This is a genomic window from Pantoea sp. USMM079 (genome assembly GCF_037153115.1).
GTDB classification, from domain to species: Bacteria; Pseudomonadota; Gammaproteobacteria; order Enterobacterales; family Enterobacteriaceae; genus Pantoea; species Pantoea communis.
In genome coordinates, this window is the sequence record NZ_JBBCKX010000034.1 from 1 (window position 1) to 47722 (window position 47722).

Annotated in this window: 48 protein-coding genes; 36 read left to right on the plus strand and 12 right to left on the minus strand. The window is 54.1% G+C overall.

The features are described from left to right. Positions 1–1670: 1670 nt before the first annotated feature. On the minus strand, positions 1671–2600 hold the full coding sequence (locus WFP70_RS25140) for a RepB family plasmid replication initiator protein (protein ID WP_034822338.1): 930 nt from the start codon (positions 2598–2600) through the stop codon (positions 1671–1673). Positions 2601–3079: 479 nt separating this feature from the next. Here WFP70_RS25140 and WFP70_RS25145 point away from each other — a divergent pair, with 479 nt between their 5' ends. From WFP70_RS25145 to WFP70_RS25160, 4 genes are all read left to right on the plus strand, one after another. Next, on the plus strand, positions 3080–4456 hold the full coding sequence (locus tag WFP70_RS25145; protein WP_337024762.1) for an aldehyde dehydrogenase family protein: 1377 nt from the start codon (positions 3080–3082) through the stop codon (positions 4454–4456). 171 nt (positions 4457–4627) lie between these two features. Then, positions 4628–5902, plus strand: a complete 1275-nt coding sequence (locus WFP70_RS25150; protein ID WP_097117635.1) for a nucleoside permease — start codon at positions 4628–4630, stop codon at positions 5900–5902. An 11-nt stretch (positions 5903–5913) separates the two neighbouring features. After that, positions 5914–6942 (plus strand): ADP-ribosylglycohydrolase family protein, encoded by a 1029-nt coding sequence (locus WFP70_RS25155; RefSeq protein WP_337024790.1) that lies wholly within the window; start codon positions 5914–5916, stop codon positions 6940–6942. Then, positions 6929–7909 (plus strand): PfkB family carbohydrate kinase, encoded by a 981-nt coding sequence (locus WFP70_RS25160; protein WP_337024763.1) that lies wholly within the window; start codon positions 6929–6931, stop codon positions 7907–7909. The genes WFP70_RS25155 and WFP70_RS25160 overlap by 14 nt, the downstream gene beginning before the upstream one ends. On the opposite strand, the gene WFP70_RS25165 is transcribed toward WFP70_RS25160, so the two are convergent. Next, complete coding sequence (locus WFP70_RS25165; RefSeq protein ID WP_337024764.1) at positions 7896–8636, minus strand: GntR family transcriptional regulator; 741 nt, start codon at positions 8634–8636, stop codon at positions 7896–7898. The genes WFP70_RS25160 and WFP70_RS25165 overlap by 14 nt on opposite strands. 198 nt (positions 8637–8834) lie before the next feature. Between WFP70_RS25165 and WFP70_RS25170 the strand changes: the two genes are divergently transcribed. Further along, entirely contained in the window at positions 8835–9224 is a 390-nt protein-coding gene (locus WFP70_RS25170; RefSeq protein ID WP_058960458.1) for a type II toxin-antitoxin system RelE/ParE family toxin, read from the plus strand. Next, positions 9217–9534, plus strand: a complete 318-nt coding sequence (locus WFP70_RS25175) for a helix-turn-helix domain-containing protein (protein WP_097117631.1) — start codon at positions 9217–9219, stop codon at positions 9532–9534. Before WFP70_RS25170 ends, WFP70_RS25175 begins: the two co-directional genes overlap by 8 nt. A 42-nt stretch (positions 9535–9576) precedes the next feature. Here the strand turns inward: WFP70_RS25175 and WFP70_RS25180 are convergent, their stop codons facing one another. Beyond that, positions 9577–9762: a tautomerase family protein gene (locus tag WFP70_RS25180; RefSeq protein ID WP_034822328.1), complete on the minus strand. Its 186-nt coding sequence runs from the start codon at positions 9760–9762 to the stop codon at positions 9577–9579. 191 nt (positions 9763–9953) lie between these two features. On the opposite strand from WFP70_RS25180, the gene WFP70_RS25185 reads away from it, so the two are divergent. Genes WFP70_RS25185 through WFP70_RS25200 form a run of 4 tightly spaced genes read left to right on the plus strand, consistent with a single transcriptional unit; the run spans position 9954 to position 14591 of the window. Next, a complete protein-coding gene (locus tag WFP70_RS25185; RefSeq protein ID WP_337024765.1) occupies positions 9954–11480 on the plus strand; it encodes an ABC transporter substrate-binding protein in 1527 nt (508 codons plus the stop codon). Further along, positions 11480–12415, plus strand: a complete 936-nt coding sequence (locus WFP70_RS25190; RefSeq protein ID WP_337024766.1) for an ABC transporter permease — start codon at positions 11480–11482, stop codon at positions 12413–12415. Before WFP70_RS25185 ends, WFP70_RS25190 begins: the two co-directional genes overlap by 1 nt. Then, the gene (locus tag WFP70_RS25195) at positions 12412–13194 is read left to right on the plus strand and encodes an ABC transporter permease (RefSeq protein ID WP_337024767.1); all 783 of its coding nucleotides are present in this window, start codon (positions 12412–12414) and stop codon (positions 13192–13194) included. The genes WFP70_RS25190 and WFP70_RS25195 overlap by 4 nt, the downstream gene beginning before the upstream one ends. After that, positions 13191–14591, plus strand: a complete 1401-nt coding sequence (locus WFP70_RS25200; RefSeq protein WP_337024768.1) for an ABC transporter ATP-binding protein — start codon at positions 13191–13193, stop codon at positions 14589–14591. The genes WFP70_RS25195 and WFP70_RS25200 overlap by 4 nt, the downstream gene beginning before the upstream one ends. On the opposite strand, the gene WFP70_RS25205 is transcribed toward WFP70_RS25200, so the two are convergent. Both WFP70_RS25205 and WFP70_RS25210 read right to left on the minus strand, forming a co-directional pair. Then, positions 14588–15109, minus strand: coding sequence for a GNAT family N-acetyltransferase (locus WFP70_RS25205; RefSeq protein ID WP_160834529.1), 522 nt, complete (start codon positions 15107–15109; stop codon positions 14588–14590). The two genes, WFP70_RS25200 and WFP70_RS25205, sit on opposite strands and share 4 nt — an antisense overlap. An 88-nt stretch (positions 15110–15197) precedes the next feature. Next, the gene (locus tag WFP70_RS25210; RefSeq protein ID WP_045831923.1) at positions 15198–15746 is read right to left on the minus strand and encodes a helix-turn-helix domain-containing protein; all 549 of its coding nucleotides are present in this window, start codon (positions 15744–15746) and stop codon (positions 15198–15200) included. Positions 15747–15848: 102 nt separating this feature from the next. Here WFP70_RS25210 and WFP70_RS25215 point away from each other — a divergent pair, with 102 nt between their 5' ends. From WFP70_RS25215 to WFP70_RS25235, 5 genes are all read left to right on the plus strand, one after another. Then, positions 15849–16523 (plus strand): AzlC family ABC transporter permease, encoded by a 675-nt coding sequence (locus WFP70_RS25215; RefSeq protein ID WP_097117625.1) that lies wholly within the window; start codon positions 15849–15851, stop codon positions 16521–16523. Further along, positions 16513–16833 carry an AzlD domain-containing protein gene (locus WFP70_RS25220; RefSeq protein WP_337024769.1) on the plus strand — a complete coding sequence of 107 codons (321 nt, stop codon included), beginning with the start codon at positions 16513–16515 and terminating at the stop codon, positions 16831–16833. The genes WFP70_RS25215 and WFP70_RS25220 overlap by 11 nt, the downstream gene beginning before the upstream one ends. A 74-nt stretch (positions 16834–16907) precedes the next feature. Then, on the plus strand, positions 16908–17378 hold the full coding sequence (locus WFP70_RS25225) for a GNAT family N-acetyltransferase (protein ID WP_160866964.1): 471 nt from the start codon (positions 16908–16910) through the stop codon (positions 17376–17378). Positions 17379–17412: 34 nt separating this feature from the next. Further along, positions 17413–18381 (plus strand): magnesium/cobalt transporter CorA, encoded by a 969-nt coding sequence (gene corA / locus WFP70_RS25230; RefSeq protein ID WP_045816797.1) that lies wholly within the window; start codon positions 17413–17415, stop codon positions 18379–18381. A 66-nt stretch (positions 18382–18447) separates the two neighbouring features. After that, entirely contained in the window at positions 18448–19143 is a 696-nt protein-coding gene (locus tag WFP70_RS25235; RefSeq protein WP_337024770.1) for a DJ-1/PfpI family protein, read from the plus strand. On the opposite strand, the gene WFP70_RS25240 is transcribed toward WFP70_RS25235, so the two are convergent. From WFP70_RS25240 to WFP70_RS25255, 4 genes are read right to left on the minus strand one after another with little or no spacing between them, the layout of a single operon-like run. Then, positions 19133–20716 carry a cyclic peptide export ABC transporter gene (locus WFP70_RS25240; protein ID WP_337024771.1) on the minus strand — a complete coding sequence of 528 codons (1584 nt, stop codon included), beginning with the start codon at positions 20714–20716 and terminating at the stop codon, positions 19133–19135. The genes WFP70_RS25235 and WFP70_RS25240 overlap by 11 nt on opposite strands. Positions 20717–20724: 8 nt before the next feature. Continuing rightward, positions 20725–22704 carry a Fe(3+)-hydroxamate ABC transporter permease FhuB gene (fhuB, locus tag WFP70_RS25245; RefSeq protein ID WP_337024772.1) on the minus strand — a complete coding sequence of 660 codons (1980 nt, stop codon included), beginning with the start codon at positions 22702–22704 and terminating at the stop codon, positions 20725–20727. Beyond that, positions 22701–23621, minus strand: coding sequence for an ABC transporter substrate-binding protein (locus tag WFP70_RS25250; RefSeq protein WP_337024773.1), 921 nt, complete (start codon positions 23619–23621; stop codon positions 22701–22703). Before WFP70_RS25250 ends, fhuB begins: the two co-directional genes overlap by 4 nt. Then, a complete protein-coding gene (locus WFP70_RS25255; protein WP_337024774.1) occupies positions 23567–25696 on the minus strand; it encodes a TonB-dependent siderophore receptor in 2130 nt (709 codons plus the stop codon). The genes WFP70_RS25250 and WFP70_RS25255 overlap by 55 nt, the downstream gene beginning before the upstream one ends. A 159-nt stretch (positions 25697–25855) precedes the next feature. On the opposite strand from WFP70_RS25255, the gene WFP70_RS25260 reads away from it, so the two are divergent. Further along, entirely contained in the window at positions 25856–26638 is a 783-nt protein-coding gene (locus tag WFP70_RS25260; RefSeq protein WP_230599014.1) for an AraC family transcriptional regulator, read from the plus strand. A gap of 21 nt (positions 26639–26659) precedes the next feature. Here WFP70_RS25260 and WFP70_RS25265 read toward each other — a convergent pair whose 3' ends face one another. Then, a complete protein-coding gene (locus WFP70_RS25265; protein ID WP_337024775.1) occupies positions 26660–27391 on the minus strand; it encodes an SDR family oxidoreductase in 732 nt (243 codons plus the stop codon). Positions 27392–27551: 160 nt separating this feature from the next. Between WFP70_RS25265 and WFP70_RS25270 the strand changes: the two genes are divergently transcribed. Continuing rightward, entirely contained in the window at positions 27552–28484 is a 933-nt protein-coding gene (locus WFP70_RS25270) for an AraC family transcriptional regulator (RefSeq protein ID WP_034822295.1), read from the plus strand. Between the two features lies 1 nt (position 28485). On the opposite strand, the gene WFP70_RS25275 is transcribed toward WFP70_RS25270, so the two are convergent. Beyond that, positions 28486–28617 carry a hypothetical protein gene (locus WFP70_RS25275; RefSeq protein ID WP_255464748.1) on the minus strand — a complete coding sequence of 44 codons (132 nt, stop codon included), beginning with the start codon at positions 28615–28617 and terminating at the stop codon, positions 28486–28488. A gap of 194 nt (positions 28618–28811) precedes the next feature. Further along, entirely contained in the window at positions 28812–29516 is a 705-nt protein-coding gene (locus WFP70_RS25280; protein WP_337024776.1) for an SDR family oxidoreductase, read from the minus strand. Positions 29517–29623: 107 nt separating this feature from the next. Here WFP70_RS25280 and WFP70_RS25285 point away from each other — a divergent pair, with 107 nt between their 5' ends. The 19 genes from WFP70_RS25285 to WFP70_RS25370 form a co-directional block, all read left to right on the plus strand. Further along, positions 29624–30511, plus strand: a complete 888-nt coding sequence (locus WFP70_RS25285) for a LysR substrate-binding domain-containing protein (protein ID WP_337024777.1) — start codon at positions 29624–29626, stop codon at positions 30509–30511. A 276-nt stretch (positions 30512–30787) separates the two neighbouring features. Further along, positions 30788–31975: a M20 metallopeptidase family protein gene (locus WFP70_RS25290; RefSeq protein ID WP_337024778.1), complete on the plus strand. Its 1188-nt coding sequence runs from the start codon at positions 30788–30790 to the stop codon at positions 31973–31975. 21 nt (positions 31976–31996) lie between these two features. Beyond that, positions 31997–32845: a transporter substrate-binding domain-containing protein gene (locus WFP70_RS25295; protein WP_230599012.1), complete on the plus strand. Its 849-nt coding sequence runs from the start codon at positions 31997–31999 to the stop codon at positions 32843–32845. 12 nt (positions 32846–32857) lie between these two features. Next, the gene (locus WFP70_RS25300; protein WP_045816766.1) at positions 32858–33577 is read left to right on the plus strand and encodes an ABC transporter permease; all 720 of its coding nucleotides are present in this window, start codon (positions 32858–32860) and stop codon (positions 33575–33577) included. 9 nt (positions 33578–33586) lie between these two features. Continuing rightward, complete coding sequence (locus tag WFP70_RS25305; RefSeq protein WP_045816765.1) at positions 33587–34273, plus strand: ABC transporter permease; 687 nt, start codon at positions 33587–33589, stop codon at positions 34271–34273. Then, positions 34270–35046 (plus strand): ABC transporter ATP-binding protein, encoded by a 777-nt coding sequence (locus WFP70_RS25310; protein WP_160834542.1) that lies wholly within the window; start codon positions 34270–34272, stop codon positions 35044–35046. Before WFP70_RS25305 ends, WFP70_RS25310 begins: the two co-directional genes overlap by 4 nt. Before the next feature lie 363 nt (positions 35047–35409). Continuing rightward, a complete protein-coding gene (gene tssB, locus WFP70_RS25315) occupies positions 35410–35907 on the plus strand; it encodes a type VI secretion system contractile sheath small subunit (RefSeq protein WP_337024779.1) in 498 nt (165 codons plus the stop codon). A gap of 28 nt (positions 35908–35935) precedes the next feature. Continuing rightward, positions 35936–37483 carry a type VI secretion system contractile sheath large subunit gene (tssC, locus tag WFP70_RS25320; RefSeq protein WP_337024780.1) on the plus strand — a complete coding sequence of 516 codons (1548 nt, stop codon included), beginning with the start codon at positions 35936–35938 and terminating at the stop codon, positions 37481–37483. Between the two features lie 14 nt (positions 37484–37497). Continuing rightward, positions 37498–38835: a type VI secretion system baseplate subunit TssK gene (gene tssK / locus WFP70_RS25325; RefSeq protein WP_337024781.1), complete on the plus strand. Its 1338-nt coding sequence runs from the start codon at positions 37498–37500 to the stop codon at positions 38833–38835. Continuing rightward, on the plus strand, positions 38832–39482 hold the full coding sequence (gene tssL / locus WFP70_RS25330) for a type VI secretion system protein TssL, short form (protein WP_337024782.1): 651 nt from the start codon (positions 38832–38834) through the stop codon (positions 39480–39482). The genes tssK and tssL overlap by 4 nt, the downstream gene beginning before the upstream one ends. After that, positions 39482–41143 carry an OmpA family protein gene (locus WFP70_RS25335; RefSeq protein WP_337024783.1) on the plus strand — a complete coding sequence of 554 codons (1662 nt, stop codon included), beginning with the start codon at positions 39482–39484 and terminating at the stop codon, positions 41141–41143. The genes tssL and WFP70_RS25335 overlap by 1 nt, the downstream gene beginning before the upstream one ends. Positions 41144–41147: 4 nt before the next feature. Further along, positions 41148–41639, plus strand: coding sequence for a type VI secretion system effector Hcp (gene hcp, locus WFP70_RS25340; RefSeq protein WP_058960474.1), 492 nt, complete (start codon positions 41148–41150; stop codon positions 41637–41639). 153 nt (positions 41640–41792) lie between these two features. Beyond that, a complete protein-coding gene (gene tssH / locus WFP70_RS25345) occupies positions 41793–44432 on the plus strand; it encodes a type VI secretion system ATPase TssH (protein ID WP_337024784.1) in 2640 nt (879 codons plus the stop codon). Then, the gene (locus WFP70_RS25350; RefSeq protein WP_337024785.1) at positions 44419–44976 is read left to right on the plus strand and encodes an ImmA/IrrE family metallo-endopeptidase; all 558 of its coding nucleotides are present in this window, start codon (positions 44419–44421) and stop codon (positions 44974–44976) included. Before tssH ends, WFP70_RS25350 begins: the two co-directional genes overlap by 14 nt. A 35-nt stretch (positions 44977–45011) precedes the next feature. Continuing rightward, positions 45012–45416, plus strand: a complete 405-nt coding sequence (locus WFP70_RS25355) for a putative T6SS immunity periplasmic lipoprotein (protein ID WP_337024786.1) — start codon at positions 45012–45014, stop codon at positions 45414–45416. Between the two features lie 334 nt (positions 45417–45750). Then, on the plus strand, positions 45751–46176 hold the full coding sequence (locus tag WFP70_RS25360; protein ID WP_337024787.1) for a putative T6SS immunity periplasmic lipoprotein: 426 nt from the start codon (positions 45751–45753) through the stop codon (positions 46174–46176). A 101-nt stretch (positions 46177–46277) separates the two neighbouring features. Then, positions 46278–46724 carry a putative T6SS immunity periplasmic lipoprotein gene (locus WFP70_RS25365; protein WP_337024788.1) on the plus strand — a complete coding sequence of 149 codons (447 nt, stop codon included), beginning with the start codon at positions 46278–46280 and terminating at the stop codon, positions 46722–46724. A 100-nt stretch (positions 46725–46824) separates the two neighbouring features. Next, positions 46825–47220, plus strand: a complete 396-nt coding sequence (locus WFP70_RS26855; RefSeq protein WP_097117600.1) for a putative T6SS immunity periplasmic lipoprotein — start codon at positions 46825–46827, stop codon at positions 47218–47220. Positions 47221–47329: 109 nt separating this feature from the next. After that, positions 47330–47722: phage late control D family protein (locus WFP70_RS25370; RefSeq protein WP_337024789.1), on the plus strand; the 393-nt coding region annotated here is incomplete at its 3' end.

A 47722-nucleotide genomic window follows, 5' to 3' on the forward strand; every position in this document is an offset into this window, starting at 1 on the left:
TACAATAACTGGCATCCCCATAAAGGGCTGAAAATGCAGTCACCAAGGGAATACAGAAGTTCGCTGCTGGCTATAAATTAACCGTGTCCGTTTTAGCGGGGGCAACTCCAAATCGTTCTCTCAGCTTAGCGTTCACTATAATCAGCAGTTTTGTCTTAAATGGATTCGCCATAATCGGCGGAAAGGGTAGGGCGTAAGTGAGAACGTTCACTGTAATCAGTAAAGGAGTCAGGAGTCAGGAGTCAGGAGTCAGGAGTCAGGAGTCAGGAGTCAGGAGTCAGGAGTCAGGGATGTAAATACGGGCTAAAATGGCTGTCAACATTCACTGTAATCAGTAACCCAATTTGCGTTTTCAGTTGTGATTCGTGGTTCGCGAATGCGGGTTTGTTATGAGTGAGTGAGTGAGTGAGTGAGTGAGTGAGTGAGTGAGTGAGTGAGTGAGTGAGTGAGTGAGTGAGTGAGTGAGTGAGTGAGTGAGTGAGTGAGTGAGTGAGTGAGTGAAGCTAAATCATCGGTGGCTAATGACTGCCTGTACGTGAGTGAAAACGGGTAGATGCTCAGCGTTGAGCATTGCAAGTACGCGATAGCGGGTAAGCTATAACTGGCGGGTCCTGACCGGTACACCATGCTCTACTGGCGATATTGAAGATAAGCAATGGCCAGAGAATGAACGACTGAAGAGGCATGCCTGGTGGGGTATGACCGATGGCAAATGACCTATTAAAGAGAAGAGAGAAGAGAGAAGAGAGAAGAGAGAAGAGAGAAGAGCATTTTAGCTGCTCTTACTGGTGAAGTGTCCGTTTTAACCGGTGGCTATTACATGCACCCATTGCCGGATCAACCAGAAACGGAATGTTTGTCTTTGAACTCCAACGTTCACTGTAATCAGCAAAACAGGTGAAGACCGTTTTTTCCTACCTCCCAAATCCCTGGTTGTAACATTCACTGTAATCAGTAATTGCTCCTCGCTGGCAAAGTTATTTACGTTCACTGTAATCAGTAAAGCGATCTTCTGTGGCCACAACGGTCAGGTATAAAAATGTTTCGGAAGAGGGAAGGGCTGCAGAGCATTCACTGTAATCAGTGACAGCGTGACGCGCACGATTGAGGCCTTAAATCCATTCCCGACCGCACTGGCATAACGTTCACTGCAATCTGCAATAAAGGGAAAAATTCACTGTAATCAGTGAAGGTGACCAACCCTGTCACTTTTACTGTTTATTTGTACAGACAATAAGCTGATTACAGTGAATGAATGCCAACAATTAAATATTACCTAGAATATTCAAACAGTTAAATTTAATCATTCACTATAATCTGTTTTCACTACATCACCACCATTCACTGTAATCAGCAACCAAATACGCTATGGCTGATGTTCACTGTAATCAGCAAACCCGCTGCAAAAGAGGGCGATCGAGTGTTGAAAACCCACCTAGTAAGTACTCACTATCACAATTAAACCCAATGATTCGTCGAATCTGATAACTCTGCAGGAGGATGTAAGACTAACGTGTCGCTCAATACTGTTTACAGTGAACGTTACTGATTACAGTGAATGAATGAAGGGATGCTGATTACAGTGAACAGTGCGGAGAAGAAGTGTGTCACTTTTGGCGATTAAGTGACACACTCAAGGGAAGGGTGCTGATTACAGTGAACGTGAAAAATCAGTCTTCAAACTCAATATCATCAAGGGAATCAATGCTCTCCAGATTGCTGATACCGTCCAGCTTCGGCGTTCTGCTATGGATAATGAAGAACACAGAACGTCCACGCTTCACCTCTGAATAGTCGAGGTAACCAATCTCCTTAAGCTGCTCCATCGCGCGTCGAACCACGTGGTTTTGCGTGGTCGTCTTAGAGCCTAAGTTTAAACGCATGCGCAGACGCGCCAGCGATATCGGTGCAGGATTGGTTGGCAAGCTTTCCAGGTAGGTATATAACGCCTGAGCCGATTCCTTACGTTTGAGCCGTGAAATAGCACGCAGCTGCAGCAAGACTTTATGGTCAAAGTTATACAGCTCAAACAGTTTGGGATCGGCCTGAATGCGCACCAGATCCTTTTCACGATCGTAATACGCCGACTGCACAAGGTGGGTATGATACGCTTTGCCATTACCTTCAAAGGACAACGTATTGGTTGCGATGCGTCGTAAAGAGGCATCTAAACGCTTACGTAAGGCCGCTGATGAGTTTGCCGAAGGGATCCCGCACATTTTCACGAAATCAATAAACGGCAGCGTCACGGTGTCGCCCTTTGAGGGATAACGCGAAAAAGACTGAATGATGCCAGCCCAGGTTTTGAAATCATTATCCATGTCCAGCCTTGCGCCAGTAATGGTAATCTTTTCATAGCCTTCCGCTTTAACTAACGAAAGGTTCTTGAGCTCTTTGGTGGCGTCCGTTGAAGCCATCGCGCCCGATTTCCCACGCGCAGTAGACTTTAGTGTCGGAACGAACAGACCCAGGCGCATCAACGCGACCGGTTGTACGGTGTTATTTTTATTAGGATGAAGCTGGATAACCTCACCGCTGTTTTTTGTCACCGACAGAAAAGGTTCTAGTAACGCTTTGTTTTCACTCTCTTTATCTGCCATAGCCTGAGATCTTCATTCTGTGGATGAAAAGGATCGATTTCTGATTACAGTGAACATTAACACTGTTTATAGTGAACATTCTACAGTCTATAGTGAATATTATGCTGATTGTAGTGAACGTTTTTCTGATTATAGTGAACGCGATCACCTTCTCAGGCCTTGTGGGGTGCGGCTTGCAGCGATCGGGGATCTCTTAGGATCTCTTTAAGATCTCTCTATGATCTTTCTTTAAGATCTATTCACTGTATAACTGCATAACCCTATGAAGAATCAGCTTCTAACATCAAAAACTGTCAGAAAATGCAGGTCAGTAAGATTGCTCCCACCAATGGCGAAAAACATTAATTCTCTGTGAAGAAGATCCGCTTCTTTCATCAGAAGAGAACAACTTCCTCATTATTATTCATTTTTCATCAATCTTCACCGAGCGTAAGGTGAAACTCATATTCATCCCCTACAACTCATGACGAAGGCATCTTATGACTGACAACGTTATTTCACGTAACCCTACCACTGGCGAAATCATCGCATCCTATCCATTGCAGAATGCCGCTGAACTCGAAGCTGCGTTGCAGACCAGCGCGGATGCTTTTGCACAATGGCGAGCCACCAGCATGGCTCAGCGCGTCATCGTGTTACGCCAGTTAGCAGAACAGATCCGCCAGCGTCAGGATCAACTCGCTACCATGGCAACCCTTGAGATGGGTAAACCCATTGCACAGGCTCGTGCTGAAGTCCTTAAATGTGCAAATCTCTGTGACTGGTATGCAGAACAGGGCCCAGCGATGCTGGCTGATAAGCCTACGCTGGTAGAAAATCAGCAAGCCTGGCAATCGTTTCGTCCATTAGGCGTGATTCTTGCGGTAATGCCGTGGAACTTTCCTTACTGGCAGGTGCTGCGCGGTGCAGTCAGCATGTTGCTGGCAGGCAACACGTATGTGCTCAAACACGCGCCAAGCGTAATGGGTGCAGCCAATCTGATGACAGAACTGTTTGATGCGACCGATCTGCCAAAAGGTGGCTTCACCGTGATTAACGTGGATAACGATGGCGTTTCGGCCGCAATCAAGGATCCGCGTATCGCTGCTGTTGCGGTGACAGGAAGTGTGCGAGCGGGCGGTGCTATTGCGGCACAAGCCGGTGCCGTATTGAAAAAAACCGTGCTGGAACTCGGCGGCGCAGATCCTTTTATTGTTCTGGCAGATGCCGATCTGGATGCCGCAGTAGCTTCAGCGGTCACTGGACGTTACCAGAACACCGGACAGGTCTGTATGGCAGCCAAACGGTTCATCATTGAAGAAAGTGTCGCAGAAGCGTTTGAGGCGCGTTTTAGCGCTGCTGTGCAAGCATTAAAGATCGGTGATCCTCTGAGCGAAGAAACTTATATCGGTCCAATGGCGCGTTATGACCTGCTTGATGAATTGGATCAGCAAGTACAGCAGACCCTGAAACAGGGGGCGCGCCTGGTTATTGGTGGTCATAAGATCGATGGCGTTGGCAACTACTATGCCCCAACGATCCTGGCTGACGTGACACCCGACATGATCGCCTTCCAGCAGGAGATCTTTGGCCCCGTGGCAGCGATTACCGTGGCACGCAATGCACAGCATGCTTTAGAGCTGGCGAATAACAGCGAATTTGGTTTGAGCGCTACCGTGTGGAGCGGTAATGAAGCGATAGCCAATGAGCTGGCAGAGAAACTGGAAACCGGCGCCGTGTTCATCAATGGCAACGGTGCTTCCGATCCCCGCGTGGCGATTGGTGGCGTGAAGAAGAGCGGCTATGGTCGTGAACTTTCCAGTTTTGGCGTTCACGAATTCTGTAATATCCAGACCGTCTGGAAAAACCGTCGTTAAGACTTTTAGGGCGTGCACTGCACGCCCTTATTCCTCGCTCTATCTCCTGCCTTACTGTTAATCCTCGGTTAAAATTGTTGTGGAGTAGCTCAAAGAATCCGCTAATGGTATTACAAAGGTATTGTTAGTGGTGTTAGATTGGCCTCACCTACACCGGGGAGTCCTATTTTAATGAAAACAACAATCCCAAAATTATCCTTCATGATGTTTCTCGAGTGGTTTATCTGGGGGGCATGGTTTGTGCCGCTCTGGGCTTTCCTCAGCAAAAACGGCTTTTCGCCGGTTGAGATTGCCTGGTGCTATGCCTGCACTTCGATTGCCGCCATCCTGTCGCCGATCCTCGTTGGATCGTTGGCAGACCGCTTCTTCCAGGCGCAGAAAGTGTTATCGCTGCTGATGATCGTCGGTTCCATTCTGATGTATTTCGCGGCACAGCAGACGCACTTTAGTGGTTTCTTCCCACTGCTGCTGTTGTATGCGCTCACTTACATGCCGACCATTGCGCTGACTAACAGTATTGCTTTCTCGCATGTCAAAGATGTCGAACGCGATTATCCACGCGTGCGGGTCATGGGCACTTTAGGGTGGATTGCGTCAGGCATTGCCTGTGGTTTCCTCCCGCCGCTGATGGGCTATGGCGACATTTCAGCCAGCAATGTGCCGCTGCTGATCACAGCTGCCAGTTCACTGGTATTGGGGATCTTTTCGCTAATGCTGCCGGCAACTGAGCCGAAAAGCACCGGCAAATTCAGCCTGCGTGTGGCATTGGGGCTGGATGCGCTGCATCTCCTGAAAGATCGCAGTTTCCTGGTGTTCTTCGTCTGCTCATTCCTGTTCAGCATGCCGCTGGCGTTTTACTACATCTTTGCCGAAGGCTACCTGACGGAGGTGGGCCTGCCACACGCCACCGGTTGGATGACGCTGGGTCAGGTATCGGAGATCTTCTTCCTGCTGGCACTGCCATTCTTTATCAAGCGCTTTGGCATCGGCAAAGTGTTGCTGCTTGGCTTAACCACCGCAGCGCTACGCTACATATTCTTTGTGTTCGGCGGCGATCAAAATGCCCTGACGATTGGCCTGTTGTTTATGGGCATTCTGCTGCACGGCGTCAGCTATGACTTCTACTTCATCACGGCTTACATCTACGTTGATAAAAAAGCACCGGTCGCGATGCGCAACGCAGCACAGGGCCTGATCACGCTCGCATGCCAGGGGATTGGCAGCTTGCTGGGTTATCGTCTCGGCGGATATTTGATGCAGGAGATGTTCGCTTACGACCAGCCACGCAATGGCCAAACATTCAACTGGGCGGGCATGTGGATGTTTGGCAGCGTAATGATCATCATTATCACCATTGCCTTCATTGTGCTGTTCCGCGATGGCAAAAAACGCAGTGAAGAATTAACTGCTTTCGAGCAATCAGCCACCGCTGATAGCCATAAATAAGAGATGTAATGATGACAATGACACTCCAGGAAAAACGGATTTTAGGCGCTTTCTATGGTCAGGCACTGGGCGATGCGATGGGCATGCCATCGGAATTGTGGCCGCGCAGTCGCGTTAAGCAGCATTTTGGCTGGATTGATGGTTTTCTGCCGGGGCCTGCTGAAAACAATGCCGCCTGTTATTTTGGCCGCGCGGCATTTACTGACGATACGTCGATGGCGCTGGCTTTGGCAGATGCGATAGTCACGCATGATGGCGATATCAACGCTGAGACCATCGGGGCCAATATCCTGCGCTGGGCAGAGGAGTTTGATGCCTTCAACAAAAACGTATTGGGACCCACATCCAAAATAGCCCTGAATGCACTGAAAATGGGAACGCCAGTGGCGCAACTGGAGAACAACGGCATGACCAATGGCGCGGCGATGCGTGTTTCTCCGCTTGGTTGTCTGTTGCCAGCCAAAGATCTGGACGCCTTTATTGACGCCGTCGCACTGGCATCCAGTCCTACGCATAAATCAGATGTCGCCATCGCGGGGGCAACGGTGATTGCCTGGGCCGTCTCACGTGCCATTGACGGCGCAAGCTGGACATCCATCCGCGATGAACTGCCTGCGATTGCACGCGCTGCGCAGGAAAAACGCGTCACGACCTTTAGCGCGTCCATGGCCGCGCGTGTTGAGTTGGGACTGAGCGTTGTGGCGCAGGGCAGAGGTGTGGAGTCAACGATGCAGCAGATTTATGATTTGGTGGGGACCGGGACGGCCACCATCGAATCGGTTCCAGCTGCTATTGCAATGGTTGAGCTGGCCAACACCGATCCGAATCGCTGCGCTATTCTTTGTGCCAATCTGGGTGGCGATACCGATACCATCGGCGCGATGGCGGTGGCCATTTGCGGAGCGCTGCATGGCATTGATGGGATTGATTCACAGCTAAAAGCCGAACTGGATGCTGCCAACGCGCTGGATTTCACTCGCTATAGCAACGCATTCATGCGTTTCCGTCAGCAGCGTGAGGCCGTTTATGCTGACGCCTGATGACCTGAACCGGCTGGAAGGACGTCTGCCGGTGTGCGTGATTGGTGCCGCTGTGGTGGACGTGATTGCCGATGCCTATTCGTTACCGCATCGGGGAAGTGATATTGAACTCCACCAGCAGGGCGTCAACGTGGGCGGTTGTGCGTTGAATGTAGCGATCGCGTTGCATCGGTTGGGCATCCCATCCATCAACGCGCTGCCGCTGGGTAACGGCATTTGGGCCAGTATTGTGCGGCAGAAGCTGATGGAATACGGCATTCACAGCGTGCTGGAAACCAGTAAAGGAGACAATGGCTGGTGTCTGGCACTGGTGGAGCCGGATGGTGAGCGCACTTTTCTGTCGGTTAGCGGTGTCGAAAATCTGTGGGATGCCGAACTGCTGGGCACATTGCCACAACCCGCGCAGCGTTGGATCTACTTGTCTGGCTATCAACTGACCAGCAAAAGCGGCGATGTGCTGATCGACTGGCTCGAACACCAGGCGCATAACTATCAATTGCTGGTGGATTTCGGTCCGCGTTTGGCTGACATCGGTGAGAATCAATTTGTCCGTATCATGGCGCTAAAACCACTGATTACAGTGAACAGGCAGGAAGCGGAATTACTGTGGCAGGAACGTTTAAAGCAGCATGAAGCTTTTGATGCCCGTCAGTTAATGGCTCAATGGCAACAACACTTTGGCGCTGCGCTGGTGGTGCGTTTAGACAGTGATGGCGCAGGTTATATCGATGCGGAATCGCAGGGTTGGATCCCTGCTCTGGCAACGCAAGTAGTCGATACGATTGGCGCCGGTGACAGCCATGCGGGGGGAGTGTTAGCCGGCCTCGCGTCAGGTTGGTCGCTGGCGGAAAGTGTGGCATTGGGTAATGCCGTGGCGTCTTATGTGGTGTCGCAACGCGGTGGTGATTGTGCACCCGATCGCGCCACGCTGCAGAGCTATTGGCAGCAAAGACTTACTCAGCAATAAACACGTACATGTCGCTGCGGCAGTAGCTGATGCTGTACTCCAAAGGATTGCCTTGCGCGTCAAGTGCCAGCTGTTTAATCACTAACACAGGGACATTGGCGGGCAGGGCAATCTGCTGCTGGAGCGCTTCGTCAGGCATGCGTGCACTCACTCTGCTTTGGGACTTAGCCGGCAAAATCTGTTGCTTGTTAAAGTAATCATACAAAGAAATTCCAATGTCATCGGCATCTGCAATAAAGTGTGCCGGCACCCAGGATTCTTCAACTGACACCGCTTGCTGATCGACATAACGAATACGCTTCAGCAAGTAGACTTCGCTACCTTTGCTTAATCCCAGTTTTTCACCGATCTCCGCACTGCACTGAATTTTGCTCTTATTGATCCACACCGTGTCAGGTTTTTTACCGCGTAAAACCGCCTGCTGCGATAAACCTTTGGACTCTTTCAGCGAATACTCAAACTGGCTGCAAATCTGTGTACCGTAACCGCGTGAACGAAACACCACCCCCTCTTTTTCCAGCTCATCCATCGCTTTACGCACCGTAATACGCGAGATGCTGAGCGACTGGCTGAATTCTCGCTCACCGGGCAGGATCTCTTCATGCACCAGGATGCCATCACGCACCGCCTCTTTGATGGCGGCGGCAAAGCGCTTGTACAACGGCGTACGGCTCTCTTCAGCCAGTGTGGTGGTAAGCCGCGAAAAAAGCGGATTCTGTTCAGTCATAGCGGGCTGAGCACTCAATTGGGTTAGCCAGGGGTGAGATATGATACTGAATTTTCACCGTTCGCGTAGCGACTTTAACCACATGTTATTGCGGTTATTAGCGCTTAGATTCAACCAATCCTTTCGCTTGTAATTTGACCTAACCCGTAACGAAGACTATAGTCACGCTTACGGATATTTTAAGGCAAGGAGGGGTAAATGGGCATTTACCTGACGCCAGAATTTCAGGAAGAGAGATGTAATGCACGCATCAATGATAAAATCTTGTGTAAAGCTGCAAAGTCGATTTTTGCGGGATTACATGGAGACCCATTAGGACGTTACACGTTCAAAAAACGACTCGGGTTGCCTGGTGTGGGGGCATCTGACGGCGCGCGTAGCATTGTTTTCTTCAATTATGGCAACAACATTTATTTCTTTGATATGTACTTGAAAAGTCAGCTATCAAAGAAGAAAGGCAAAGAACTTGAAGATGATGAAATTGATGCTTATTGCCGTATCGCTCGGGATTTTATTGCGATGTCAGATGAGAAGGTCCGGGAGTTGATTAAGTTAAAAGAACTAATCGAGGTAACTTGTGATGACTGAACGCTTAAAGAAAATCCACGATATGGCGCAGCGCTATAACCAATTGGGCGTTGTTCAGGGCGAGACGGTTGCGGAAATCAGTGCGGCGATCGAAGCTCGTAATATCCCTCCAGTACGCGCTATGTCTGGGATTGAGATTAAAGCGGTACGCTTAAGATGGAAGATGTCGCAGGCGGCGCTGGCAATGACTACAGGCATGTCAGTTGAGAGTGTTTCAAAGTGGGAACGTAACGAGAGTAAACCCAATAAAGCGGCTTTGCGTATCCTCAACACCATTGAAGACAAAGGCCCAGCGGTTTTCATTCTATAAAACATAAAAGCCCTGTTGGGCTTTTATGCATCAAATAACCTATCACCGCTCATCAAACGGCACGCCGCCTTTAGATTTATGATGCTTAGGCGTTTCAATGATTGAGACCGTCACCGAATTGGCGTCAATCTCAAACGAGTCCGCGACTGCGGCAGTCACCGCTTTCAGCAACTTCTTCTTCTGCTCAACCGTGCGGCCTTCCGCAGCATAGACAACGATTTCTGGCATTTCCGTTTCTCCTTGAGGGTTCAGATTCGGTTTCAGCATAACCCAGTCATGCCCGAGCATGCAGTGTCAATTTGTCATAAACACCCGCGCAAACCGTTTATCCCCGCAGGCGATCTGTGTTTAAATGTGTATTGTTATGTTATAACATAATTTCTCTGGGATTTTTGTAGCGGTATTTTTCGGAAACCATAATGAAATCAATGAAAAAATTGCTGATCGCCACGGCGCTCGGCCTGGCTTCGTGCGCCTCATTCGCGGCGCAGCATCAGGAAAACACGGTGCGCATTGCCGCTCCGTTTGAAATTAAAGGTGCCGATCCGGCGCTTTCCGGTGACATCCTTCTGCGCATGGATGTGGTGGAAACGCTGGTGGAAGTGAACCAACGCGGTGAACCGATCCCGGCTTTGGCGAAGAGTTGGCAGGTCTCGGAAAACGGTTTGCGCTGGCAATTACAGCTGCGCGATAACGTGCATTTCCATGATGGTTCGCCACTGGATGCGGCAGCGGTAGTGAAATCACTCAATACTGCGCGGAGTAAAGCGGGATTACTGGATAAAACACCGATCACTGAGATCAGCGGAGAAGGGCAGGTGGTGACCATCACGCTGCGCGAGCCTTTCACACCTCTGCTTTCCGTCCTGGCGGAAAGTCGCTCGCAAATTCTGGCGTTATCCAGCTGGGATGCACAGGGCAACATCACGCGCATCATCGGCTCCGGGCCGTTTATGCTGACCGCCTTTCAGCCGCCGCAGTCGTTAGCGGTAAAACGCTTTGAAGGGTACTGGGGAGAAAAACCATACATCGCCGCAGCCAGCTATCTCTCTTCTGGCCGGGCAGAGACCCGCGCGCTGCTCGCGGAAAGTGGTGATGCGGATTATGTGTTCAATCTTGATGCCGCCAGCCGTCAGCGTCTGGCACGCAAACCTGCGCTGCAACTTCCCGCAATCCCCGTGCCGCGCACGCTTATGCTGAAGCTCAATCTGGGCGATCCGCTGTTAGCGGAACAGCCGGTGCGTGAAGCGATCAGCATGGCCATTGATCGTAATGCGTTAGCGATGGCGGTGTTGCGCTATCCGGGTGCTGCCAGCCAGTTGTTCCCGCCGAACATGGGCGAGTGGCACAACGCGGCGCTGCCTCCACTCTCCTATCAGCCCGATTCGGCGGTCACGCTGTTGCAGAAAGCCGGCTGGCAACCGGGATCAGATGGTGTGCTGACCCGCAACGGCCAGCGATTCAGCCTGACGCTGCTGACCTTCCCGGATCGCCCTGAACTGCCGTTGATGGCGATGGTTATCCAGCAGCAACTGCGCAAAATCGGTATTGAAGTGAAGATCAACTCAACCAATGCCAGCGAAATTCCTGCCCAGCACCACAGCGGGAAACTGCAACTGGCGCTGTTCTCACGCAACTTTGCACTCACGCCCGATCCAACCGGCACCTTGTTGCAGGATTATGCCGAGAAGGGTGGCGATTGGGGGGCGATGAACTGGCATCCGACAGGATTCAGTGGCGCACTGCATACCCTGACGCAATCCACCGATGCCTCCGCGCGTGCCAAAGCTCGAACACTCATCACTTCGGCACTGCAACAGGATCTCCCGGTGATTCCAATCGCCTGGTATCAACAATCAGCAGCGATCAACAGTCAGTTGCAAAACGTCGCGCTCGATCCGTTTGAGCGTCACTTTGGCCTGCGCCAACTGCGTTGGGAGCCGTGATGATCAAACAACTTTGCTGGCGGCTGATGCAGGCATTTTTTGTCGTGCTCTCGGTGGGATTACTCACCTGGTTTTTGGTCCGGTCGCTGCCGGGCGATATGGCGTGGCGCATTGCCAGCGGTCGTTACGGCTATGATCGGGTTGATGCGGATGCCGTCGCGCGCGTGCAGCAGGAGTTAAGTGGCGCACCCGATCAAGGCAGCGCCTTACTGCACTGGCTATTCGATCTGCTGCAATTCAACTTTGGTCGCTCGCTGGTTTCCGGCGAACCGGTGATGGATGAACTGCGTTGGCAACTGAGTCAGACGCTGGCGTTAGCCGGTGTTTCATTGCTACTGGCAATCATTATCACGCTGCCGTTGGGTATCTGGGCCGGTTGCCATGCCAATGGCAAACTGGATCGGCTGCTGTTTTGGCTGACATCTATGCTTAAGTCTGTGCCGCATTTTGCACTGGGTATGCTGCTGATCGTGCTGTTCGCGCTGCAACTCGACTGGCTGCCGAGTGCGGGACACGGTGAGCTGCGTCATTTCCTGTTACCCGCTTTGACGCTGGCCTTGTCGCTAAGCGCGGTGGGCGTGCGTGTGGTGCGCGAAGCCACCTGGCAGGTAGTGAACGCGGGTTATTACCAATGGGGGGAGCAAAAAGGTCTGGCGACCGTCACTTTGCTGCGTCGTCATGGTTTACGCAATCTGGGAACACCGGTACTCACGTGGTTCGGCATGCAGTTTGTCTGGCTGGTGGAAGGCGTGGTGGTAGTGGAAACGTTGTTTGCCTGGCCGGGCATTGGGCATGCGTTGGTTCATGCCATTTTCGCCCGCGATGTGCCAGTAATTCAGGCCAGTGCCATGACGCTCGGCCTGCTGTTTGTCCTGCTAAATATGCTGGTAGATGCAGGTTGCCATCTGCTTGATCCGCGAGGGACGCGCCCATGAAATTAACTTCACGTCATGTCGGTTTACTGCTGCTAGCTCTGCTACTGAGCTACGCCTTTTTACTGCCTCTGTTTCATCATGGTGATCCTCTGCAACAAGAACTGCTCAACATATTGCAGCCGCCCAGCCAGGCCAATCTGTTAGGTTTTGATCACCTGGGACGTGACATGCTGCCGCGCCTGAGTGCGGCGCTGCGCCTGTCACTGGGTCTGGCTGCACTGTGTGTGATCAGTGCGATGCTGGTCGGTGTGCTGGCTGGCGTACTCAGCGCGCTTTATGGTGGAGTGCTCGACCGTGTGGTCAGCATGCTGGGGGATATGTGCCTCGCGCTGCCCGGCCTGCTGCTGGTGCTGTTACTGGCGGCGATTGCCCCGGACTCACCGGAGATGCTGTGGTTAGGCATTTCGTTGGTGCTGTGGGTGGAATTCTTCCGTGTGACACGCGCCACCTTACGTCCGATTGTGCATTCGCCGGGTATGCAGGCGTCGAAACTGCTGGGTTTTAACGCGATCTACCGCTTTCATCGTCACCTTTGGCCGGCACTCGCACCTGTACTGCTTACCGTTGCACTGTTCTCGTTTAGCAGCGCCATCATGGCGGTATCGGCACTGGGATTTATCAGCGTCGGTGTCCGTCCACCGACACCGGAATTGGGCTTGATGATGACCGAACTGCTGCCCTTTGCCTGGGAAGCCCCCTGGTTGCTGCTACAGCCTGTGGTCGCACTGTTTTTATTGCTGATTAGCCTTAACCTGATGATGAAAAAGGAGCGTGCATGAAAGGATTACAGGCCATCGGCATAACCATCGCAACAGCAGAAGCCACGCTGGTGGAGCCGGTTGATTTCCACCTGCAACCTGGCCAACCGCTCACTTTATTGGGTGAGACTGGCTCCGGAAAAAGCCTGTTGGCGCAGGCGGTAATGGGAATTTTGCCGGAGACACTTCAGGCCAGCGGAACCCTGATCATCAACGGTCAACGCTATCAGTTACCGCAGGATCGTGATGCGTTACGCAGCTTGTGGGGAAGGACTATGGCCTCGCTGCCACAAGAACCCTGGCTGGCGCTCGATCCCACCATGGCGGTTCAGCAGCAGGTCGCGGAAGGCTATCGCTATATTCGAGGGCATTCCGCGCCGCGAAGCGAGGCGGCTGCGCAGGATGACCTTGCGCAACTGGGCTTACAGGCAGCGGCACAAAAATTCCCGTGGCAACTGTCCGGTGGCATGGCGCAGCGTGCGGCATTTGCGGCGGCGCGCGCGGGCGGTGCGGAGATTTTGATAGCAGATGAACCGACTAAGGGTTTGGATGTGTCCCGACGCGATGACATTGCTACTTTGCTGGGTCGTGAAGTGGCTGAAGGTGGGACTTTAATGACCATCACGCACGATATTGCGCTGGCGCGTCAGTTGGGCGGAGACGTTATCGTCATGCATAAGGGCAAAGTGATCGAGCAAGGCGCAGCGCAGCAAGTGTTATACACCCCGCGGCAGGGTTATACGCGTGAATTGCTGGCCGCCGATCCCGTTGCCTGGCCGCAACGGCAAAGCACGGTGATCCGCAGCAAACCCGTGGTAAGTGCGCAAGGATTAAAACTGCAGCGCGGCGGAAATACGTTGGGTGTACCAGAAAATTTCACCCTGCATGCTGGGGAAATTGTCGGCTTACATGGCGCCAGCGGCAGTGGAAAAAGCAGCTTTGGCGACGTATTGCTGGGATTACTCGCGCCACAGCAGGGCAGCATTACACGTCACGTCGCGGCGAGCGCGCTGAAGTATCAGAAGATCTATCAGGATCCCTCGGCATTGTTTCCCCCCACGCGCACACTGTCACAAAGCCTGGAGGAGGTGCTGCGTCGTCATCGCATTGAAAGGTCAAAACGCGACTCGCTAATGGAGCAATTAGCGTTAGATCCTTCATTACTCACGCGCTGCCCCGATTCGCTCTCGGGCGGCGAGTTACAGCGCTTCTCTCTGTTACGCGTCATGCTGCTTGAGCCGGTTTTCCTGTTCGCCGATGAGCCTACATCGCGACTCGATCCGCTGGTACAGCAGCAAACTCTGCAGCTGATAACGCAGATGTCGCGTCAGCTGCAGTGCGGCGTGCTGCTGGTGAGCCACGATCGCGAACTGCTGGAGAAGGGGACAGATCGCGTGATTGCGATGCAGGCGGCTTAACGTTCTGGCGGCTGGCTATCACCGACACCCAGTGAGCGCTGCATCACGACGGTGTCGAGCCAGCGGCCATGTTTGAATCCCACCGATTTCATCACACCGGTGTGCTCGAAGCCGAGCGCCCGGTGTAATCCCAGCGAACCCTGATTGGCGCTATCTCCCACGATGGCGATGATCTGGCGAAAGCCTGCTGCTTCTGCCAGCGCAATCGCTTTTTGCAATAACGCCCGCCCGACGCCACGCCCGGTCTGTTCATGATCGAGATAAATCGAATCTTCCAGCGTGAAGCGATAGGCATAGCGCGGTCGATAAGGTGCCAGATAACAATAACCCAATACCTGTTCATCCTCTTGCGCCACCAGCCAGAAGCCTCCGCGCTGCTGCACATCTTTGACGCGGTTGAGCATTTCGCTTTCGCTGGGCGGTTCGGTTTCAAAGGTGGCGGTGCCGTGGAGGACGTGCCACGCATAGATTTTCTGAATGGCAGCGGCGTGATGGGGTCGGGCGGGAATAATATCCATATGTTCCTGATAATCGGCTAGCGAAAAACACAGGATGCCACTGTGTCACGCGCCAATCATCGGGTTTGAACATAGGAAATTATTATGACTAATTTTGCTCCGACAGCTGCACCGCCATGGTATTCGCTTCCAGCGCTTCGAAGATGTGCGGTTCGTCGGCGGGGTAGCAGATGTAGTCACCGGGATGAAGTTCGACCGGGGCATCGGTAGGCCCAACAAGTGCGCGACCCTGCGCAATAATGATGTGTTCTACGGAACCGGGCGGATGCGGATGAGAGGCGCGCGGTGCGCCCGGCTGGCTGGTGATCAGATATAAATCACGACGTCCGCCCGGCGGACAGCTGGCCAGTAGCGCGGCCTGGTAATCCGCGAGTTCAGCCGACACCATCATGCCCTCACCACGACGGATCACCTGCAAACGCTTCACTTCCGGCTCCATCAGGCGGGCGAACGGAATATTGAGCGCCACGCACAGTGACCATAACGTCTCAATGCTGGGATTGCCATTGCCCGCTTCCAGTTGTGAAAGCGTGGATTTCGCAATGCCAGCGCGGCGGGCGACTTCGGTTAACGAGAGCCCGGCACGCTGGCGTTCGCGCACTAATCCAGCAGAGATAAGATCGATCGGTGGTGTCACAATTACTCCTGTTCTTTATATCGAACGTTTTGTTCATCTTGTAAAACAATTCAGGTGGGTTCATTATAACGGCTTTCCTGTTCGATATGAGATCAAATTGTGGTGCGTCTGGGTGCAGTTCCGCTTGATCGCGGCGTATTAAAAGCGATTTTCCTGGTTTGTCTGGCCGACGGTATTGTCGGGCTCTCTTACGGTTCGCTGGCGGCGGCGGATGGTTTTCCACTGTGGGTGCCCATCGCGCTTTCGACGATGGTGCTGGCAGGCGCATCCGAGTTTCTGTTCATCGGCATTGTGGCCGGTGGTGGCAGCCCATTAACAGCAGCGGCGGCGGGTTTGCTGGTCAACGCGCGGCACTTGCCCTTTGGTATTGCAGTGAAAGATCTGGTCGGCCAGGGCGGACGCAGTTTGCTGGGTTGCCATATCATGAATGACGAAAGCGTGGTGTTTGGCATTTCGCAAAAGACGCTTTCCCAGCGACGCGCCGCATACTGGGTGTGTGGTTTAGGGATTTTTGCTATCTGGCCACTCAGTGTGGTGTGCGGCGCATTTATCGGGCGCTTCATTCCCGATGTCTCGGCGATTGGTCTCGATGCGGTTTTCCCTGCCATCTTGATCGCGCTGATATTTCCCGCTTTGCGTCAACGTCGCACGCGGATTCCGGCCACGCTCGGTACGGCATTGTCAGTACTCGCCACGCCGTTTGTTCCGGCGGGAATGCCAGTATTGTTTTCATTGTTGGGCTTATTAAGCTGGCGGGAGCGCAAAAATGCACAATAACCTCGTGATTGCCGGGATCGCGCTGCTCGCCGTCGGCACTTATGTGATGCGCTTCGCGGGTTACCGACTGGGAAGCCGTATGCCGATGCCGGAATCGGTGCGCAATATGCTCTCGGATGCTGCAACGGTGCTGTTACTGGCGGTTGCCGTCACCACCGCACTATTTGAAGGCAGCCACTTTGCAGGTGTCGCGCGGATAGCGGGCGTGTTGTTTGCCGTGTTTCTCGCCTGGCGCCGTACGCCATTGATTTTAGTGATTGTTGGCGCGGCCGTGATGACGGCATTGCTGCGTTATTTTGGGGTGCCTTAAGCCAAAAAGAACAAACTTGCGGCAAGGGTTTTGCTACTGTGGGACTTCCGTATTCATCGCACAGAGAAGAATCCATGACACCGCGCTTAGCGCTTCCCCATGAAGCCGCCAACTTGTGGCGTATTCGCAATCTCGCGATTCGCGATGGCTGCCAGTCAGTTTATCCGCCTGAAGTGATTGCCGCATGGACGCCTGACGCGTTGCCGTCAGGTTACTTTGAGGCGATTAAGGGCAATCCTTTCTACGTGATCGACGATCCTGAGTTGGGCGCTGCCGCTACGGGCTTTCTCGATCTCAAAAGCGGCAGTGTGGAAGCGATATTTACCCTGCCAGCGTGCAACGGCAAAGGCTATGCCAGCGCCATTATGAACGCGATTATCGCGGAAGCCCGCCAGCGCGGTTTTCGGCAGTTGACCCTGGCCGCAACACCCAATGCCAGCGGTTTCTATCTGCGCCATGGCTTTAGCACCGTGCGTGAAGCCTTGTATCCTTCCGCTCTGGCCAAAGCCGATCTCCCCTGCGTCGAAATGATACTGACACTATGATTGAGTAAGTGAAAACAACATGGACAGCGCCAAAATGGTGATTAACTGTGTGGCTTATCGCCACGGCAAACGTGAAGAGCATGTCGATGTCGCCGACATCAGCGAAGTACTCAAAGACGAAAGTGCGTTTATCTGGCTGGGTTTGAATCAGCCTGAACCGGCTTTTATGCAGACGTTGCAGGAAGAGTTTGGCCTGCATGAGCTAGCGATTGAGGATGCGCTGGTGGCCCATCAGCGCCCGAAGATTGAGCAATATGGTGAGTCGGTATTTATCGTGGTGAAAACGGCACATCTCGACGATCAGCAGCGCATCAGCTTTGGTGAAACCCACTTTTTCCTCGGTAAAAACTTCCTGATCACCGTCCGCCATGGTTCATCGGAAGGCTATGCGGCGATTCGCGCCAGGGCAGAAAAAAACCACACCATGTTGTGTCAGGGACCGGGTTACGCGTTTTACTGCATCCTCGATTTTATCGTTGACCACTACAGCAAAATCACCGAATCACTCAGTGAACGTATCGGTACGCTGGAAGAGGGCATGTTTACCACCCGCTTTGACAGCAAAACGCTGGAGGATGTCTATCATCTGCGGCGCGAACTGCTGGCGCTGCGCAATGCCGCGATGCCGGTGACTGAAATTTGCGCCCAGCTGGCGCGTTTTCACGAAGACATTATTCCGAAGAACCTGCGTGCCTACCTGCGTGACGTTCAGGATCATGCTCATCACGTGATGATCGATGCCGAGGACATGCGTGAAATGCTCACCAGCGCGATGCAGGTCAATCTGGCACTGGTGTCGGTTCAGCAGAGCGAAGTGAATAAAAAGCTCGCTGGCTGGGGTGCCGTGCTGATCGTCCCGACCATTGTCTTCAGTATGTACGGCATGAACTTCTCTGATATGCCTGAACTCAAAACCCACTTTGGCTATCCCGCGGTACTGGTGGTGACGCTGGCGATTTGTGGTGTGATGTGGTCACGACTGAAAAAAGCAGGCTGGTTGTAAATCTACTTTGCAATATAGATATTTCTAAGGCCATGATAACGCTCTGACCCCTTATCGGAGCCTATCATGGCCGCCTCTTCGCCGTTCAATATTGGTCTGCTACTGTTCCCTCATCTCACTCAACTCGATCTCACTGGCCCGTGGGAAGTCTTTGCTCGCATGCCCGGCGTGAACAATTATCTCATCTGGAAGGATCGGCAACCGGTGATGTCCGATCGTGGTTTAGCCATCGTGCCGACGACAACGTTTTCTGAGTGTCCGCCCCTCGATCTAATCTGCATTCCCGGTGGCCCGGGACAAATTGCGCTGATGGAGGATGAAGAGACGCTGGATTTTGTGCGGCAAAAGGCCGAACAAGCCCAATGGGTGACATCGGTATGTACCGGTTCACTGGTGCTGGGGGCAGCCGGTTTGTTGCAGGGATATCGTGCCACTTCGCATTGGGGGTCATTGGATCAGCTCAGCCTGCTGGGTGCCACGCCGGTAGCTGAACGTGTGGTGCGCGATGGTAATCGGATTACCGGCGCGGGTGTGACGTCGGGTATCGATTTTGCACTCACTGTGGCAGAAGAACTGTTTGGCCGCGACGTGGCGGAAAACATTCAGCTGCAGATGGAATACGATCCCGCGCCACCGTTTCATGCAGGTTCACCACGCAGCGCCTCGCCGGAACGACTGGCGCAGGCGCAAAACCAGATGCATGACTTTATTGCTCGCCGCCGCGAGGCCACACAAGCTGCCGCCGCCAGGCTCAAGCGCTAACTAACTGGCCCAGCTCCAGCTTCAAACAGCGATCGGCGAGGTGGAAATAGCGATCGTCATGGGTGATCACCAGAACGGTTTTCCCTCGTGCTTTCAGCCCGGGGAGCAGTTGGTGGTAAAACACCTCGCGAAACGTCGGATCCTGATCGGCTGCCCATTCATCAAACAGATAGAACGGGCGGTCTTCCAGCCATGCCACCAGCAGCGCCAGGCGCTTACGCTGTCCGGTGGAGAGCGCCAGCGTCGAGAAAGTGCCCTCCACCAGCGTGACTTTTCGGGTTAATTGCAGGGCATCCAGCAGGGCGTGCGCTTCGTCATTCCAGCGTGTGCTGTCGATGCCTTGCAAATCCTCAAACAGATGAAAATCATTAAACACGGCAGAAAACAGCTGACGATAACCGGCGCGGTTGCTCTCATTGATGACTTCACCGTCCAGCAGCAGTTGACCACTATCCGCCTGATATAAGCCGGTAAGCAGTCGAGCCAGCGTGGTTTTACCGCTACCGTTGCCGCCCGTCAGATACACCAACTCACCGGGACGAAACTGCAATGAGAGTGGGCCGAGCTGAAATGCCTCATGCTGATAGGTGATGTCGCGCAGTGCCAGCTGATGGAAACTGAGCGGCGGTGCACCAAAGGTTGTTTGCTCAGGTGGCAGCTGCTGCTGCATGGCTTGAATGCGTTTGAGTGCAACCTGCGTGAGTGTCAGGCCGGGCAGGGCGGCGAGCGCTGTCTCAATCGGCACGATCATATAAAGAAACACCATCGCGAAACCAGACATCACCGCGCCGTGTAAATCCAGCATGTTGGCGAGTAAAAACATCACCACGCCAATAAAAGCAAAAAAGAAGACGCTGGCCCAAATGTTGGCCAGAGCATACAGCACGTAACCGCGCGTACGTTCCACGCGCACCTGCTCGATGGTATTGAAAAGTTTGTTATGCAAAAACGCCTGTTTGCGCGGGGCGTGTAAGCGCAGTTCTTTCGCGCCGCTGAACAGCGCGCTCACCTCACCAGTCAGCGTCTCTTCACGCTGACGTGACTGGCGCATCAGTTGTAAGGCGCGCCGATGCACGCCACTGTAGCCGAGTGAGCCTATCAACACTGTGATAAGCGCAATCATCATCACGGTCAGCGACAGATAACCGAGATAGCCCATGCAGCCGATAATCACCGCCAGCGACATGACAAAACCCGGCAAGGCAATAAAGAACACCACCACCTGGTCGAGGTCCTGCGTCAAAACGCTAAGGGCACGCGGCATGCCGTGCTGTTCAAGATCGGCATAACCGGCATCCGCTACCTGCTGGACCAGCTTGCGGCGCAACTCGGCTTTGCAGCGCTGACCCATTGCCATAAACAGGGACTGACTCAGAGTGCGCGTGCCCAGCATCAGCAACGCCAGCAGGGCGAACTGCCACGCCAGTTGCCAGCGCAGTGCCTCCGTGGCGCTCAATCCCTGATTGATGAGTGCCAGCAGCGCCGCATTGCTCAAGCCACCGATCACGCTGCAGGCCAGCGCGACAAAAAACAGCACACCGGTGGTGCGCAGTAACATCAAATAAATCGACACCTCATCCCCTATGAGTTTGTGCTATCCAACGGCCGCCACAGCAGCAATGCCAGCCATGGTCCACCCATCAGGGTTGCCATCAGGCCGGCAGGAATTTGCCGTGGATACAGCAGGTTGCTGCCGGCCCAATCAGCCAGCATCATTAAAATGGCGGCGATCACCGCGGCAAACAGCATCTGTTCCATGGGTTTACGCGCGCCCAGCTGGCGGGCCAGTTGCGGACCAAGTAAGCCGATAAACGACAGTGGCCCAACAATTAAGGTGGCAACGCCGGTCATCGACGCGGCCAGCAGCATCAGCAATAACCGGGATTGAGTCACGTTCAGCCCAAGCGAGGAGGGAATTCCCTGCAGTGGCAAAAGCAGCATCGCTCGCCGCAGCAGGGGAGTGAGTGCCAGCAGTAACAGGGCCAGGGTGAAAGCTATCATGGCGATGGGTGTGCTGACGTAATAGGTGGATCCGGTCATCAGCTGGCGCAGCATCGCAGCAGCCATACCGTTGTTGCTGATAACAATGGCGGCAACGGACTGGAACAGCGCAGTAATGGCCAGCCCGCTCAGCAACATGCGTTGTGGATTGAGGGCATATTTGCGCGCCTGCCACAATGTTATCCCCAGTGTGATCAGCGCACCTGCCGCACTACTGGCAATCATCACCGGCATCGCTGCCATCGGCCAAAGTAACAGTTGCACCGTAATACCCAATGAGGCACCGGCACCGATGCCGAGCAACTCTGGGCTGGCCATCAGATTACGGCTGATACGTTGCAAAATCACCCCTGCAGCTGCCAGCAGCACGCCGGCGGCGATGGCGGCCAGCAAGCGCGGCAGGCGAAATGGCAACATCACCTGGATCTCAGTAATGGAATTCCAGCGCCAGCCGTTGACCCCATGAGCAAAGGCAAGCGCGACAATCAGCATCACCACAAAGAGAGCAAGTACAGGCAGGCGTGTAAAGCTCCGCGCCGGGAAGGGAGCAGGTTGAGGCTCGTTCACATCAGGTTGGAAAAGATGGCGCAGGCGCGGCAAAAACCACAGTAACAGCGGCGCACCTGCCAGCGCGGTCATCATGCCGGTGGGGAGCAGCAAGCCATCAATACCATTGAGGCGACTGACCCACTGATCGGTGAGCCACAGTAAACCGGCGGCCAGCAGCGGTGACCAGAGAAGCTTCTGGCGCAGGCTTTTCGCGCCCGCCAGTGCCGCCAGGTGTGGCGCAGCAAGCGCGATAAAACCGATGACGCCCACCACACTGATCACCAGGCTGCTCATCAGCAACGCAGACATTATCGCAATCCCTCGCACCCATCCTGCAGGCAAACCGATTGAGTGGGTAACCCGCTCATCCAGCGCCAGCAGGCGTAAAGGGCGCATGATCAGCAGCACGGGAATGGCAGCGATCAGTACGCGCGGCAATAGCCATCCCAATGCGTGTGCATTCTCTTGCGCGAGAGAGCCGCCACCCCAGATAAACACGGCGGACAGCGAACGATCGTAAATGATCGACAACAGCAGATTGGCGGCACCGCAATACAGGTTCACCAGCATACCCGCGAGCGTTAACGCCAGCGGGGTAAACCCCTGACGTACACTAAGCAGAAAGACCAGCGCAAAGGCGACGATCGCTCCACTGAGCGCAATCCATTCTCGCCCCAGCAGCAGCCATGCAGGTGCCATCAAGGTGGTGAGGGAAAGCGCTAAGGTTGCGCCGGAAGCAATGCCCAGCGTCATCGGTTCGGCTAACGGATTGCGCAGCGCCTGCTGCATTACCACGCCGGTAAAGCCCAACGCCAGACCACATAAAATCGCCATACCCTGACGAGGTAACCACATCAGCGTGAAGACCTGTTGTGCCAGCGTGGGCATTGCGGTGTGGTGCAGCGCTTGCCAGGCATCGTGCCACGGCAATTGGTGCGCCAGCTGCTCAAGACATAGAATCAGCGCAACTGCAAACAGTAAAAGCGTCAGTGAGGCGGGATGGCGATTCATGGATTTGCCTCGTTTAACGCCTTGACCAGCGCTTCGGCGAAACGCACGGCGGTGAGCACGCCTCCTTCCGTTGAAAGTCCATCCGGTAACTCCAGCAACCGATGCCCATCCGATCGCGTGAGGGTATGCCACAACGGAGATTGCAATACGGGGTTGAGATCAATTTCCGGCCAGGAAGGCAGCAGCGCCAGCCAGCCGGGCGGCAACTGCGTGAGTTGCTCCAGTTCCAGCGTGGCATAGCCCTGAGCGCCCACCGCAAACGGCGTGTGGTGGGGCAGGTCAAGTAAACCCAGCACGTCAGTAAACAGACTTCCCGCGCCCAAAGCCAGCACATGCAGGGTATCCAGTGGATGCAGTAAATAGATGGGTTTGTCTTTGAAGCGAACGGCTTGCTGTCGCGCACTCTCGAGGCGTTGCAGTAAGCCTGCCATGACTTGGTCAGCGCGTGTGCGGAGACCGGCCAGCTGTGCCAGCGCATGCAGATTCTGCTGCGCCTGTTGCCACGGATGGGGGCCACTTGTCGAAAAGTAGGATAACGGGGCAATGCGGGATAGTTGTGCTTCAGCCATACGGTGTGCTGGCGTGACTAGCAATGTGTCAGGTCGCAATTCAAACAAGGTTTCGTAATTGGGTTGAAATAACAAACCCACGTCGGCGACCTGCTCGGGAAGCGGAGGCTGGCTAAACAGGCGGCGATACCAGTCGGGGGCGGCAACGCCAACCGGCGTGATGCCCAACAGCAGAGCCATTTCGGTGATCCCCCAATCGAGGATCACCCAGCGCGGCGTCGTTTTTGCCTGCAGCGGAAACGAAAAAAGGGCCGCGCCTGCCAGCGCGCCCTTAATCAGTGTTCGACGACGGATCACCACTGATAACTCACCGTGGCGATCAATTGACGGCGTAAGCCAAAGTGACAACCCAGATCGTTACAGTTGCTGAGGTACTGTTTATCGGTCAGGTTTTGCAGATTCAGACCAAGCTGCCAATCCTGCCAGCGATAGCGCATCATCGCGTCGTAGATCATCGCAGCCGGCACTTTCAGGCTGTTGTCGCTGGTGGCATAGCTGGTGCCCACGTATCGACCGCCGCCGCCAATCGTCAGGCCATCCAATACACCCGGTAGCGCATATTCGGTCCAGAGCGCAGCAGTCTGGCGGGCAATCGATACCGGTTGCTTACCTTGCGTATCATCATTGGCTGACAACACTTTCGGGTTAGTCAGTGCATAAGAGGCATTCACCAGCCAGCGAGATGTGATATTGGCTTTCGCTTCCAGTTCTAATCCCTGTGAACGGATTTCGCCGGTCTGTACTGAGTAGTTGGTGTGATCCGGATCGGCGGTCAACACGTTGGTTTGGCGCAGGTCATACAGGGCCGCACTGAACAGCGCATTAAAGCCGTTTGGCTGATACTTAATCCCGACTTCCGACTGTTTGCCTTTGGTCGGTTTAAACGGATCGCCGCCAAACGAGGTACCCGCCTGCGGCTGGAACGACGTACCGTAGCTGATATAAGGCGCAATGCCGTTATTAAAGTGATACAGCAAACCGGCACGGCCGGTGGTGGCGTAATCATTCAGCTCAGTGCGCGTGCCACTGACCCAGTTCTGGCTTCGCGTTTGCGCTTTGTCATAACGGCCACCCAGATTTAGCACCCAGTTGTTCCACTTCATGCTGTCCTGCAGATAGATACCTTGCTGGGTCATGAAAGAGCGACTGTGATAATCGATCGATGGCGATTCTACTGGGGTACTGTAGTCCGGATTGAGATAGCTGATATCTGACGCGCTGCCGTAACCGCTGTTCTGCCGCAAATCGTCATGCACAAAATCGACACCCAACGTCAGCGCGTGATTGATGGCGCCGGTATCGAGATTGCCTTGCAGGTTGGTATCCACATCAAAGGCGTTAAATGACTCGATCACCCGCATGCTGTCGCGACTCACCGTGGCTGATCCATCGGTGATGGTCGCGGTGGGATAGACCATCTGATAATCGCTGCTGGTATGCAGATAGCGCAGGTTTTGATGTACGCTCCAGACGTCATCGAACTTGTGCATGAAGTCATAGCCGATGCTGGCCTGCTCACGACGGTAATAGTCGAAGCCGGGCTGACCGCCGTAGAATTTGTCAGAGAAATTGCCCTGCGCAAGTTTTACAAGGCTGCCTTCCAGTGGCAATTGGTTGTAAAAACCGGTGTAAGGATCTTTGCGGAATTGGCCAAGTAACGTCAGGCGCGTGTCGTCATTTGGCTGCCAGGTCAACGCGGGCGCGATATCGTAATGTTTGTATTTGGTGTAATCGACTTGCGTGTCATTACGTGACCAGGTCCCGGTGATGCGGCCCAGCCAGTGTTCATCGTTATCCAGTGCGCCGGAGAGATCGAGTCCGGTTTCGAACAGATTATGACTGCCGGTGCTGACAAAAATCTGGTGAATAGGCTCCGCGGTCGGGCGCTTACTCATCAGGTTAATCACGCCACCGGGACTCGCCTGGCCGAATGTCACTGAACTCGGGCCTTTGACCACCTCAACGCGATCCAGCAGGAAAGTGTCGTAATTCGGACGCGACCAGTAAGTCACCGTTGGCAGGCGCAGGCCATCCAGGTATTCATCAGCGGCAAAACCACGGATATAGATGTCGTCAAAACGATAATCTGCACCGCCGCCTTCGGCACCAATTCCTGCGTTGTAACGCAGTGCTTGTGGCACATTCAATGCCGCCTGCGAAGCCATTTGTTCCTGGGTGATCACCGAGATGCTTTGTGGCGTTTCGATAATCGGCCGCGTGCTTTTTGTGACAGAATCTGCTTTCTTCGCCACCTGATTCCAGCTGTCGGCATCTGCGCTATCGCTATCGACACTGTTGGCTGTCACGGTGAGTGTGGCGTTCGAATTGTTATAATTATCAGCAGCCCAACCTGATGTGCTGCTGATTAGCATCAGCAGCAATACGCTCAGTGGCTTGCGCTTAAAGGTGCGATGACCCGGCATTTATTTTCCCCGATATGTTCCAATGGCCCCAAATAGTGATACAAATGATAATCATTACTATCTTATTTGATAGCGTCCTGCTGGCGGGTTTGCATCTTCTGAATCGCAAATAACGCAGAGCAGACATCAATCGGCAATTTAACGGGATTGGGTGAAAGGGTGTTGCAGAAACCACTTGCGGCGGAAATGACGCCAGCACTGCCATTACTCGCCACGCGCGAAATGCATTATCAGGCTGGTCGTGAAGAGCGCTGGCACGCGCATGAAGTGGCGCAACTGGTGCTCTGTTTGCAGGGTGTGATGCGCGTGCAGACGCAAACCGCTTCCTGGACATTGACACCCGGTCGTGCGCTTTGGCTGCCGGGCAGTGTACCGCACGCGTTGACCGCGCTGAGCGATATCCGCAGTGCGAGTTTGTATCTCGATCCCAAACTGGCGCGGGCGTTTTGGCCGCAGGCGCGTAGCATGTTGATCTCGCCGCTATTACAGGTGTTGATGCAGACGCTGGTGGAGATCGAGTTGCAACCGCAGCCCGACCTCGCGCGTGTAGATCTGATCTCACCGCTGTTACTGGATGAGATCCGCCGTGCCTCGGACGGTCCGGTGTGCAATCTGCCGTTGCCCAGCGACCGCCGTTTACTCAACATTTGCCAGCAGCTACTGGCGACCCCGGCCAGCGGCGATACGCTTGAAGAGTGGGGCCAGCGCGTCGGTGCCAGTTCGCGCACGCTGGCCCGCCTGTTCCGCGAGCAAACCGGTATCACCTTTACTCAATGGCGCCAGCAGTTACGTCTCTCAGAGGCACTGGTGCAATTGGCGCAAGGGCAGACGGTTTTGCGCACCGCCAACCAACTTGGCTACCAAAGCCCCAGCGCCTTTATCTCGATGTTCCGCCGTTTGATGGGTGAAACACCACAGCGATTTCTGCGAATTTCAGCCTGAAATCGCCAGGGATATTTTCCCTCAATGCCCACTGGCAGTAGGGCGCACGGTGATTTCGTTAACGTCGACTTCGCCAGGCTGATCGATGGCCCAGCTTACCGCCCTGGCGATAGCCTCGGGCTTGAGTGCAATCTGTCGATAGCTTTTCATCGCCTCGCGCGCCACGCTATCGCTGATGCTGTCTGCCAGTTCAGATTCCACCACGCCGGGGTTGATTACCGTGACGCGCAGCTCACGCGATTCCTGGCGCAAACCATCGGAAATGGCGCGAACTGCATATTTGGTTGCGCAGTAAACCGCGGCGGTGGGGGAAACCGTTAACGCTCCTACAGAAGCGATATTAATAATATGCCCCATGCGCTGTGCCTGCATGGTGGGCAGCACCGCAGCGATCCCGTACAACACGCCGCGAACGTTGACGTCCAGCATCAAATCCCACTCTTCAACTTTCATTGAACTCATCGGCGAGAGTGGCATAACGCCAGCGTTGTTGATCATCACATCAATGCGTCCATGTTTATCCAGCGCGAAATCCGCCAGCTTTTGCGTGTCACTGCGCTGTGTGACATCTGTTGCGAGAAAATCCACGCTGGCACCTTCACGGTGTAATTCATCGCGCAAGTTTGCCAGTCGATCGGTACGGCGCGCACCCAGCACCAGTTTATGCCCTTGCTCGGCCAGATGACGGGCAATGCCTTCACCGATCCCGCTGCTGGCACCGGTCAACAAAATAACTTTTTGGTTGAAGTTCATGGTGAGTTCCTCGTGTAATTGACGAGGCTATTGTTGAAAAAGTCAGCCGGGCGCAACAGACCGGATTGTGGCGAATGTTTGCCTGATTCTCTCGCCGCCATTGTGCATCACTGAATGAAATGGCTATGCTTTGCCTGAACCTCTCTCTGGAACGCTATCTATGTCGAACACGGTAAAACAGCAAACCTGCCACCTGTTACGTCAGTTGGCACGTCAGGAAGGCTATACCGAATCCTTACTGGAGAGCGTGCGCTTTATGCGTGCGGACCAACAATGGGCGCGCACGCCGGTGCTGTATGAGCCCAGCATCATCATTATTTGCCAGGGATCGAAACGCGCCTTTCTCGCCGATAAAATGTATCGCTATGACGCACAGCATTATCTGGTGCTGTCAGTGCCGTTGCCCTTTTCTGCCGAGACCGAAGCAACTTCTGAAGAGCCACTGCTGGGGATAGCAATCCGTCTGGATGCTACGATGATCGCGCGGTTAGTGGCACAACTTGCCGAAGCTGATACGGCGGTCACGGTACCACCAGCAGGGATTATCTCTACGCCGATTAATGATGTGCTGGCAGAAAGCACGTTGCGATTACTGGAGGCGCTCAGTGATCCACTGGAGGCTAAAGTGCTGGGACCCGCGCGCGTAGAGGAGATCTGCTTTCGTATATTGATGGGCGAACAAGGCGGGGCGGTGCGCGCGGCGCTGACCTATCAGGGCCATTTTGGCCGCATTGCCCGTGCACTGCAGCGTATTCATGCTGACTGGCAGCAGCCATTGGATGTACCTCACCTGGCGAACGAAGCGGGGATGAGCGTGCCGCGTTTCCATCTGCATTTTAAAACGGTGACGCAAACGTCTCCGATTCAATACCTTAAATCGCTACGTTTGCATCAGGCTCGTTTGATGATGATTCGCGATAATTTGACCGCCGCCGGTGCCGCGGCGCGAGTGGGATATGAGAGTGATTCCCAGTTTAATCGCGAGTTCAAACGTCTGTTTGGTCGCAGCCCGGCAGAAGAAGCGAGGGTGATGAAAAGGGCATTTGAACTGCTGCCGCCTGAGCAATTAACCGGGCGACTACAGGCACATTAACTTAACGAATACCCATCACGGCAATCACCGCCACAATCCAAAACAGGGCACAGCCTGTCAGCATCCATTGCCAGATCTGATGGCGTTCAGGATTGAAAAGCGCATGGATGCGTGCACGAAAAATCGTTTGCATAGAAACCTCGGGTCAGAATGTTTAATCGGATATGGAGTGGCTGCGTTCAGAAAGGTCTGGCAGCGGATAGGAACATTCTGACTATTTCTTAAACTACGATCGACGAGACCAGTCTTGTTTGTGCGAGGGACGAAAGTGGGAGAGGGGCCTCCAGCCGCGCAGAAAGGGACTTCACGCGGCTGGAGACAACGGTTTTACACGCTGTGGGTGACGCCCCCATCAACACGAATGTTCTGAGCGGTGATGTAGGCCGCGCCGGGTGAGGCGAGGAACGCGATGGTGGCGGCGACTTCTTCTGCCGTGCCATAGCGTTTAAGTGGCACACTATCACGACGCTCATCACTTTTCGGCAGACTGTCGATCCAGCCCGGTAACACGTTGTTGATGCGAATGTTATCCACTGCGTAAGCGTCAGCGAAAATTTTAGTGAATGAGGCGAGTCCGGCGCGGAAAACCGCTGAAGTTGGGAACATGTCTGTGGGTTCGAACGTCCAGGCGGAAGAGATGTTGATAATGCTGCCGCCGCCCTGTTTCTGGATGATAGGCGTCACCAGACGTGCTGCGCGCACCACGTTCAGGAAATAAGTCTCCATGCCGCGCTGCCAGTCATCATCACTCAGTTCCAGTATCGGGGCACGCGGCCCATGTCCGGCGCTATTGACCAGCACATCAATGCGACCCCACCGCGCCATCGTCGCCTCAACCAGTTTTTGTAAGTCATCCACTGACTGGTTGGACCCGGTGATACCTAATCCGCCTAATCGGTCAGCCAGCGCTTCCCCTTTGCCAGAGGAGGAAAGGATCGCAACCTTATAGCCATCCGCTGCCAGTTTTTCTGCTGCTGCGGCACCCATGCCGCTACCGCCTGCCACAATCACTGCGACTTTTTCTACTGTCATAATTCGTATCCTTTTCAAGATTAGAAGTCGATTTATTGCAGTATAGGGGCTAAATTCGGTTGCAGAGAGTCAGTCTGATTCGCAATTGACGATAGGAAAACTACAGGATGGGTCAGGGGTTTCCCACGCTACCGCCGCTTAATGCGTTGAAAGTATTCGAAGCGGTGACGCGTCATCTCAATTTTCGCCTCGCTGCTGAAGAGCTTGGCGTCACTCAGGGCGCGGTGGCACAGCAAATTCGTGGGCTGGAGAGCAGCCTGGGGCTGAAACTGTTCGAACGGCTGCCACGGACTTTGGCGTTAACCGCAGCGGGTGCAGGTTATGCGGTGAGTGTCCGTCAGGCGTTTGAGTTGATCGATGAGGCCACACGTGCTTTGCGACCCGAACCGGATCACCTGACCTTGAGTGTCACGCCAACTTTTGCCAGCCGCTGGATGCTGCCTCGCTTACCGGCCTTTACCGCCGCGTGGCCGGATATTGACCTTCGTGTACTGGCCTCAGAAAGATTGGTGCAGTTTCATCACGAAGGGGTTGATCTGGCGGTGCGTTATGGTCGTCCTCCGTTTGGGGCAGGGCTGGATGCCACGCTGCTGTTCAGTCAAAGCGTATTGGCAGTGGTGAGTCCGGATTTATTGGCTGGGTTGGGCGATCCGCAGGATCGGGATAGCTTTGAGCGCTATGCTTTGCTGCATGACGGGCACCATCTTTGGCCAGTGTTTCTCTCTTATCTTTTCCCGCACAACAGGCTACACCATCAGCATCATTTGCGTTTTAACCAGACTGCACTGGCCTTAGAGGCGGCGGTCAGCGGGCAGGGCATTGCCCTCACCAGTCCGCATTTTGTCGAAAACGATCTTGCTCGCGGTCGTCTGGTGCCCGCGTTTCCTCAGCGAATGAACGTTGACGCGGGCTGGTATCTGGTCTCTCCCCATCGTCCACGTGAACACACGAGCGTACAGGCCGTGCGTGCGTGGTTGCTTGAGCAAATAAAATAGCTGTATGTAGCCGAAAAAATGCTCCGTTTTTGTTCAATCACAAAATCAGTAATTCTGATGATCTCATGTGGATTATGAATGTTATAACTGACTGAAGATGCAAACCCGGGCTTTTATCCTGCAAACGCAGTGGATTAGCAAAATATCACGATATTTCAGCAAGTAACCATTAGCAATGCGCGTTGCAATCCTGCTATGGCTGTGAATAAATACGAGGTCAATCATCATAAAAATGCCATAAAGGCCAGGCGTCAGCCTGAAAAGATCAATGCAATTATGACCGACCTTAAAGATGTTTTAGCCAGGGACATCAGCGCCAAAAGCGAAAGCATGGAAGCGCACCTGATTGCCATCCGCCGTGATATTCACGCGCACCCCGAACTCGGATTTGACACAATTCGTACCGCGCATATCGTCGAGCAAGAACTGTTGCGCCTTGGCCTGTCACCACAAACGGGCGTCGGCAAAACCGGCGTGGTGGTGGATATTGTGGGCGAACAGCCCGGCAAAACCATTCTGATCCGCGCCGATATGGACGCGCTGCCGATTCAGGAACAGACCGGTTTACCGTTTAGCAGCACCTATCCCGGTAAAATGCATGCCTGCGGCCACGATATCCATACGGCGACACTGCTGGGTGTGGCGGCGATTGTTGCGCAATATCGCAGCCAGTTAAAAGGCACGGCCCGGCTGATTTTCCAGCCAGCCGAAGAGACGCCTGAAAGTGGCGCCGAGGCGATGATTGCTGATGGCGTGGCTGAGGGCGTGGATCTGGCGATCACTCTGCATAACAAGCCCGAGCTGGCAGCAGGTGAAATTGCGCTGACGCGCGGTGCCAGTACCGCTTCCAGTGACGAATTTGATGTCGTCGTCCACGGCAAATCCACTCATGCTGCGCGCCCACATATGGGAACCGACCCCATTATTGCAGCAGTGAATCTCATCAACCAACTGCAAACTATCATTTCACGTGAGCTCGATCCGGCGCATTCTGCGGTGTTAACCATAGGCCATATTCACGGTGGCTCGACGCACAACATCATTTCCGATAGCTGCCTGATTCAGGGCACCGTGCGGGCGAAATCACCTGAGTCACGCGCGCATATTGAGCACGCTTTTAAGCGTATCTGTGCCGGCGTGGCGCTTTCGCTGAATACACGCATTGATGTCAACTATCAGCGCGGCGTGCCCCCGTTAATGAATGATGATGCGCTGATCGATGTGCTCGAACCCATTTTGTCGCACCAGTTTGGTAAGCCGATTGTGGCGAAACCAAGTGCCAGTTTTGGCGCGGAGGACTTCTCCCTGTTTACCGAGCGGGCGCCAGGTTGCCAGATTCATATTGGATCCGGTGCGCCGGGACGCGACGATCATCTGCATAATTCGGATTATCAACCCGACGAACGCAGCATTCATACAGGCACTCAGGCATTAGCCCGTTTAGCCATCGATTTACTCTCCTAAAATAATGAACTCTGAGGTTTTATGATGATGCGTAAAGGGCTGTTTACCGCTTCCGCTGGCCTGTTGCTGCTGGCAACTTCTGCACTGGTGCAGGCAAAAGATTTTGGCACACTGAAATTCGCAACCGAAGCGGCTTATCCTCCGTTCAACCAGTCTACGCCGAGCGGCAAGATTGTTGGCTATGAGCCCGATATGGTGGCGGAACTGGCGAAACGTGCAGGCTTCAAATATGAAATCGTGGCGCAGAAATGGTCTGGCATGATCCCGGGCCTGGTCGATGGCAAATATGACGCGGTTATTGATGCTGTAACCGTCACGCCTAAACGTGAAGAAGTGGTGGATTTCACCCATCAGTACACTGTGAGCGTGTCTGGTTTTGTGACCCTGAAAGGTAGCGCTGTAGATACTTTGCCGGGTAACGGTGAAGTCGTTCAGGCGGGTGATGAGGCGGGCATGACGAAAGCTATCGATGCGCTGAAAGCGAAATTCAAAGGTAAAACCATCGCGGTGCAGGTCGCGACTATTCAGGCTGATTTCCTCAACAAATATCTGGCTGACGTTGCCACCATCCGCACCTATCAGGCTGGCCCGGAAACTTTTGCTGACCTGCTTAACGGTCGCGTTGATGCGGTAATGGCGTCACGCACCAACCTGAATGCCTATGTGAAAAAACACACCGATACCGTGAACAGCACCGGTTACGGCTTCTCCGGCGGCGTGTTAGGGCAGGGTTCAGCGATTGCCATTCAGAAGAACAACCCGGAGCTCAAAGCGGCGCTGGATACGGCTTTAGTTTCAATGATCAAAGATGGCACGCTGAAACAGCTATCAGAAAAATGGTTCGGCGAGAACGTCGCGCCTGCGGAGTAATGCTAAGCGCTTATGACTATTGACTGGCAATTGTTAGGTTTTGGTGACGAAGGCTGGGGCGGCGTCTTGCTTGACGCCGCCACGGTGACCGTCACCGTTTCTTTGTGTGCATGGCTGCTGGGCGCAGTGCTCGGCAGCCTACTCTGTTGGATGCAAATAGGTGGCGCGCGCTGGCAACAGCGCCTCGCTAATGGCTATATCACGCTGTTTCGCGGCGTCCCTGAACTGCTGGTGATCTATTTGTTTTACTTCGGCGGACGCCAGGTGGTCTCCTTCGTCGGGGAAACATTAGGCATGCAGGGGCCGTTTGATGTTAACGGTTTTGTCGCCGGGGCTATCGCCATCGGATTGATCTCTGGCGCTTACCAGAGTGGTGTGTTTCGTGGCGCATTTTACGCCATCCCGAAAGGCACGCTGGAAGCGGCTACGGTGACAGGTATGGGACGACTGATGTTGTTTCGTCGCATGATCGTGCCGCAGGCGCTTCGCACCGCGCTGCCAGGCATGGGGAATCAATGGCAATCAGTGATCAAAGAGTCTGCACTGGTTTCCGTCACCGGCTTAGTGGAAACCATGAACCAGATTTCCACTGCATCCAACTCCACGCAAATGCCGTTTTTCTTTTACAGCGTTGGCGCGGTGATCTACCTGATCATCACCACCTGTTCCGATTTTGTTTTCCGCTATGTGGAAAAAGTGGCCATGCGCGGGCAACAACGCGCGCGGTTGTAAGGAGCCACGATGGATTTCACGTTCTTACAGCATACGCTTGCCGCGTTGCTACGCGGTTTACCACTGACCCTTAATCTGGCCGTTTTATCACTGCTGGGTGGGGGGATTTTAGCGTTATTGCTTAACCTGTTGCGCCAGAATCGCTATGGTAGCGTCTTTGCCCGCTTTTACGTTTGGCTGTTCCGCGGCACACCCTTGTTAATCCAGATTTTTATGATCTATTACGGATTGGGGAGTTTACCGGCAGTGCGCGAAAGTGTGCTGTGGCCGCTGCTGCGCGATCCCTACTGGTGCGGGTTGATTGCGCTGGTGCTTAACGATGCGGCTTACACCTCGGAGATTCTTCGTGGTGGTCTTAATGCCGTTAGCGTGCAGTCGCTTGAGGCAGCCAAAGTTAGCGGTATGTCGCGCTTCACGACGCTGCGCCGCATCACCTTGCCGCTCGCCGTGCGTCAGGCGTTGCCTGCTTACAGCAATGAAATTATCTCGATGATCAAATCCACTTCACTGGTCAGCACCATCAGCCTGATGGAAATGACCGGTATCGCGGACTCGATTGTGTCGGAGACGTTCCGCGCGCTGGAGGTGTTTATCAGTGCGGCGATCATTTATCTGCTGCTGACTGTGCTGGTCAGTAAAGCGGTGGCGCTGCTGGAGCGCCGTTTGTCACCTTATCATGTTGGAGCACGTCAATGAGTAAACCCACTATCGCCCTGAGTCATCTCAGAAAAAGTTATAGCGGGCATGAGGTGCTTCATGACATCAGCCTGACGGCGCAGGATGGCGACGTGATATCACTGATTGGCGCCAGTGGTTCCGGAAAAAGTACGCTATTGCGCTGTATTCCGTTTCTTGAAGTGCCGCAAGGCGGGGAAATCGCGGTCGGGGATGAGGTGGTCACCATTGACAATCCCCACGAGAAACTCAGCCGTGAGCAGCAGCGTCGTATCAAACTGATGCGCATGCAATTGGGTTTTGTCTTCCAGAGTTTCAATCTGTGGCCGCACAAAACGGTGCTGCAGAACATTATTGAAGCGCCGGTACATGTGCAGAAACGCAGTCAAAAAGAGGTGATTGAAGAAGCCGAAGCTCTGTTGCATAAAGTCGGGCTGTATGAAAAGCGCAACGCGTGGCCATCGCAGCTTTCAGGTGGGCAGCAGCAGCGTGTGGCGATAGCGCGTGCGTTGGCACAGCAGCCCAAAGCGCTTCTTTTCGATGAGCCCACCTCCGCTCTCGACCCTGAACTGGTGGGCGAAGTGTTACGGGTGATCCGCAGCCTGGCTGAAGAGGGACGTACGATGATCATCGTCACCCACGAAATGGGCTTCGCGCGTGATGTCTCCAACAAAGCGGTGTTTCTGCATCAGGGCAAAATCGAAGAGTCGGGGCCGCCACAGCAGGTGTTTACTGATCCGCTCTCAGACCGGTGTCGCGCATTTGTGAGTAGTCACTTGCAGCGTAATAGTTAACCTCCTTTCAAACCCGCTTCGGCGGGTTTTTTCATATCCAAACCCGCTAATAAGTAATTTTATTGGTTAACAATCCCACTCTGAAATACATTAACTTTTAGGATGTTTCTTGCGATTTATCTTAACGATTTCAGTTAATAAAACAGTGTATACAACATAAATTTTCAGACCCTTCCTGGGCCTGAACCGCGCTTAACTTCAACGACTTAAAATAAAAAGTAAGAAATTTCCTATATAAATCAGATCACAAAGATCATCTTACCCTGTTGCTATCCGCATTGAGCCTAAGATATATTCGCGCAGAATCACACAAGGAAAGTGTGCTTAAAGCGTGCTTTCCGCGCTTCACTTACAGGAGTAAATATGAGTAATTCTTATCAAAATGAAATACCCAAAGCGCGCGTTAACATCAAACTCGACGTTCATACAGGCGGCGCTGCACGCAAAATGGAGCTGCCGCTCAAACTGCTGGTGACCGGTGATTTCAGTAATGGTCAGGAAGATCGCGTGCTGAGCGAACGCGAAAAGGTCAACGTCAATAAAAACAACTTCGACAGCGTGCTCGCTGACTTCTCGCCATCAGTACGGCTCACCGTACCGGATACCTTGTCAGCGGATGGCAGTGAACAAGCCATCAATCTGACCTTCAGTAACATTAAAGACTTCGAACCTGAACAGGTCGCCCGCCAAATTCCGCAACTCAAAGCGATGCTCGCGATGCGCAATCTGCTACGCGATCTCAAATCCAATCTGCTCGATAACGTCACTTTCCGCAAAGAGCTGGAGATCATCCTGAAAGACCCGGCACTGAGTGACGAACTGCGTTTAGAACTTTCTGCACTTGCCAGCGATAACGGCTGAACCCTTTTAACGGACTAAATGAGAGACGATGCTGATGTCAGTTCAGAATGAAACCCTGTCTTCCGGTGGCACCACCGTGCTTGAAAACTCTGCGGCGGAAGGCGTGTACGCCTCGTTGTTCGACAAAATTAATCTTAATCCGGTTAGCTCACTGAGTGACCTGAATGTCTGGCAAGACAATCAGGCGATGTCAGACGCCACTGCTGACGAGCGCGTTACGGCGGCGATGCAGGTGTTTCTTAATCGCTTAAAAATCAGCGGTGAGAAAGTCGAAAAACTGGATAAAAACCTGCTGGATCACCACATTGCCGAGCTGGATTATCAGATCAGCCGCCAGTTGGATGCGGTGATGCACCATGACGAATTCCAGAAGGTGGAATCGGTGTGGCGTGGATTGAAATCACTGGTGGATAAAACTGATTTCCGTCAGAACGTGAAGCTGGAAGTGCTTGATGTGTCGAAAGAGGATCTGCGTCAGGACTTCGAAGACGCACCGGAAATTATCCAGAGCGGCCTGTACCTGCAGACTTACGTTGCCGAGTACGACACGCCGGGCGGCGAACCGATTGGCGCGGTGATCTCTGCCTATGAATTCGATGCCTCTGCGCAGGATATCGCGCTGCTGCGTAATATCTCGAAAGTTGCGGCATCGGCCCATATGCCGTTTATCGGTTCAGCGGGTCCGGCATTTTTCCTCAAGGATTCGATGGAGGAAGTGGCTGCCATCAAAGACATCGGCAATTACTTTGATCGTGCTGAATACATCAAGTGGAAATCCTTCCGCGACACCGATGATTCACGCTATATCGGCCTGACCATGCCGCGTGTGCTGGGCCGTTTGCCGTACGGACCAGATACCGTGCCGGTGCGCAGTTTTAACTATGTTGAAGAGGTGAAAGGGCCGGATCACGATAAGTATCTCTGGACCAATTCGTCTTTCGCTTTCGCCGCCAACATGGTGAAAAGCTTTATCAACAACGGCTGGTGCGTGCAGATTCGTGGCCCACAGGCGGGTGGTGCGGTGCAGGATCTGCCGATTCACCTGTATGACCTCGGCACCGGTAATCAGGTGAAAATCCCTTCTGAAGTGATGATCCCTGAAACCCGCGAGTTTGAATTTGCGAACCTCGGTTTTATCCCGCTTTCGTACTACAAGAACCGTGATTACGCCTGCTTCTTCTCCGCAAACTCCGCGCAAAAACCGGCGCTGTATGACACCGCAGATGCCACCGCCAACAGTCGCATCAATGCGCGCCTGCCTTACATCTTCCTGCTATCACGCATCGCGCATTATCTGAAGCTGATTCAGCGCGAAAACATCGGCACCACCAAAGATCGCCGCTTGCTGGAACTGGAGCTGAATACCTGGGTGCGTGGATTGGTAACTGAAATGACCGATCCGGGCGATGAGTTGCAGGCTTCCCATCCGCTGCGCGATGCCAAAGTGATTGTGGAAGATATCGAAGATAACCCGGGCTTCTTCCGCGTGAAGCTGTTCGCAGTGCCGCATTTCCAGGTGGAAGGCATGGACGTCAATCTGTCGCTGGTATCTCAGATGCCAAAAGCGAAAGCGTAAGGCGGCTATCGGGAATGAAAATTTACCGTCCGTTATGGGAAGACGGCGCGTTTCTGACGCCGCAACAGTTCCAGCAGCAGGCTATGTGGGACGCGCACGTGGCAGGTACCGTCGCTGGCATGACGCTAGCACACCCCTGGGGCGTGCTGTGTGCCGAATTCGACGAGGGCGCGCTGGCGCTGTCAAAGCTGAATGCGACGCACATCGCCGTCCGTTTTGCCGATGGCTCCCTAGTCGAAACCCGTCTGGCTGACACTCTGCCACCTGTCTGTGAGTTAACTGATGTGACGGACCGGGACAGCGTAGAGGTGGTACTGGCGCTGCCGCTGATCAACGCCAACGGCGGTAATCTGGAAAACGGTGCGGACAGCGAACGTCCGCGCCGCTGGGTCGCCACCCGGGAGCGCGTGCAGGAGCTGGCCGGTCACGAGCGTACCGAGATTGCGGTACAGCGTTATGCGCTGCGCCTGCGGCTGGCGCATCAGGAAAACGTGGCGTACCTGACTTGTCCGGTTGCCCGTCTGGTGCGCAACGCTCAGGGGCAGTGGATGCGCGACACCACGTTTATTCCCCCCATGTTGTCACTGGCTGCGAGCCCGGCGCTGGTCGCGGCGCTGGGTGATCTGCTTCATCGCCTGCAGGCACGCCGTCAACGTCTGATGCAACTGCGCCGCGAGAGTAACGAACGCATGGCGGATTTTGCCGTGTCCGACGTTTCTCTGTTCTGGCTGCTCAATGCGCTGAACAGCGCGGAGCCGGTGCTGACAGAGTTGTATCAGTCACCGTCGCGGCATCCTGAACTGCTTTATCGTGAGCTGGTGCGCCTTGCGGGCAGTCTGCTGACATTTTCCCTCGAGAACGCGCCGGACGATATCCCGGCCTATCGGCACAACGCGCCAGAGCAGGTTTTCCCGCCGCTTTTCACGTTGCTGGATACGCTGCTGGAGGCAAGCCTGCCTTCTCGCGTTATCGCCATCGACCTGGAAAAACAGGGCGTGCTGTGGAGGGGAAAACTCCACGATGCACGACTGCGCGAAGGTGCGGACTTTTATCTGTCCGTTCGCTCTTCCCTGCCGAATCACGAGTTTCAGGCACGCTTCCCGCTGTTGTGTAAAGCCGGCAGCCAGGACGATGTTTCTGAGGTGGTGAATATTGCGCTGAGCGGTATGGTCATCCGCCCGCTGCCACATGTTCCTGCGGCCATCCCGTTACGCCTGGAAAATCAGTATTTCGCGCTGGATCTCTCAACGGATGCGGCTCGGGCAATGCTGGCCTCCGGCGGCTGTACCTTCTACACGCCGGAATCGCTCGGTGAGCTGAAACTGGAACTCTACGCGGTGCTGCGCTCATGAATAATCCCAACAAACTGACAGAGCATCTTTTTTTTCAGGGCTGGCTGATGGTCAGCCAGCTGCGCTGCGGACAGCAAATTGAAAACGGCGACGCGCTATACCGACGCGCGGCGGGCTGGGTGAAATCAGCCCGCGAGGCGCTGACTGAGGCCGGGTTCAGCGAGGCCAGCCGTGACCACATGCTTTATGCCTTCTGCGTGCTGCTGGATGAGGCAGTGCTAAACAGAGGGAGTCAGGACGATGGCTGGCTGCGCTGGACCCGTGATCCGTTGCAGGTGCGCTTCTTTGGTTCACTGAACGGCGGTGAAGCACTCTGGGATCGCATCCGCACCGTGCTGAACGAACCTGCAGCAGACATTACGGTGCTGATCTGCTTTTACCGCACCCTGCAGTTGGGGTTCGTCGGGCATTACCGCGCGCAGGATGACGAACGTCGTGAAGACGTGGTGAGTGCGCTGGCTGCCCGCGTGCCGCCTTTTGCGCTGCCGGAAGATGCGCCGCTGGTGGTACGGCCTGCAGGTCTGCGCAGCGGACGCCGCTTTTACTGGCTGAGCTGGGTGGCAGCAGTGGTGCTGCTTGGCGGGCTCTGGTTCGTGCTGGAGTCAAGGCTGGCAGAGATGGTGTCGCGCATGGCAGGTGCACAGTAATGGTCCGACCCGATTCACGTCAGGGACTGACGCTGCTGGCAGCCGTGCTCGCTATCCTGCTGGTAGTGGGCTTTTCGGGACTGAAGCCGTTGAACACGGTGGCGCTCTGTGTGCTGGTGCTGCTAGTGGCCGGTTTTCTTCTGTGGCATTTGCAGCGTAATGCCACTGATCACCAACCGGACATTGATGCCAGCCTGCCGCCGGAAACATATTGCGGGCCGGTAATTCTGGTTATCGGGGATACGGCACCGTTGTTTGGTGATCTGACACACCGCGAGACCCGGCTGGGGTGGTATCTGAACGTGCGCCAGCCTGGTGAACTGCCCGCGCTGGCGGAACGGCTGGCACAGCAGTATTCGGCGCTGCTACCTCAGCTTTCAGTGATGCTGGCGATCATCCCCGGGCAGCACACCTCCGCTGACATATTGACACAGCAGCAGAGTGGATGGCTGCGGGCCTATTCACAGTGCCGGCTTGTGCTGAAAGGGTTGCTGCCATTGTGGACCGTGATATGGGGCTCATCAGTGGATGAGCACACGCACTGGTTCAGCTTTACGCCAGAACATCCGCAGTTTCAGTTTCATCCGGAAAATGACGCCCGCCTTTCGCTGGCGGAGTGGATCACCCGGGATCCCCTGCATTTTCATCACGCACTCAGACTGCAAAGCCTGATGCAATGGTATGCGGGGCAGTTCGCGGCTTCGCACACCGCAAGCTCGTGCCAGATCGGCGTTTGCCTGACGCCAGTACAGTCGCTGCCGGGCAACCTGTGGCAGCAGCATACCGTCGGGCTGACCACACTGTCGCCTGAAAACTATGCGTCTCCGCCTTCACTGCCGCTGCCGGACGTCCTGCTGCCTGGTATGCCACTGCGGAAAGGCATCAGCCGCTGGCTGCTCACGGCGCGTAGGGTCGGGATGATGCTGGGCCTGTTTCTGGCGCTGGCCATGCTTGCTTCCTTTATTCATAACCAACGCCTTGTGCGCAGCGTGGCCGATCACCTTGCGCTGTGGCACAGCCTGCCGGAGGGCGCTGTTGCAGCGAAAACACTTGCTCGCGATGCGCTTATCCGTGACCGCACGCAGCTTGATGTCTGGCAGCGCAGCGGTGAACCACTGCGATATGGCGTGGGACTTTATCAGGGCCTGCGGCTCATTGCGCCGGTAAACGCAGCCATCCATCGCTGGGCACCGCCCCCCGCGCCAGCACCCGTAATTCAGCAGGTAGTGGAGGGACCGCAGACGGTGCGGCTTGACAGCCTGTCGCTGTTTGAATCGGGCAAAGCGGCGCTGAGGGCGGGGTCCGACAAAGTACTCATCAATGCACTGGTGGGCATCAAGGCACGACCCGGCTGGCTGATTGTCGTCGCTGGCCATACCGACAGCACCGGCAATCCCCGGCTCAACCAGGCGCTTTCACTACAGCGCGCCGGAGCGGTGCGCGACTGGATGCGTGACACCGGCGATGTGCCGGAGAGCTGCTTCGCGGTACAGGGCTACGGTCAGGATCGTCCGGTTGCAACAAACGAGTCGGCGGAGGGGCGTGCGCTCAACCGCCGGGTCGAAATCAGTCTGGTGCCACAGGCGGATGCCTGCCGCGTGCCAGACGCACAAACCCGGTCATCACAGGATGATGGCCATTCTCAGTCTGAAAAGGAGTAACAACATGGCAATTCCAGTTTATCTGTGGCTGAAGGACGACGGCGGCGCGGACATCAAGGGTTCAGTAGACGTGCAGGACCGCGAGGGCAGCATTGAGGTGGTGGCACAGGAGCATAACCTGTACATCCCGACCGACAACAACACCGGCAAGCTGACCGGCACCCGCATTCACACGCCGTTCCTGTTCACCAAGGAAATCGACTCGTCGAGCCCGTACCTCTACAAGGCCGTGACTACCGGTCAGACCCTGAAGTCGGCGGAGTTCAAGTGGTATCGCATCAGCGACGCAGGACAGGAAGTCGAGTACTTCAACACCAGGCTTGAGAACGTGAAGGTGGTGAAGGTGAATCCTGTCATGCACGACATTAAGGATCCTTCCAAAGAGAAGCACAACCATCTGGAGATGATTGAGCTGCGCTACGAAAAAATCACCTGGACCTACAAGGACGGCAACATCATTCATTCCGATTCCTGGAACGAACGCGCCACCGCGTAAGCCCGTGCGGACGGTTCGCCGTCCGCTTTTTCAGGTCTGCGCCTGCGCGCGGGTGCAGCCCTGAAAAACACACTGATGTACAGATACCTCAGACCTTATGGGCCTCGGTTAACGGCCAGGGGCGGTAGCGTGCCTGAAACGGAGAGAACACCTATGGAACACCAGTCTGCAGCGCTGCTGCGCCGTCTTAATCCCTTCTGCGCCCGTGCGCTGGAGGCCGCTGCCTCGCTGTGCCAGACCCGCGCGCACGCGGAAATTTTCCCCGAGCACTGGCTGCTGAAGCTGCTGGAGCAGGGAGAGGGCGATATCACGGTGATGGCCAGGCGCTATGAGTGGGACATGGACGGCGTCTGGCAGGGGCTGCTGGACTTTCTCGACGGTCAGCCTCGCCTGGTGCGCAGCCGCCCGGAATTGTCCTCCCGTCTGCACCACCTGCTGAAGGAGGCCTGGCTGGCGGCCTCGGTGGACGGTGAGGAGCGTATTCGAAGCGTACACCTGCTGACAGCCATCATTGGCAACCACTCGCTGACTCGCTGTGACGCACTCTGGCCAATCCTCACGCTGAGCCCGCGCCAGATGGCGGCGCTGCGCCCGCCGCTGGACGAGCAGTCGGACGAACGACCCGACGCGCTGCAGCCGAACGAACCTCTGGGGTGCTTGAACGCAGAGGAGTGCGAGCCACCTGCGCTGGCGGGCGCTGCGCCTGCTACCACCGCTGAGGCGCTGTCCCGCTTCACCCGCGACGTTACCGCCGACGCGCGGGGCGGGAAGATTGACCCGGTGTATGGGCGCGATAATGAAATCCGCCAGATGGTGGACATCCTCTCGCGTCGCCGCAAGAACAACCCGATTCTGGTGGGCGAACCAGGCGTGGGCAAAACTGCGCTGGTCGAGGGGCTGGCGCTGCGCATTGCGGAAGGCAACGTGCCAGCCAGCCTGAGCACGGTCAGCGTGCGCACCCTGGATCTTGGCATGTTGCAGGCGGGTGCGGGCGTGAAGGGTGAGTTTGAGCAGCGCCTGAAGAACATCATTACTGAGGTGCAGCAGGCTGAGCAGCCGGTGCTGCTGTTCATCGACGAGGCCCACACCATCATCGGCGCGGGCAATCAGGCAGGCGGCGCGGATGCAGCTAACCTGCTGAAGCCCGCACTGGCGCGCGGCGAACTGCGCACCATCGCCGCCACGACCTGGAGCGAGTACAAGCAGTACTTCGAGAAGGATGCCGCACTTGAGCGCCGTTTCCAGATGGTGAAAGTCGATGAGCCGGACGACGAGACCGCTTGCCTGATGCTGCGTGGCCTGAAGTCTCGCTACGCGCAGCACCACGGTGTGCACATCACCGACGAAGCCGTGCGCGCCGCCGTCACGCTGTCCCGTCGCTACCTGACCGGACGCCAGCTGCCGGACAAGGCGGTAGACCTGCTCGACACCGCGAGCGCGCGCGTGCGCATGAGCCAGGACACGGTGCCGGAAGCTATCACGCAGCTGCGTGCCCGCACCGATGCCCTGAATATTGAGAAGCGCGCTATCCTGGATGATCAAGCGCTGGGCGGCACCGTTCAGGAGGCGCGCATGCATGACATTCTGAAAGAACTGGCCAACGCGGATGAACGTCTCGAACAGCTGGAGCTGAGCTGGGTGGCCGAGCGTGAGCTGACGGAGACGCTGCTGCTCAGCCGGCAGGATGCTTCTCAGCAGGTGCGCCGCTTTGAACTTCAGTCCGCTCTTCATGCGCTGCAGCAGGGGGAGCCGCTGATGACGCTGGACGTGGACGCGCGCACGGTGGCGGGGGTGATTGCAGACTGGACCGGCGTGCCGCTCTCTTCCTTAATGAAGGACGAGCAGACGGAGCTGCTGACGCTGGAAAAGGCGCTGGAAGCGCGCGTGGTCGGCCAGCCGATGGCGTTGAACGCCATTGCACAGCGCCTGCGCGCGTCGAAAACCGGCCTGACTGCCGAGAACGGGCCACAAGGTGTGTTCCTGCTGGTGGGCACCAGCGGTACGGGTAAAACGGAAACCGCGCTGGCGCTGGCCGACACCCTGTACGGCGGTGAGAAATCGCTGATTACCATCAACCTCTCTGAGTATCAGGAGGCACACACGGTAAGCCAGCTCAAGGGCTCACCGCCGGGCTACGTGGGCTACGGGCAGGGCGGCGTACTGACCGAGGCGGTGCGCAAACGCCCGTACAGCGTGGTGCTGCTTGACGAGGTGGAGAAGGCGCACCGCGACGTGATTAACCTGTTCTATCAGGTGTTCGATCGGGGCTTTATGCGCGACGGCGAGGGGCGGGAGATTGACTTCCGCAACACCGTTATCCTGATGACCTCTAACCTCGGCAGCGACGCGTTGATGCAGAAACTGGACGAACAGCCGGACGCCAGTGAAGCTGACCTGCAGGAACTGCTGCGCCCGGTTATCCGCGACCATTTCCAGCCCGCGCTGCTGGCGCGCTTCCAGACGGTGATTTATCGCCCGCTGGCTGCAGAAGCGATGCGCACCATCATCGAAATGAAGCTTGGCCAGGTCAGTCAACGGCTACAGCGTCACTACGGCCTGGCAACAGAAATTTCAGCGGCGCTGTACGACGCCCTGACTGCCGCCTGCCTGCTGCCAGACACTGGCGCGCGCAACGTCGACAGCCTGCTCAACCAGCAGATTTTACCGGTGCTGAGTCAGCAGCTTTTGCAATATCAGGCCAGCGGGCAGTTGCCTGGCACTCTCAGCCTGGACTGGAACGAAGAGGACGGTGTGCTGATGACATTTGAGAATCTCATTCATGAACAAAACTGAAAGAGATGCGGCAGCCAAAGAAGGTAGCCTGCGGCTGATGAGTAAAGGGGAAATCGTGCTTGCCAGGACGGTGTTCCGGGACAAAATTGATTATCACAAGGTATGGATCCATAAAGACAACTATCTGCCGTTTGGTTTGCAAAATGAAGCTGTTGCTATGACGCCGAAGGGAGAAATATTTTACCGTCCGCCACTTTACCGGAACGATTTTGTTGACCTGGCTCAGAGTGACCTTGCCGACAGACATACTTTTATACACGAGCTCAGCCATGTATGGCAGCACCAAAAGGGAATGTGCGTGATATGTAGGGGGCTCATAAGCTGGCTGGCGAGCTATCGCTATGAACTGGATGGACGGCTACTGAGTGAGTATCCGATGGAGCAACAGGCACAAATTATTGCAGATAATTTTCTACTGGCGAGTGAGGGGTATAATACATTTATGGAGTACCGGCGTCGTAGTTATGTCACGTTGGACGGAAACCTGGATGAGTCTATTATTTCGCAGAAATATAAACATGCGTTGAGAGGATTCCCTTGGTGAATGTATCTCAGAGGATAATTAGTTGCAGGTTGGCTTTGTCAGTAATCGTATTTCTCCTGGCAGGATGTCCAGGAGACAGGTTCACGCTTTCAGATACTGCTCCTCTCAGCATAGATGCTGACCGCATCTGCTTCACTGTATTAAAACCTGATGATTATTCACTTTCATATTTTGACCTCTTTGAAAGAGGAAATCGGAACTCTGTTAAGCACCCAGAAATAGCAGAATACAAAACCGATAACAGCCTGCTTCTTTGCTTGGCTGAGGACACAGTAAGCGATTCAGAAATTGTTTATGTTGCGCAGTTTGGTCTGACGACACAGACCAAACGTAAACCGATTCGGAAGTTTTCTGTGGCTTTTAAAGCTGAAAAAACGGGATTTATCAGTGTTCCGCTGCTGCAAAACGAAATCAGTTATTACATGGGGCGGGGATATTAGCGGTTCAGTTTATCAACGGACTGACCCGCACTAATTTCATACAGAGGACGTTTCTTCGTCTTATGTGTAATCAGGCTATGTGCGTTATCTATCGCGGTATGCTCAGTTTTATGGCTACATATGCTTATGATCTTGACGGCCGACTATTGAGTGAATACTCGATGGAGCAACAGGCTCAAATAATTGCTGATAACTATATTCTTACTGAGTGGGGATTTGGTCGATGGAATGAGTTAAGGTTGTATGACTATGTCAAATCTGTTAGAGCATTGAGTGAGCCTGAAGCCTGTTTAGCTTATATGAAAGCACTGAGAGGTTTTACATGGTGAAATTTATGAAATTATATTTCATCGGCATATTCACATGCTTCGCTATAGTCGGGTGTACTTTGGGAGAAGATCCTGTCGAGTTTGAACGCGATGCCGATATGAGCGTTATTGATGATATGCTATGTATAAATATACCCCAAAGCAAAGCGTATTATTTCAGTGTGATTTCAATAAAAAATAAAGGTGGATCAGGGCCTAGGAAAACAATCGATGGCAGCGACTTAATAGCAGTAAATAATAAACGCTGCATGCCATTACCCTGGTTGCCTGCATCAGAAAAAAAAGAATATATTATTCATTATGGCCTATTGTCCAGGCTGGAAACACTTCCATCCTTTAGAAAAGTAGCGGCCATAAGGTTGAAGAATAGTCGGGTCTATAATTTTCCATTAAAAAGAGAAGATTATTTCCCAAGCTTCATCTCTGAGTGAGATTATGTTGACGGAAAAACGGACTTTTAAATATCGTTAGCAAACCAACTTACCCAGCCTGTTCTCGATGAAAGGTATAGATGTGTTCTCTGAGGTTTTCCATGTTGAAGGATGATTTTATCCCAAGAGTAAATTGGTTGCCTATGATTGTTGCATTTATCATAACTGGTTGTATTGGAGAAAAGGTCACGTTTTCTGAAGTGGCTAAGGTTGAAAGTAAAGGAAATAAAGTGTGTTTTAAAGTCAGGCGCGTCGATGATGTTACAGTGGGAAATATAACCATTTTTAAACGGGGGCAAAGCGAAAATAGAGAGTTTGTGGGGAGGGATGCTGTGGAGGTAGTCAATAATGAGTATATATGCTTAAACGATTTTACTTCCATGGATTTAACTAAGGGAAAGTATATTGTCAGGTTTGTTTTGAATCAGAGTGGAAATCGACAGAATCTACGGCTTTTCTCCACTGCGATGGAATTTAAAGATGGAGATTTTGTGAATATTCCATTGCAACAGGATGAGGTTGTGCATTATCTTGGTCGAAGAATTTGATAGATTTTAAATACTTCTTCCTGTCAAATAAATTTAACGCATAAATAACAAAGTGATTTTTTCAGGTGCGACCTTGATATTAAAAAAGTGCTCTTTACTCATGGTGTTTGTATTGTCAGGTTGTATTGGCGATAAATTTACACCTTCTCAGCAAACGTTGGTCAGCAAAGTTGATGGCCGCATATGCTTCACTGTATTAAAACCTGATAATTATTCATTTTCATATTTTTACCTCTTTGAAAGAGAAAATCGGAACTCTGTTAAGCAGCCAGGAATAGCAGAATATAGAACCGATAACAGTCTGCTTCTCTGCCTGACTGAGGACATTATCAACAGTTCAGAAATTGTTTATGTTGCTCAGTTTGGTCTGACAACTCAGACCAAGCGTAAACCGATCAGGAACTTTTCCGTGGCTTTTAAAGTTTACAACACGGGCGTTATCAGCGTTCCCCTTCAGCGAAACGAAATCACCTATTACATAGGCCGCGGATATTAGCGTTTAATTTTATTAAATGCCTGACCGTTTCAACTCAATACACTGAATTCTTATCTAACCCGCTTTCCTGAAAGGGATTGAACCATCCGTCATCACGGAGCGAATGACAATGACCCCAAGTGAAATGTTACTTAGCGCAGCATCGGTTTTATCCTCTACCCAGAATCGCTACTCTCTTCACATTCCCGCCTGCAATGCTGTTATTGATGTTGAGAGTCTGAACGGTACGGAAACGCTGAGCGCGAATTACCAATATGACGTGCTTTTCACCAGCCCCGATAAAGACATCTCGCCAGAGAAGATGCTGCGCAAAGCGGTAACGCTGACCATGAGAACCGGCTCTCTGCTGGAACCCGATTCGCAGAAAATTGTTCACGGTTATATCACTGACTTCCGCCGTCTGACGGGTTCCGCAGACCAGGTTAGTTATCTCATTATTATTGAACCCCGCTTTGCGCTTCTGGATAAGCAATACCGCTCACATCGCTTCTTTGTGAATAAA

What these genes read in the sequence shown, in the direction of transcription:
- WFP70_RS25235 (WP_337024770.1), top strand. Translation starts at nt 18,448, where the DNA reads ATGGCCGCCTCTTCGCCGTTCAATATTGGTCTGCTACTGTTCCCTCAT.
- tssC (WP_337024780.1), top strand. Translation starts at nt 35,936, where the DNA reads ATGCTGATGTCAGTTCAGAATGAAACCCTGTCTTCCGGTGGCACCACC.
- tssB (WP_337024779.1), top strand. Translation starts at nt 35,410, where the DNA reads ATGAGTAATTCTTATCAAAATGAAATACCCAAAGCGCGCGTTAACATC.
- fhuB (WP_337024772.1), bottom strand. Translation starts at nt 22,704, where the DNA reads ATGAATCGCCATCCCGCCTCACTGACGCTTTTACTGTTTGCAGTTGCG.
- tssH (WP_337024784.1), top strand. Translation starts at nt 41,793, where the DNA reads ATGGAACACCAGTCTGCAGCGCTGCTGCGCCGTCTTAATCCCTTCTGC.
- WFP70_RS25335 (WP_337024783.1), top strand. Translation starts at nt 39,482, where the DNA reads ATGGTCCGACCCGATTCACGTCAGGGACTGACGCTGCTGGCAGCCGTG.
- hcp (WP_058960474.1), top strand. Translation starts at nt 41,148, where the DNA reads ATGGCAATTCCAGTTTATCTGTGGCTGAAGGACGACGGCGGCGCGGAC.
- WFP70_RS25155 (WP_337024790.1), top strand. Translation starts at nt 5,914, where the DNA reads ATGACAATGACACTCCAGGAAAAACGGATTTTAGGCGCTTTCTATGGT.
- WFP70_RS25225 (WP_160866964.1), top strand. Translation starts at nt 16,908, where the DNA reads ATGACACCGCGCTTAGCGCTTCCCCATGAAGCCGCCAACTTGTGGCGT.
- WFP70_RS25195 (WP_337024767.1), top strand. Translation starts at nt 12,412, where the DNA reads ATGAAATTAACTTCACGTCATGTCGGTTTACTGCTGCTAGCTCTGCTA.
- WFP70_RS25220 (WP_337024769.1), top strand. Translation starts at nt 16,513, where the DNA reads ATGCACAATAACCTCGTGATTGCCGGGATCGCGCTGCTCGCCGTCGGC.
- WFP70_RS25290 (WP_337024778.1), top strand. Translation starts at nt 30,788, where the DNA reads ATGACCGACCTTAAAGATGTTTTAGCCAGGGACATCAGCGCCAAAAGC.
- WFP70_RS25150 (WP_097117635.1), top strand. Translation starts at nt 4,628, where the DNA reads ATGAAAACAACAATCCCAAAATTATCCTTCATGATGTTTCTCGAGTGG.
- WFP70_RS25175 (WP_097117631.1), top strand. Translation starts at nt 9,217, where the DNA reads ATGACTGAACGCTTAAAGAAAATCCACGATATGGCGCAGCGCTATAAC.
- tssL (WP_337024782.1), top strand. Translation starts at nt 38,832, where the DNA reads ATGAATAATCCCAACAAACTGACAGAGCATCTTTTTTTTCAGGGCTGG.
- WFP70_RS25275 (WP_255464748.1), bottom strand. Translation starts at nt 28,617, where the DNA reads ATGCAAACGATTTTTCGTGCACGCATCCATGCGCTTTTCAATCCTGAA.
- WFP70_RS25145 (WP_337024762.1), top strand. Translation starts at nt 3,080, where the DNA reads ATGACTGACAACGTTATTTCACGTAACCCTACCACTGGCGAAATCATC.
- WFP70_RS26855 (WP_097117600.1), top strand. Translation starts at nt 46,825, where the DNA reads ATGGTGTTTGTATTGTCAGGTTGTATTGGCGATAAATTTACACCTTCT.
- tssK (WP_337024781.1), top strand. Translation starts at nt 37,498, where the DNA reads ATGAAAATTTACCGTCCGTTATGGGAAGACGGCGCGTTTCTGACGCCG.
- WFP70_RS25360 (WP_337024787.1), top strand. Translation starts at nt 45,751, where the DNA reads ATGAAATTATATTTCATCGGCATATTCACATGCTTCGCTATAGTCGGG.
- WFP70_RS25310 (WP_160834542.1), top strand. Translation starts at nt 34,270, where the DNA reads ATGAGTAAACCCACTATCGCCCTGAGTCATCTCAGAAAAAGTTATAGC.
- WFP70_RS25265 (WP_337024775.1), bottom strand. Translation starts at nt 27,391, where the DNA reads ATGAACTTCAACCAAAAAGTTATTTTGTTGACCGGTGCCAGCAGCGGG.
- WFP70_RS25165 (WP_337024764.1), bottom strand. Translation starts at nt 8,636, where the DNA reads ATGACTGAACAGAATCCGCTTTTTTCGCGGCTTACCACCACACTGGCT.
- WFP70_RS25305 (WP_045816765.1), top strand. Translation starts at nt 33,587, where the DNA reads ATGGATTTCACGTTCTTACAGCATACGCTTGCCGCGTTGCTACGCGGT.
- WFP70_RS25350 (WP_337024785.1), top strand. Translation starts at nt 44,419, where the DNA reads ATGAACAAAACTGAAAGAGATGCGGCAGCCAAAGAAGGTAGCCTGCGG.
- WFP70_RS25140 (WP_034822338.1), bottom strand. Translation starts at nt 2,600, where the DNA reads ATGGCAGATAAAGAGAGTGAAAACAAAGCGTTACTAGAACCTTTTCTG.
- WFP70_RS25170 (WP_058960458.1), top strand. Translation starts at nt 8,835, where the DNA reads ATGGGCATTTACCTGACGCCAGAATTTCAGGAAGAGAGATGTAATGCA.
- WFP70_RS25270 (WP_034822295.1), top strand. Translation starts at nt 27,552, where the DNA reads ATGTCGAACACGGTAAAACAGCAAACCTGCCACCTGTTACGTCAGTTG.
- WFP70_RS25295 (WP_230599012.1), top strand. Translation starts at nt 31,997, where the DNA reads ATGATGATGCGTAAAGGGCTGTTTACCGCTTCCGCTGGCCTGTTGCTG.
- WFP70_RS25160 (WP_337024763.1), top strand. Translation starts at nt 6,929, where the DNA reads ATGCTGACGCCTGATGACCTGAACCGGCTGGAAGGACGTCTGCCGGTG.
- WFP70_RS25285 (WP_337024777.1), top strand. Translation starts at nt 29,624, where the DNA reads ATGGGTCAGGGGTTTCCCACGCTACCGCCGCTTAATGCGTTGAAAGTA.
- WFP70_RS25180 (WP_034822328.1), bottom strand. Translation starts at nt 9,762, where the DNA reads ATGCCAGAAATCGTTGTCTATGCTGCGGAAGGCCGCACGGTTGAGCAG.
- WFP70_RS25200 (WP_337024768.1), top strand. Translation starts at nt 13,191, where the DNA reads ATGAAAGGATTACAGGCCATCGGCATAACCATCGCAACAGCAGAAGCC.
- WFP70_RS25190 (WP_337024766.1), top strand. Translation starts at nt 11,480, where the DNA reads ATGATCAAACAACTTTGCTGGCGGCTGATGCAGGCATTTTTTGTCGTG.
- WFP70_RS25185 (WP_337024765.1), top strand. Translation starts at nt 9,954, where the DNA reads ATGAAATCAATGAAAAAATTGCTGATCGCCACGGCGCTCGGCCTGGCT.
- WFP70_RS25255 (WP_337024774.1), bottom strand. Translation starts at nt 25,696, where the DNA reads ATGCCGGGTCATCGCACCTTTAAGCGCAAGCCACTGAGCGTATTGCTG.
- WFP70_RS25280 (WP_337024776.1), bottom strand. Translation starts at nt 29,516, where the DNA reads ATGACAGTAGAAAAAGTCGCAGTGATTGTGGCAGGCGGTAGCGGCATG.
- corA (WP_045816797.1), top strand. Translation starts at nt 17,413, where the DNA reads ATGGTGATTAACTGTGTGGCTTATCGCCACGGCAAACGTGAAGAGCAT.
- WFP70_RS25300 (WP_045816766.1), top strand. Translation starts at nt 32,858, where the DNA reads ATGACTATTGACTGGCAATTGTTAGGTTTTGGTGACGAAGGCTGGGGC.
- WFP70_RS25365 (WP_337024788.1), top strand. Translation starts at nt 46,278, where the DNA reads ATGTTGAAGGATGATTTTATCCCAAGAGTAAATTGGTTGCCTATGATT.
- WFP70_RS25205 (WP_160834529.1), bottom strand. Translation starts at nt 15,109, where the DNA reads ATGGATATTATTCCCGCCCGACCCCATCACGCCGCTGCCATTCAGAAA.